Here is a 57,671-nt window from a genome sequence, read left to right as displayed (position 1 = left end):
CTCAACGCTCAACAGAGGGATTTCCTTGATTTCCCCAATACCGCCATCTATGCCCCGACGGCCTATTTGCCTCAATCAACGGCCATTGCGTTGTCGCGCATGGCGGGGGCATCGCCTTTGCAAATGCTCTATGCCGCTCGGCTGTGCAATCTCTTGCTGTGGGTATTGTTAGTGTGGATTGCCATCCGTGCCACGCCATTTTTGAAAAGCGCGATGCTGGTGCTGGCGCTGTTGCCAGCCTCCATTGTCGTCGCTGCCTCCGCCAGTGCGGACGTGACCACCAACGGCATGAGCTGGTGCTTGATGGCTTGGCTTGTGAGGGGTGTGCGTTTCCCCGCAGCCCTTGCGGCCACGGTTGTCATTTGCGCGAACAAGCTCATTGCTTGGCCTTTGGTGCTGCTCTATTGGTTTCGCTCATGGGGAAAGCGGGTTTTAGCGGGTCTCTCCATCGCGGCCATCGGCCTTGCGGCGGCCCTGCTTTGGGGCAATCTGGCGCAGCAATGGTTCATTCCTTACGATGCGTATCACCCGGGTTTTCGAGATGCCCAAACCCTGAACGAGGGCGTTTCCCCCGCGCGTCAGAAAGCATACATTGCGGAGCACCCATTGCATTTCATCTCGGTGGCAGCAAAATCCTTCGCCCTATCCGCTCCTTCCACCGCCGCGCATTTCGTGGGGAAGTTTGGCTGGGAAAAAAACTATTTGCACCCGGTTTGGATAGTGTTGCTGTGGCTGTCCATCATCCTTGTTTGTGTCTCGGAGCAAAATCCGTTGCGCCCCGTGCAACGGCTTGGGGCCGTTGGCATCGCAGGGCTTTATGTGGCGCTGTTTGCGCTCACCATGTATGTGCTTTGGTGCCCAGTTGGGGCGGCAGAGGTGACCAATTTTCAAGGGCGCTATTTTGTGCCCATAGCACCTGTGGTTGCGCTGGCAGTTGCGCATGCTCGATTAGGGGAAAGCAGGACAATCATATTTGGCTCTGTTTTAGGCATCTTGTTGGCAAGTCATGTCGCTATGGCCATTGAGATATGGTGGAGGTATTATCAAGCGGCAATATAGGTGGGCGATGACCATGCTATCAGAAGAGAGTTTCCTGCCTGATGTCCGTGATTGTATGTGACGGAAAGTTACCCCTTTTCGGCGGCTCGGTGATTTTTTGGGCTTCACGTTTTGCCGGGTTGTCTGTGACTTTGAGGTCAACGGACATTTGTCCCACCTTTTTACAAGCCAGAATTTTTTCCTTTTCGTCAAATCAAACAACTTGTCAAGATGAAACACTATCTCCCTTTGGCAGCGCTGTGGCTGCTTGGCTTGCAACCCGCCTCCACTCAAAACGCCGCCTATCCCGACACCACTTTCACAAATTATTTTCGCCGGGAAAGTGGCTGGACGGCTGGCGATGCCACCCTCAGCATCCCATTGCCAAACAACAAAGTGCTGTGGCTTTTTGGCGACAGCTACATTGACAATTACAACCCGGCTGACACGTCGTTGCCTTGTATGTTTCAAGTGCGCAATGCAGCCATGTTGCAAACGAAGAGCAACCCCAACCAAATGACCACGCTGCTGGACTACTCGCAGTCAGGCATCAACAGGACGCTGTTCAAATTATCGAACAATGAGCTGCCCTACTATTACTTCTGGCCGGGGCATGGCTATGTTCACGGCGATACGGTCTATATTTTTCTGCAACGATACCACACTCCGCAAGGCTCATCGCAAATCAATCATGTAGGCACATATTTGGCCAAGATGCTTCTTCCAAATTTGGAATTGGTGGGCATTTATGCGCTCCCAGCAACGGACGGTATCTTTTTTGGCCGGTGGGTGTTTGTTCCGGTGAATGGCAATTATATTTTTGTTTATGGAAACAAAATACACGATGTGCCTTTCGGCAACGGTACTTTGAAAGTTTGGAAACCTTATGTGGCACGAGTACCCATCAACAACCCAATGGGACCGTGGCAATTTCGCACGTCCAACAGCTGGAGCAACGACCCAGCCCAAGCGGCCCCCATCTCCACCCATGGCGTGTCTCCGGGCTTTAGCGTCTTAAGGCGCGACGGCGACCTCTACCTCATCACCCAACAAAATGGCTACTTGCAATGCGGGTCAGGCAGAGAAATATATTCTATCAAAGGTGGCGCGGCTCCGTGGGAGCCATTCACTTCAAAGCAGACCATCTACGTTGCGCCCGACCAGTACAATGGCCGGTATCTCTTGACCTACAACGCCTACGTTCACCCAAGTTGGAATAGAAAGGAAGGATTGCTCATTTCCTACAATGTCAATGACCACTCCGACACCTCAAAGTATAAAAACTGTCCGTCGCAGTGTTTCTATGGCAACACCAGAAACGCCGACACCTATCGCCCCAAATTTATCCGCCTGCCTTGGTCCGCACTGACTGGCAACGGCCTTGCGCCTTCCAGCAACGGTCATGCTGCGGAAAAAGCCGCCATCGCCCCTGCCCAAACTTTGCAATTGCGCTGTTTCCCCAACCCCGCCTCTGACCATCTGCAAGTGACCTTCGAGCTGCCATCAGCGACCCCCGTTTTTATTGAGGTGCGCAGCCTTACGGGGCAAGTTGTCTATACTGCTCAAACCGTTGAGCAAGTAGCTGGCGAGCACAACGAATCCATCGAACTGGACAGGTGGCCTCCCGGTGTTTACATCTTGCGCGTTCAAGCAGCCGGTCAGGAAGTGGCGCAAAAAATAGTGAAGCAGTAGGCCAGCTACGGAGATTCGCAGGTATGGCATGAACCCCGACGGAAAGGTTTTTTTGGCCACCGCTTTTGTCGGGGTTCATGCCATGTCCAAAAGAGGATGCGTTTGTAGTTTGTAGATTGTAATGACGGTAAGTATCGTTAAAGTCCGTGAGAATTTTACAACTTGCCCGCTGAAACATTGTCCGTCACTGCAATCATTTTTTCTATGAAAAATAAAAACCTGGGAATCCGCCACTACTTGCCATTGGTGCTAAGTTTGTCCGTGATATTAGCCTCCTGCGGCGACGAAAAACCCGTGCCGCCCAGCGCCCCTCCCCTCTCCGCTCCGATGGCCAGCACTTCAAACACTGACACGACGTTGCCACAAAAGAGCGATTCCGTCGTAGCCACCTCTCCTCCGGTTGACAGCTCGCCAATCGCGCTCCCCGAAATAAAGGACAACATCGCGAAGACGCCCGCTGGTGTGGCACCGAGGCACGCCCCGGCACCAGTGCCACATAGCGCCGCTCCCAATCAAGACGAAGCTTCCATCGCCCAAAATGGCTTTGCCGACGTAGCCGCTCTCGACCGAAGCATCGGCATGGATATTCGCTATGCGACAGCCGACAATTTTACCCAGTCAAAAATCTACGATTGCCCGCGCTGTTTGCTCCGCCCGGAAGCGGCAAAGGCACTTGTGAAAGCGCATAAAAACCTGCAAAAGAGAGGATTGGGACTTAAAATGTTCGACTGTTACCGCCCTCGCCCCTATCAGCAGCGCCTCTGGGACAAAGTGCCCAACCCTGACTATGTGACGCCTCCCGCCAAAGGCTCCATGCACTCGCGCGGCGCGGCGGTTGACCTCACCATCGTGGACAAAAATGGCCAGGAACTCGATATGGGCACTCCTTATGATTTTTTTGGAAAGGAGGCACACACCGACAACCTGAGCCTGCCTCCTCAGGTGCTGGCCAATCGGCGCCTGCTCCGCGAGACCCTCGAATCGGTCGGATTCAAAGGCATCCGCACCGAGTGGTGGCATTTCTCATTTAAAGGGCAAAACTATCCACTGGCCGACTATGTGTGGCCCTGTCCATGAGTCCGTTGTTCCTTCATCGCTAATTCATGTTGTAAGTCACGCCAAATCGGAAGAGCCTTCCTTGCTGCGGATTGTAGAGCAAATCGTCAACGGTGCCAGTGGCATCAAGGCCAGAATAGTGCCGATTGAACATATTCTGGAGATGGAAATAGAGCAAAAAGTGGTCGCTGAGGTAAAGACGCATCATCATGTCCCACGAGCGAAAGGTCGGGTGGCGCAATTGGGCGGCGCTCCGCTGGTATTCCTCCTGATAAAGGACGGCTTTGCTGAGCACTGAACGCTGGCGATTGGATGCGAGCATTATCTCCAACTTGTTGAAGGTGAAAAACATTCTGAACTGAACCTGCCATCGCGGCGCATTGAAGACATCGGTGGTGGGTGTGCGTTCCTGCCCCAGCCATTCCTGACCGAGCGCATATTGGAAATACAATTCGGTGCGTCCTCTGATGCGGGTCGTTTTGCGCCCTCTTTCGAGGTCGAAATTCTGGTCTTCGGAAACCAGCATGCCTTGCACGCCCCACATAGAAAGCGACAACCCGGGCGAGTTCTCCCAACCATATCGCCACGGCCCCACGAATCCGGGCTGTTGGCGCAAAACGCCCGGCCGTGCCATCTGATGGACTTTTTCGGAAAAGAACAGCGCTTCAAATCGGAACTCTTCCCTCGATTTTCGCAATCCCACTTCCCAATAGTTGACTTTTTCGGTCGCGCCCAAGCCCTCTGGAGAGATGTTGATGGAGCCATTCAAGTCAATGATAAAATAAGTGTTGCCGCGAGCAAAGAGCGAGGGGCGCCGGTAGCCTGTCGCAAAATTGCCGCGCACCGACCAAGTGCTGTCGAGGCGATAAAGCGCCGCCACACGCGGCACGGGGACAAAGCCAAAGGTGACATCGTAATTAACAGCCGCGCTCCCCAAGAGATAGAAGCGTCTGCTGTTCCATTTTAGTTGAGCAAATCCGCTACCATCAATGGCCGACACGAATGCAGGGGGGAACGGCTGCACCACTGGCGGATTGAAGGAGCCATCAATCTTGAGTTCCACGGGTATGCCGTAATGCGAAACTGCTGGCGACCCACCTGCTCCATTGACCTGAAAGCCCAAATCGAGGAATACCTGCTTGCTGATTTTTGCATTGATGCGCGATTCGAAGCGCAGGTCGAATCCGTTGGCAGTTGTATATCGCTCGTCCGAATTGAGATAGCCATGAATACTTCTCAACACATCGTTCGATACATCGGGCGTAGGCGGCGCTTGTGCTTTGTAGGAAGCCGCGCTCAAGCGGTCGAAAAGAAAAGTGGTGGTGGAGCTGTTGTCCACCCGATAGTAGAGAGCCGAGAGCGTGTTGCGGGTCACCCAGCGTGAACGCGACTGCACGAACCCAAGAGAGAAGGTTTCCAGACGTTCGGCAATGCGATTGGAAGGATTGATGTAGGAGACCGCCAAAGGATTGGTGCCCAGCGCCGTGTGGTCGAATCGCGCCATGCGGTTGTAGTTGAACGAAATACCGCGCCATGTAAGGTTGGCCCCGAACAAGCGGCTTTCGTGGGGCAGATTGGCCGTTTTTGGGAAGTTGCTGCCCGGTTCTGCTGCGCGAAAATTGGGATTGTCCGTGTATAGCGTCGTGTCCAGCCCAAACAGCAGGTAATTGTTCATGTTGTAAAGGTTCTGGTCGTAGAACACATCCGTTTTTTCCCGCACGGTGCTGCTTCCGTAAAGGGTAAACCTGAAAATCTTCTTGTCCTTGCCCAATTTCCCGCCAAACATGAGGTCGAGGCTATTGTAGCCGTTGTTGCCAAAGGAAAGGTCCGCTTGCGTGAACAGCGGGCGCTCCGATTCTTTTAAAATAATGTTGACCACACCCGCGCAAGCTTCGTTGCCGTAGATGACCCCCGCCGGCCCGTACAGCACTTCTATTCGTTCAGCCTGCCGAATAGGGAGTTGCGCCCCAATCGGCATGCCCAACGCAACGCTCGGCTTCACTGGCACGTCGTTGATGAGTATTTTGACATACTGATTGCCCGAAAGCCCGCGCATCAAAAAGGTTTCGCCTTCTTGAGCATTGCCCGGCTGCGACACCCGAACACCTGGCGCGGCACGCATCACATCGCCGAGTGTGACATAGCCATTGCGCAAAATATCGTCAGCGGTGACCACCCACACCGTGAAAGGCAAATCGTCCACCGCTTCCAGCGCTCGCGTGGCAGAAACGGCCCGTGTTTTTTCAAAATCCAAATCGCGGACGACAATATCCTTCACAGTCAGCCGCTCGGGCGCGAGCAGCAGGGTAGAATCGTTTTGAGACACAAGCGCGATGGGCGAAAAAATGGTTGTCGCCCACAAGACGACGGCGGGGAATGAAAGGTATATCTTCACAGCATCGGTGGTTTTGGTTTGCCGCGAAATGTAGTGAGTTTTTGCGTGTCAGGTTTTTTCCTCGCCTTCCAAGTGCTGCGTGAGCCGCTGCACCACCTTGAACTCGCTGAAAAACGTGCGAGCCAACACCCGCAAAACGGTATAGGTGGGGATGCCAATGACCATCCCAATGACCCCCCCCAGCTTGGCGGCCACGAGCGTAACGAGAAAAATCTCCAACGGATGCGCCTGCACGCTTTTGGAAAAAATCATGGGACCGGTGAAGTTGTTGTCCATCAGTTGGGTCAGCATGAAAGCAGCGGCCACTTTGACCAAAAGAGGTATCAACAAGGCGAATTCCAAATCAAGGTGAGAGGAAGTCGTGATGAACAGCCCAAACACCATCCCGATAATCGGCCCAACGTAAGGAATGATATTGAACAGCCCTCCGAACACTCCAATGAGCAGCGCGTTGCTCACACCCAATATCCACAGCAAAATGCTCAACACCACGGAAAAGACGGCCAACTGTATCGCCAAGCCGCCAAAATAGCGCGTCAGCATCGCGCTCGAATCCTCGACGACGTGCTGCACTTTTTGCTCCAGCTCGGTAGGCAAGAGGGTGTGCAACATATTGACAAACAGATTTTTTTCTTTCAAAAAGAAAAACAAAATAAATGTGACCGAGGCGAACGTCACCACCACGCTACCCGCCGTAGTCAGGAACGAGCCAAGAAAATCGCCTAGAAAAGTCGGCTTGAACCAATCGCTCAACAGCTCTTGCAGTTTGGTGGCCAACGACTCGCCGGGCCGCAGCAAACCGATATAATGCAGCTGGATGTCAAGATTCAAAAAGGGGCCTTTCCATTTTTCACCCAAAGCGTTGTAGTCCACGCTGGCCAAGTTGCGAGCCTGCGTCACGATAGTGGGCACGAACATCAGCAAGGCACCGAACAAAATGAGATAAAAGCTAAGGATGGTCAGCAAGGTGGCGCTAATCGGCCCCGCGCTGAAACGACCCACTCTGAGGTATTTTTGATAAAACGCCATGATGGGCTGACCCAACATCGAAAGCACCCAAGCAATCAGGATGTAACCAACGATGTCGGAGAAATACCAACCGATGGCGAGGAAAACCGCTGCGCCGGCCAGCCAAATAAGATTGCGATTGAGGGCACTCATTTTAAAAGAGATATGGGTTTTTGTTTGCGAAGTCGGCAGTTCAAGGGGTTTCACATTCTTCCATGCACGATGGCGATGATGGTCTGCTCCATTTCATCCGCCTCCCTCACCATCCGCTCGCCCTCGGCCACCACCTTGCTGCCATAGTCCTTGTCGTCCAGACCAGCCGAGTTGATTTTCACATTCAGAAAAGCACCGTGTACGGCGGCGCGAGCGCACAAGGCACCCACTCCTGCATCCGTCACGGAATTGGGGTTGCCCGTTTCCGTCATCTGTTTGATGAGGGCAAATGAATCAAAGGAAAGTTGCATCACCTTGAACGGCACTTCGATGGCGCGACGTGTGGCAGCCTGAATAGCCATTTTGCGAGCGGATTTCTCTTCCGGCGTTCCATTGGGCAAACCAAACGCGGCCATAATCGCATTAAAGGCTTCCGTGTCCTCGTCCACCGCGCGCAGCAGCGCATCTTTCAGTTGCTGCCCACGCTCGGCAGCCTCCGAGAACTCCTCCCAGCGGTCGTCCCATCCGCGTTTGTGGCTGCTCAGATTGGCGACCATCGTGGCGAGCGACACGCCCAACGCGCCCACATACGCGCTGACGGAGCCGCCACCCGGTGCGGGGCTTTCGCTGGCGGTCTCATCGGCAAAAGCAGCCAAGTCCTTCCTCACCAATTTTTTGGAGGCGCTCGGGTTGCCCGCTTCAAGGTTGTATTCTATGATTTTGCGCTGTGGGTCAAAGGCCGTCAGTTCGTCCAAGCCCATGGACTTGACCGCGATTTTGACTAGTTCGGCCTCGCTCACCCCCACGCTGCGTTTTTGTTTTTTCAAAAAATAACGGCCTGCGTCCAACATCACGTTGAGTGGCACAAGGCCGACGAGCTCCGACCCCGTGACGCGCATCCCGCGTCGGTCGGCGCTTTTGCAACACTCCTCAAACGCCAAATGCAACGGCGTGGCGCGGATGTCCGTGATATTCATGGAAATCTGGGCGATGCCATATTCCTCGATGTACCAACCGATGGCCTTCACCCCTTTCAAAGTGCCCGGCTCGCGTACTGGCTCGCCATTGGCATCTTTCAAGGGCTTTCCAGTGGAAGGGTCGTTCTTCACGCGGCCTTTTTCGCGCACATCGAAAGCCACCGAGTTGGCACGGCGCACGGAAGTAGTGTTGAGATTTACGTTGTAAGCAATTAAAAAATCGCGGGCACCGATGACCGTAGCGCCGCTCTTGGCATTGAACTGAGCCGGGCCATAGTCAGGCCTCCAATCTGGGTTTGCCAATTTTTCCGGCAATCCCTCATACTCGCCCGCCCGAACGACGGCCAAATTCTTTCTCTCCGGGCGACTCGCAGCAGATTCATAGAGGTAAATCGGCAGATTGAGCTCGCGCCCCACGCGCTCGCCAAGCCGCCGCGCCCAAGCCGCCGTTTCTTCCATACTGATATTGGCAATGGGAATCAGTGGGCAAACATCGGTGGCACCCATGCGCGGGTGCTCGCCAGTATGCTTGCTCATGTCTATCAATTCGCACGCTTTTTGAATGGCTCTAAAAGCCGCTTCAACTACCGGCTCCGGCTCACCCACAAACGTGACGACTGTGCGATGCGTGGCTTTGCCGGGGTCAACATCCAACAGTTTCACGCCTTCGACGCTCTCAATGGCATCGGTGATTTGTTTGACAACGGTCAGGTCGCGCCCTTCCGAAAAATTGGGCACACATTCGATGAGTTGCTTCATGCAGCAGTGACTGGATTTTATTTGTTTTAGGCGGTAAAGGTAAAAACACAGGCGGAGCCCGAAGGCTGAATTTCAATGAGCTGCTCTTGTGGAGAGGGGCAACCACCACCACGAAATAAAAATCTGAACCGAATAGAAGAATTTTCGTTTAATGTCAAAACATCTAAGTTTGCATCATGAAGTTGGAAGCCGAACTCAAAAGTACCAAGCCTATGCAACCACGCCAGCGGGCTATGCTCAATATCATGTTTACCGCCAGCTGGCTTGATTGCAACATATCCCGCCAGTTGCGCCCTTATGGACTCACAGGGCCCCAATACAACATACTGCGCATCCTCAACGGAAGCTATCCCAAAGGACTTTCCGTGCTCGACATCAAAAGCCGGATGATTGACCGGAGTAGCAATGTAAGTCGTTTGGTGGAGAAGCTCCGAATCAGCGGTTTGGTAGAACGAGTGCCACACGCCGAAGACCGCCGCATGGTCATCGTCAGCATCTCCGAGGCAGGCAAAAAAATGCTTGCAGAAATAGAGCAAGCGCGTTTCATGGATGGTCATGGCATGTTGGGCAACAAACTCACAGAGGCAGAAGCACTCGAGCTTTCCTACTTGCTCGACAAGTTTAGGGAATAACGACGTGCATTTAGTCGCTTCTTCAAAAAAGGAGACACGCGGGGCGGAAAGTCCCCGAATGTCTCCTTTTCTTTTTGCCAAAACAGCGCCCGGCGAATGACGTAGGCATGAGAAGGCGAATTTTAGCCACTTCAGCAGAAGCAGTAAAAACGCAAGCTACCCGACACACTCCTTCTTTTTCAAATACGCTTCGAGAGAGCGCATTATTTTTGCTAACGTTTTAATCCTCCCCCTGCCGGAGTTGTGTATCCTCCCTACCCGAATTTTCCGGCTCGTATTTTCCTTCATAATTCCATCCTGCGGCCTCCGCTTCGTGTGTTCTCCAAAGACCATGAGTGTTTTCTATCGTTAACCGAAAATTCGATTTTGCAAAGATGAAGCAACGAACACTTTCTTCCTTGGCTGCGATTTTGTTCAGCCTATCCGCGATGGTCGTGACCATTGCAATGACACCCTCCGCGCTGAATGCCGGCACCATTACCGGCTTCGTGTGGAAGGACCTAAACACCAACGGCATTCAAGACCCAGGCGAACCCGGCATGGAGGACATCTGGGTGCTCCTGCTCGACGCGGGCGGCAACCAATTGGACGGTCGCCTCACCGATGCCAATGGCATCTACACATTCAATAACGTGCCAGCAGGTACCTACATCCTGCGCTTTTCCAACCCCGGAGGAATCTGGCAGACACCGCAGAACCAAGGCAACGACGATTCGATAGATAGCGATGCCGACCCCTTGGGCTACACCGACGTTTTCACCATCGCGCAAGGTCAAGTCGTCAAACTCGACGCGGGATTCACATCGGAGCCACAAGGCTGCTTCACCCCCGTCACCATCACCGTGTCGGCTATCGAATGTAACGACAACGGCACCCCCGACCCCGACGACGATACTTTTACCTTTGCTATCACCGCCAGTGGAGGCACCGGGCCTTGGGGCTGGGATTTGTTGCCTGACTTGATGATGGTGCCCTACGACACGGCCATCACGTTTGGCCCATTCCAAATTGTCAACGGAGCCATCACACTGACCATTGTTGACCACGACAACCCCGATTGCATTGCCACCGTGACGGTGAGTCCGCCAGCACCCTGCTCTTCACCCACCCCACCCTCTGGCGACACCTTGGTCATCAATTGCCCGCCAGACCTTACCACCATAGCGACTGGCTCCACTGGCGCGAACGTCACTTTTAACGCGCCCGTAGCCACCACGACTTGCCCGAGCGGTGCCACCGTGACACAAATCTCTGGCCCGACAAGCGGCAGCCAGTTCCCGGTAGGCACCACCGAAGTGTGCTTCGCTGCCACCGACACTTGCGGCAACGCGGACACTTGCTGCTTCAAGGTGATTGTGAATACAGCCCCACCCACACCCACCAATTGCGACGAAAAAATCATCGGCTGCATCAAGTACGAGTTGCTCGACATCACACTCGACGCGAACAAAAACCGTACATATCGCATCCGAGTGACCAATAACTGCGCGAGCAAAATGGTTTACACGGCCTTCCAGCTGCCCAATGGCATCGTGGCCAAAGCCCCAGCCAACAATTCTATCTACACCGCTCCCAGCGGGCGCGAGTACGCGGTGCGCAACCCGAACTTCTCGCCGTTCTATTCCATCCGATTCATGTCGAGTGGCCCCGACAGCATCAGCAACGGCCAGTCGGACATTTTTTCCTACACCCTGCCGCCGCAAATCGCGCCTGACTACATTCACGTCATCGTGCGGGTCACGCCAAAAGTATTCTACGAAGCGCACCTCAACACCTTCGACTGTGTGCCCATCGTGAACGCCACCAGCCCCGGCCAAGTGGATAAGCAGCACTATGCCGATGCCACCCAATTGGACGACGGCGCAGAGGCGCAGAACGATGCGACACAGGCCTCGCCCGACGCTCCGCTCAAGGTGTACCCCAACCCTTCGGCAGGTTCACTCTCGGTTGACTTGACGCCATGGAAAGGCCAGTCCGTCAAAGTGTTGCTTATGAATGGTCAGGGCAACGCCATCAGCATACTCAACACTGAGGCCAACAATGCGCCATTCTCCTTCGATGTTGCCGGCGATTTGCCTAAGGGACTCTATTTCATCCAAGTTGTTCCCTCGCAAGGCAATCGGAAGGTGCAGCAATTTATTTTGCAGCGTTGAGCAAAGCAGCATCTTGTTTCTCAATAGAGAAAAGCCATCCCGGCGTTCGGGGTGGCTTTTTTTGTTGGGCAAAAAAATAAGCCATGCTGTAAGGCATGGCTCATCCGTGGAGTTTTCTCAGAGTACGAGTTAATCAAGAGCTGCGATATCGTTGGTAGGCAAAGGCCGTGCCGAATGTTTGTATTTGACCTTTAAAATCGTGATGGCGTTTTCGTCGTCCACATGCAAGTTGTCGCCCAACAAAAACTGATAGGTGCCGGACTTGGTGAACACGGGTTTGTTTTCGAGTATCCCGTAGGTATATGGGTCGGCTTTGAAGGTAGCGGTGTTTATTGTGAGCATCTTCATCGTTTCAAACCGTTCGCTGCTCACAAAGGGCTTGAGTTTTCCCGCGCCCTCTTCCTTGGGAAAAACGACGTAGAAGAAGCGCCCATTGGGGTCAATGATGCCAAGGTATCGCGGGTTGGGTGCCTTGAAATAGAGCTTCAAAAGCTCGCCTTTGTATATCACGGCGGAGCTTGCCCACATTTTTGGGGCTGAATCGACAACGGGGGTTTCTGGCAAAATTAGCGGGCTGGGAGCCATCTTGTCGAGACTCATGGCTGCCGAAAAAAGCAAGCCAGCAGCGGGGAGCACATGGATTAACTTCATAAAACCAGTTTGAAAGATGAATAATCGGTTTGAAAGCAAGTTGGCGACTGCTCAAAAATTTGTTGAATTCGCCCAAGCGCGATATTTTCAATTTTAGTTAAAAATATCATGCCAAATTTGCAAACGGGCGAAAGGTTTTTCTCATTGCCCAAAATGGGTAGAAAAATCATGCTGGCGCTGGCATTTGGCACAAAAAAAGGCCGCTCCTCGGTTGAGAGTGGAGCAGCCTTTTCTCCTCACGCAAATTATTATTGGATAACCACATTCTCTGCTTTAATCAGCAAAAGCCCACCTGTAACAATTTGGCCTTTGCTCGATGATTTTGTTTTCATTTCACATTTGCTGCATCCCGCATCCGTCACACAAGTAGCATTCAGGTTATTGCCTTGTAGCGTGAACGACACGCTGCATGATGTTCCGCCCATTTTGCAATCGCACCAGATGGTGATTGTATTGCCGTTTCGAGCAGTGCTTGGATTGTCGAAAGAAACCAACCAATACTTTAAGGTGTCTCCTTCGATACTTACTTCTCCGCTGCCATCTCCACCAGAGAAAGTCGAGGTGGAAATTTCCGCGAGTGGCGCCATCACCTGAAAGAGCTCTTTGTCCGTTTCGATGCTGGCGGTTTCGCTTCGGGCAATCGTAGCGACGCCATTCGAATTAAATCGAACGGCTAAGACAGATGTAGCATCCGAACTGCCCGCCTTCTTTGAGCGGTACACATAATCTACCTCTGGCTGGTAATAGGACTGGGCAAAAGTCTGTTGGCACACAAACAGGTAGATTGACAGAACTGTGAAGAACAATTCCTTTTTCATTGGCGAGAAGTTTTGATTTAGTGCCTACGTTGACGCTTTCGGCATTTGCGCTCTACTTATTTAAAGGCATTTCGAGTACCTCCTTTTTTAAGAACGCTTTTTTTTTTTTTGCCTTATTCTTCATTCAGCGAATTTTATAGGCAAAACCCTGTCGTGTTAATTGTGTCTCCCGTTTTTATCGAATTTCATCTGCCTTTTTAGGCCATTTATCCAACTATTTTCCCGGCAGGCGTATCACTTGGTAATCTTGCCCCGTTCATCGTCAGGATTCTTTCAGAAAAACAGTATTTTGAAAATGGCAACTACAACGCCTAAACGAAAAAGAACTCTTTTGTACGCCCTGTTGGGTTTATTTGCATTGCTCGTCGTGGCGGCAGCCATCAAGGCTCGTTCCAAACCCAAAGGCGAGGAAGTGACCGTCGAGAAAGTGCAACGCCGCACCATTCGAGAGACCGTGAGCGCCAGCGGGAAAATTTTTCCCGAAACCGAGGTGAAAATCAGCTCGGACGTGTCGGGAGAAATCACGGAGCTTTATGTGCGCGAGGGCGATTCGGTGGTGGCCGGGCAGATATTGGCCAAAATTCGCCCCGACGAATACCAGAGCGCCGTGGAGCAGGGGCAAGCTTCGCTCAACACAGCGCGCGCGCAGCGCGAAATATCTTCTGCCAATGTGAAAACCAGCACCGCTCAAATAGAACAATTCAGGGCAGACGTGCAGCGTGCCAAAACGCAGATGGAGGCCGCACGCAATGCCCATCAGCGCAATGAAAAATTGCATCGAGAAGGTGTGATATCAACCGCCGAATTTGAAACCTCGCTCAGCAATCTTCGCGCCGCCGAAAGCGCCGTGGCCGCTGCCGATGCAAGTCTCAAGTCTGCCGAAAACAACCTCGCCAATGCACGCGAAAACGTCCGTGTCTCTGATTTTGGCATAACGAGTGCGGGTGCTCGGTTGCGCGAGCTGCGCACAAGCCTGCAAAAAACCATCATCACCGCTCCGGTGAACGGCATTGTCAGCAAACTCAATGTGGAAAAAGGGGAGCGAGTGGTGGGCACCCTGCAAATGGCTGGCACCGAGATGATGCGCATCGCCAACCTTACTTCGATGGAAGTACAGGTGGATGTGAGCGAAAATGACATCTTGAAGGTGAATCTGAACGACGAAACCGACATAGAGGTGGATGCCTATCTGGGTCGTGTTTTCAAAGGGCGGGTATCCGAAATCGCCAATAGCGCGAGCAATGTGAGCACCTCCGCCATCAGCCTAAACACCGACCAAGTGACCAATTTTGTGGTAAAAATTAGGGTTGACCCCGCCTCGTACTCCGATTTGATGGGGCAAGGGCGCTTGCACCCTTTCCGGCCCGGTATGTCGGCCTCGGTCGAGATATACACCAAAACCGCCGACAGCACGCTCAGCGTGCCCCTCATTGCAGTCACCACGCGCGAGGATGAGGACAAGGACAAAAAAAACAAGGTTCAAAAAGCGGAGGAGGTCAAAGAGACAAGCAAAAAAGATTTGAGCAAAATCCGTGAAATCGTCTTTGTTATGTCCGCCGACACGGTAGCGGCCCGCGAGGTGAAAACGGGCATTCAGGACAACGATTACATCGAAATACTGACGGGTCTTCAAGAAGGCGAATTAGTGGTGAGTGGCCCCTATTCGGCTATTGCCCGCAAGCTCAAAGCGGGAAGCCATGTCACCATTGCCGACAAGGAAAAGGAAAAAGGCAAGGAGAAAGAGAAAAAAGGGGCAAAAGTTGAAATGGATTGAGTTGTCGTTCGCAAGCACTTTATAGCCTACCTTTGCCGCGCATCGAATCGTGTTTCGGTGCGCGGCAATTTTTTATGGAAAATCAAGAAACGCTCCCTCCCGATACCGCGAATCTGCACAAAAACGGTCGTCCCAAAACGACCATGCTTTCCACCAGCACCACCCTTTTCTGGCGGGTGTTCGTGCCCATATTTGGCACGGTGTTTCTGCTGGGCTTTGTGCTCGCCTTTTGGCTGATGGACGAGGATGATTTATACCTTTCTTTTCCCCTTCTTTGGATTCGACTCTTTTTCCTCCTGCTGCTGCTTGGCTGGCTGTGGATGCTGAGCCGTACTCTTTGGCGATTGAAGCGGGTGGATGCCGACGATACGCATCTCTATGTGAGCAACTATTGGGTCACTGTCCGCTACCCTTGGCAGGATGTGGAGCGCATTGAGGAAAAAAAGCGAATGGGTCGTCGTGTGGTCAATTTTTGCCTGAGAGCGCCCGGTCGTTTTGGTCAAATAATATCTTTTTTGCCCAGCTCATTCTTCGATGAGTGGATGAAAAACAAAAAGTGATTGTTTTCAAAGCCAAAAGAACACAGCCATGCAAACTCAAGCCCTCTTGGACTTTTTTCTACGCGACTTGGATAAGTTGGTGGCGGAGGTAGAGGCGATGCCAACAGAGGAAAGCCTTTGGCGCGTGGGTGGCGACGTGAAAAACCCGGTAGGCACCCTTGCCCTGCACATAGCAGGCAATCTCCAGCATTTTATCGGCGCCATCATGGGCGACACGGGTTATGTGCGCGCTCGTGCTCAGGAGTTTTCGGCAAGAGACGTAGCCCGGAGGGATATTGTGGCGGCGCTTGCCACGGCGCGAGATGTCTTGAAATCCGTGTTGGGAAAAATGCAGGATGCACAACTTGACGAACCGTATCCCGCCGAGCATTTTGGGGAAAATCGCACCACTTTTTTCGCGCTGCTGACACTTTTGACCCACCTGAACTACCATTTAGGTCAGGTCAACTATTTGCGGCGACTCTTTGCCTGAGGAACGTTGAGAACACGCATTGATTTTCCAAGATTTAATTTGATGCTCATGATTGCTCTCCCTGATTTTGAATGAATCACCTTATGCACTGAAAGCTTGACGACACGAAGTATAAAACACCCTCCTCCTGACATGAACGAACAACTGATCCGCCATTTCTACGAAAGTTTTCAGCGCAAGGACTACCGCGACATGGCGGCTTGCTACCACCCCGACGCGACGTTCCGCGACGAAGCGTTCGGCCTGAAAAACGGCAAAGAAATCGCCGCGATGTGGCACATGCTCTGCGAAGCGGGCAAAGATTTGCGCGTGGAATTTTCCAGCGTTCAGGCCAATGAAAATTCGGGCCGGGCACATTGGGAAGCTTGGTACACTTTTTCGCGCACGGGCCGACGAGTACACAATGTCATAGAAGCGCGGTTCGAGTTTCTGGAGGGCAAAATCATTCGCCACGAGGATAGTTTCTCTTTCTGGCGCTGGTCGCGGCAATCGCTCGGCGCGACGGGTTTGCTGCTCGGCTGGTCGGGATTTTTAAAAAACAAAGTCCGCTCGACGGCGATGAGCGGACTTTGGAAATTTATCGAAAAACATCCTGAATACCAGTAGTCACATCCCTCCCAAACACACATACTTCACTTCCAAAAACTCCTCCAACCCATACTTCGAGCCTTCACGCCCGATACCGCTTTCTTTCATGCCGCCAAATGGCGCGACGGTGGTAGCGACGAGGCCAGTGTTCACGCCCACCATGCCGTAGTCCAGCGCCTCCGCTACGCGAAATACCCGCCCAATGTCGCGCCCATAGAAATAGGCAGCGAGGCCGTAGGGTGTATCGTTCGCCATTTCGATTACTTCATTCTCGGTCTCAAAACGAGTGACGGGGGCAACGGGGCCGAAAATTTCCTCGTGCATGATGTCCATGCGGTCATCCACGTCGGCAAGGATGGTGGGTTCGTAAAAAGTGCCTTGCATCGCATGGCCACCCGTGAGCAGTCGCGCGCCTTTCCGGGAGGCATCGCCTACCAATCGGGCGACTTTTTCCAGTGCTTCGTCATTGATAAGCGGGCCGATTTGCACGCCTTGTTCGGTGCCGGGTCCGACTTTTTGTTTTTGCACGGCGATGGTGAATTTTTCCAAAAATGCCTCGTAAACGGCGGTTTGCACAAAAAGACGATTGGCACACACGCAGGTCTGACCGGCATTCCGGTATTTGGAAGCGATGGCTCCTTCGACCGCCGCGTCCAAGTCGGCATCGTCGAACACGATGAAGGGCGCGTTGCCGCCGAGCTCGAGTGAGATTTTTTTCACAGTATCTGCGCATTGGCGCATCAGGAGCTTGCCTACTTCGGTGCTGCCGGTGAAGGAAAGTTTTCGCACGACGGGGCTGTCGGTCAGCTCTTTGCCGATGGCTGGGGCATCGAGGCCAGTCACGATATTCAGCACGCCTGCGGGGAGGCCTGCGCGTTGGGCGAGTTCGGCCAAGGCCAAAGCAGAGAGCGGCGTTTCTTCCGAAGGTTTCAGGACGACGGTGCAGCCTGCTGCCAGCGCGGGTGCTACTTTCCTCGTAATCATGGCGTTCGGAAAATTCCAAGGAGTAATGGCGGCCACCACGCCGACGGGTTGTTTCGTCACCAGCAACCTCATTCCCGCCTGATGTGGCGGGATGACATCGCCGTAGGCGCGTTTGCCTTCTTCGGCAAACCACTCGATGAACGTGGCGCCATAGCGGATTTCGCCGCGTGCCTCGGCGAGGGGCTTGCCCTGTTCGAGAGTGAGCAGGAAGCCGAGGTCGTCGGCGTGTTCGAGAATGAGCTCGTACCAGCGGCGCAGGATGTGGGCGCGGGATGTGGCGGTTTTGGCGCGCCATGCGGGCAGGGCTGCTTCGGCGGCGGCGATGGCGCGGCGGGTTTCGTCGGCACCCAAGTCGGCGACCTGCGCCAGCGCTTCGCCTGTGGCGGGGTTCGTGACTGGGAAGGTTTTGCCAGAGTCGGCGGCGCTCCATTGGCCGTTGATGAAAGCTTCGCGGCGGAGCAGGGAGGAGTCTTTTAAAAAGGACATGGAAAAAATAGGTTGCGGTTTGAGGGTTTGTGGAGGGGTCAAATCTTTCTTTTCATCGCTTCCAGTGGCAGCTCAAAACCGGGCAGCAGGTCTTCGCCGGAAAGTTTTTTGCCATCAAAGCCTTCCACGATTTCCACTTGATGACCTTGCTGGTGGATGTATGCTTTTTCTTCATAGGGGTCAATAAGCCAAGCAAGGCGAACGCCATTGTCCATCCAAGTTTCGGTCATTTTTTGTTGAGTTTTTTTCAAGCGGTCGGTGGCTGAGCGAACTTTGGCGACGAAATCGGGAGCAGTTTGAATAAAATCTTCTTCTGAGGCCGGGTCGGAGGCAGGTTTTTCATCGGAAAGCCAAGCGGCATCGGCTGCTTTGGAAGAGCCGTCCGGCAAATCGAAGCCAGCCGAGGGGCCGAACCATTCTCCCAAATGCGTTTTTTCATGCCAAGGGGCAAGCAGCCCAGATAGACGGGACTCCCTTCTGCCGGAACCTTTTTTTACTGGAGGCATAATTAAGACTTTTCCATCGGCCTCACGCTCCATCCGAAGGTCGGGGAAGCGTTCGGCCAACAAAGCAAATTGCTCTTTGCGCATCGGCTCGTCGAATGAAATAGCGCCTAATCTGATGACGGCCTCTTCCGGCGAGAGTGTTTCTTTATCCAAAAATTCTGCTACCATGTCCTTGCAGTTTGCTCCTGCAAAATAAGGTGTTTTTCAGTTCATCTCAAACCGCCGCACTTGCGGCGGCTCGGTGTCGAAGCCGGGGCGGACGAATTTTTGCCAATCGGGGAAAAGTTGTTCCACACGTTTGCGCAAGCGGCTAAGTTGCACGAGCATATCGAGGATTTCGTCGGCTTTTTCTGGCCACTGCTTGCGCAGGATTTCCCACGCGCCGAGGCTGCGCTCTATGGTGATGATGGTGATTTTGGCGCTGCCGTTGGCATCGCTTTGGTGAGGCGGGTCGCCCCAGATGTCGGTGTCGTGCATGTTGTCCATGCCTGATATGGCGCGGCGGGCTTTGACGCTGATAAGGGAGGCGTATTGTAAAATGATTTCGATGGCCTCTTGGAGGCTGTTCAACTCGTCGAAGTCAATGGGTAGGTCCATGTCGTTGCGACGCTGTATGTCCACGCCTTTTTCTTCAAAAAACGCTTTGTTGTTTTTGAAGAAGGCATCTACGGCATTGAGATAGCGCGTTCCTTGCTCCCACATTTCTTCTTCCAACTTTTCGATGTTTGGGTCTGTTTCGGGTTCGGGCTGATTGGTGATTTCTTCTGGGTCGAGGCCTGCCTCCCGAATCATTTCGTCCAACATTCGCAGCGCCTCGTTGAAGCTGTCGCTGATTTCTTGCCACACTTCTTCGTCGGTCATGGGCGCGTCGCGTTGCCAGCGCCTCAGTTCGGCGGCACCGACGGCACAGCGCTCGATGAAAACGCAACGCTCGCACCAACGGTCGCACCAGTTGTGGATGGCGGGTATCATTTTTTCAGATTTCATGTGCGAGTCGAATTTGTTCCAGTGCTTTTAAGATGTTGCGCTCGATTCTCGCTGGGGCATCGTCCGACGTGTCTTTTTCGAAGGGCCTTCCTGTTACTTTTTCAAACAGCTCAATGTAGCGGTCGGTGATTTCTTGCACAAAAGCATCGGGCATGACGGGCATTTGCTGGCCTTCTTTTCCTTGAAACCCCGCGGCGATGAGCCATTCGCGCACGAATTCTTTGCTTAGCTGCCGCTGCTTTTCGCCTTTGGCCTGGCGCTCGGCGTAGCCATCGGCGTAAAAATAGCGCGAGCTGTCTGGCGTGTGTATTTCGTCCATCAGTACGATTTGGCCGTCGTTTTTGCCGAATTCATACTTGGTATCCACGAGAACCAGCCCTTGCGCGGCGGCCATTTCGGTGCCGCGCCGAAAAAGCGCCCGTGTGTAGGCTTCCATTTGCTCATAGTCTTCTTTTTTGACCAAGCCGCGTTTCAGGATTTCTTCCCTTGAAATGTCCTCGTCGTGGCCTTCGTCGGCCTTGGTGGTAGGTGTGATGATGGGTTCGGGGAAAGGGTCGTTTTCGCGCAAGCCGTCGGGCAGGCGAACGCCGCAGAGCTCGCGCAGGCCAGCGGCGTAAGTGCGTGCCGCATGGCCGGCCAGATAGCCCCGAATGACCATCTCCACGCGCACGGGTTCGCATCGGTGGCCGATGGCGACATTTGGGTCGGGCGTGGCGACGAGCCAATTGGGGCAGATGTCGCGGGTGGCATTGAGAAAGTGGGCGGCGATTTGGTTGAGCACGGCGCCTTTGTAGGGGATGGGGCGTGGCAGGATGTGGTCGAAAGCCGAGATGCGGTCGCTGGCGACCATCACGAGCAGGTTGCCGAGGGTATAGACGTCGCGGACTTTGCCTCTGTAGAAGGCTGTTTGGCCGGGGAGTCGAAAGTTTGTTTCGTGGATGGCAGTCATGGGTGCGAAGGTACTCATGCTAATTTCTCCAGTAGCCACTCTCTGGCGACAATTTCTGGGGTGTTTCTGATTTCTGCTATCAATTTGGCGCGTTTGGGGCTTTTGGCTTGCCAAGCGTATTTGATGACTTTATCGAGTTTTTTCAAAAAATTGTAGTAGCGGTTCTTGGTTTCCCGGCTGAGCTTGGAACGTCGGATTTTTTGGCCGAGCGCCTTTATGCGGGAGTCGAGGATGGGTTTGCAGCAATCATTTACAAGCGCGAAGTATTCCAACACACAAGAAACAAATCAAAAGCGCCCCGGCCTTTGGTAGGCCGGGGCGCTCCATATATGCACCAGAAAAAAGGTCAGCGGTTACTGTTTCTTCTGTTGCTCCTGCCCCTGCTGAGTCGCATTTCTGTCAAGGCTCTGTGGCTGGGTTGACATACTGGGTTGTGTTGAGAAACCAGAAGGGGGCTGAGAGCCTGTGGTGCCGGGCGATGAAGTGCCGCTGGGGTTGGCGTTGGGCGATAGTGAGTTTTCACCCTGTATTTGTGGCTGCACCGACGTAGGCATTTGTTGCAGTTGGGAAGCATCCATCTTTTGTTGGAGATTCATTGGGGAGGTCATCGTAGGCGCGTTGAGCGTGCCTTGTGGCATGAGCGGCGAATGTTGATGGCCGGCAGTGTGTTGCCCCAAAATGGGCGCGATAGCCAAACCAACAAGGCACGACAGTTTGATAAGGATATTCATCGAAGGCCCGGAAGTATCTTTGAATGGGTCGCCCACGGTGTCGCCGGTCACAGCCGCCTTGTGGGGGTCCGAACCTTTGTAGTAGGTCTTGCCATCAATCTCCACTCCTTTCTCAAAGGATTTTTTCGCGTTGTCCCATGCGCCGCCTGCGTTCGATTGGAAAATGGCCCACATCACGCCGCTCACAGTCACACCCGCCATATAGCCACCGAGCGCTTCTGCGCCCATCAAAAAGCCGATGATAAGGGGGGTAATGAGGGCAATGGCACCGGGAGGAATCATTTCGCGCAGGGCTGCCTTCGTGGATATTTCCACGCAGCGTTGGTAGTCCGCTTTGCCCGTGCCTTCCAGCAGGCCCGGAATTTCGCGGAACTGACGGCGCACCTCATTCACCATATCCATCGCGGCCTTGCCCACGCTTTGCATGGCAAAAGCGGAGAAAACCACTGGAATCATGCCGCCCACGAACAGCGCCGCCAGCACGTTTGCTTTAAAGATGTTGATGCCCTGAATTCCCGTGAAATCAACATAAGCCGCGAACAGCCCCAACGCCGTCAGCGCAGCGGAAGCGATAGCGAAGCCTTTGCCGATGGCAGCCGTCGTGTTGCCTACGGAATCGAGCACGTCGGTACGCGAGCGCACGTCTTTTGGCAGGTCGCTCATTTCGGCAATGCCACCCGCATTGTCCGCAATTGGCCCGAAAGCATCAATGGCCAATTGCATGGCTGTCGTGGCCATCATGGCAGATGCCGCAATGGCCACCCCATAAAAGCCAGCCAGCGTGTATGCGCCCCATATTGCCGCGGCGAACATCACTATCGGCATCCATGTGGACATCATGCCTGTTGCAAGACCCGAAATGACGTTGGTGGCATGGCCTGTGGCCGATTGCCGCACGATGTTCAAGACTGGTTTTTTGCCCAGACCTGTGTAGTATTCGGTAATGGCAGAAATCAAGGCTCCGACGACCAGACCAATCACAACAGCGAAGAAGACGTTGACGCTGGGCACGGCAGTTACGGTGGGGTCGCCAAAGAAGTGCATTCCGATATGCTTGGGCAACATCCAATTGATGATAGGATAGCAGGCAATGCCTGTGATGATGATGCTCACCCAGTTGCCGCGATTCAAAGCGCCTTGCACCTTGCCTGCACTGGCTTCCCCGTCGTCTTTCACGCGCACGAGCAACATACCGATAATGGAAAACACGATGCCCAAGCCTGCAATCAGTATCGGCAAGAGGATGGGGCCAATGCCGCCAAACCCGTCGTTGGATGCATCGGTGTAGCGCAACACGGAGTTGCCGAGCACCATGGCAGCCAATACCGTAGCCACATAGGAGCCAAACAAGTCGGCACCCATGCCAGCCACGTCGCCCACGTTGTCGCCCACGTTGTCGGCGATAGTGGCCGGGTTGCGCGGGTCGTCCTCTGGGATGCCAGCTTCCACTTTGCCCACGAGGTCAGCACCCACATCGGCAGCTTTGGTGTAGATGCCGCCGCCCACACGAGCGAACAGCGCGATGGATTCGGCACCCAAAGAGAAGCCTGCAAGCACTTCCAACACCCGCGACATACCAGCATATCCTGCGCCCGCAGCACCGTATTCACCGCCCATGAAAACACTGTAAAATATCGAGAATAAAAGGCTCAATCCCAAAACGGCCAGGCCTGCCACACCAAGACCCATCACGGAGCCGCCTTTGAAAGAAACATCCAAAGCCTTGGCCAAGCTGCTGCGAGCCGCTTGTGTGGTGCGCACATTGGCCTGCGTGGCAATGCGCATACCTGTGTAACCAGCCAGCACAGAGAATAGCGAGCCAATGATAAACGAAACGCCAATCAGCCAATGGCTGGTCGTCACAAGTGTGCTGAGCCACACCAAAAGAGCGGTGGCGACCGCTACATAAATGGCAAGGATACGATACTCGGCTTTTAGGAACGCCATGGCGCCATCGGCAATGTTTTTGGCAATGCCTTTCATTTTTTCGTCGCCTGCGTCTTGCTTAGTCACCCAATTTTGAAGGATGAACATATAAACAAGCCCTATGAAACCGAAAAAGGGTAGAATGTAAACCAGAGACTCCATCCGGCAAATCTTATTTTAGTGAGAAAAAAGTTGGTGTAACGAATTGAAAATCACAGAGAACGAGCCGTGTTTGCCCGAAAACGGCGGCAAAACTACGGAATTTTATTTTCCGGCATAGAAACGGGCGAGTGCGTTGCGGGAAAATTACGCGACTAAACGACGTTTGTGCGGTAATGCCCCCAACCTTTGGCCTGTCGTTTTGTTTTCTGGGGCAATCTCATAGCCGTACCTTTGCCAAACGCTTACACTCCTGAATGGCATCCGACGAACAAAACAAACTGCACCCCGCCGTGCTCATCGGTCTGACCGACGATGACCCTACGGCTGTTTCCAGAAAAAAAGACCACATCGAACTGGCTTTTAAAAGCAGGGTGGAAGCTGGCGAGTTGGATAGCCGATTCTATTATGAGCCGTTGCTCGCGGCGCATCCAACGCCCGGGTCGCTCGCGCCATTTTCCTTTTTGGGGAAAACACTCCGTGCGCATATATGGGTGTCGAGCATGACGGGCGGGACGGCGCTTGCCAAGGTCATCAACCACAACCTCGCTCGCGCCTGTGCCGAATTCGGCCTCGGCATGGGCCTCGGCTCCTGTCGCCAATTGCTTTACAGCGACGAGTTTCTCCCGGATTTCGACGTGCGCGACACCATAGGCAGCGACCAGCCGCTTTATGCCAATTTAGGGGTGGCGCAGATAGAGCACCTAATGGAAAAGCAAGAGATGGAGCGCATCCCTGCCCTGCTCCAAAAACTACGCGCTGACGGCCTCATCGTTCATGTGAACCCCCTCCAAGAAGCCATGCAACCCGAAGGCGATGTGTTCAAACACCCCCCTTTGGAGACCATTGAGGCGCTCACGCAACTGTTTGATATAAAAATCATTGTGAAGGAAGTAGGGCAAGGCTTCGGGCCAGAGAGCCTGCGGGCGTTGCTTCAGATGCCCATCGAAGCCATTGAGTTCGCAGCGGCTGGAGGCACCAATTTCGCCAAGCTCGAGCTTCTTCGCAGTGCTCCCGTGAAACAAATGATTTTTGAGAAGATAGCAGCGGTCGGGCACTCCGCCGTCGAGATGCTCGAAATGTCGAATGTGCTGAAAAAAGAGCTGGGCGAGCGGTGCAAAGTGCGCCACCTTATCATCTCAGGCGGGGTGCGTGATTTTCTCGACGGTTTTTATTTGCTAAAAAAATCCTTGTTCCCGGCGGTGTATGGGCAGGCCTCCGGCTTTCTCAAACACGCTCGCGGCGACTATGCCGAACTGCGTGCTTTTGTGGAGGCACAATTGCGCGGTCTGGAATTGGCGGAGGCATTTTTAAAGGTAAAATAAAGGTTGGCCGGATGCGCGATAACGGCTTGGAGGAGAAATCTTGCCGCTGTCAGGATGTTCCTCAACTCCTTACACCGCATCACGACAACTCGTAAATTTCTGTATGTCGAAAACGATTAACGGCTTTTCAAAACTCACCAAGCAGGAGAAAATCAGATGGTTGACAGACCATTTCAGCAGCGACCCAACTGCCGCGACGCAAGTTTTTTCCGAATGGCAGCACCCCAACGCAGCAACGCAGAAAGTCGTTGACGGCTTCACGGAAAATGCCATTGCCAACTATGTGCTGCCTTACAGCATCGCGCCCAATTTTCTGATAAACGGAAAAAACTACGCCGTCCCGATGGTCATCGAGGAAAGCAGCGTGGTGGCTGCGGCATCGAGCGCCGCCAAATTTTGGCTCGAACGAGGCGGGTTTCACGCTACCGTTCTGGGAACGGTGAAGCTCGGTCAAGTTCATTTCCGTTGGGCCGGGCAACCTCAGAAATTGCAGCAGCTCTTCCCCGAAATTCGCACCCGCCTTTGCGCCGCCTGCGACGACCTCACGCTCAATATGCGCGGTCGAGGGGGTGGCATCATAGATGTCGAGTTGCTTGATTTTTCGGCACTCGAGCCGCAGTACTTCCAGCTCCGGGCCTCTTTTGAGACCTGTGATAGCATGGGGGCCAATTTTATCAACTCGGTGCTGGAGCGGTTTGCCGACGAGCTCGAGTTTTTTTTCACCGACTATCCCGGCTTGCCTGATGCCGAGCGCGACGTGGAGGTGGTGATGTCCATCTTGTCCAATTACACGCCCGAATGTCGGGTGCTGGCTTGGGTGGAGGCCCCCATCGCTTCCTTTGAGGAACTGGCGCTCAGCCAAGGCATGAACGCGGCCCAATTGGCCAACCGGTTCGCTGCCGCGGTCCGCATCGCCGAGATAGACCCATATCGCGCCACGACCCACAACAAGGGCATTTTCAATGGCATAGATGCCGTCGTGTTGGCGACAGGCAATGATTTTCGCGCCGTAGAAGCTTGCGGCCACACCTTTGCGTGTCGAAGCGGGCAGTATAGAAGCCTAAGTCGTTGCACGGTCGAAAACGGCGTTTTTCGCTTCGAGCTAGAGGTGCCACTGGCTTTGGGCACAGTGGGGGGGCTTACGGCGTTGCATCCACTGGCCAAACGCTCTTTGGAGATATTGGGGCATCCTTCCGCCAATGAGCTCATGTGCATCGTGGCGGCCGTTGGCTTGGCGCAGAATTTCGCCGCCGTTCGCTCGCTCATTACGACAGGCATCCAACAGGGACACATGAAGATGCATCTGACCAACATACTCAATCACCTTGATGCCGCAGCGGAAGAAGCCGCGGCAGCGCAGCACTTTTTCCAGCATCAAACGGTGAGTTTTAGTGGCGTGCGTTCGTTTTTGGAGCGCCTGAGAGACAAAAACGACCCCGCGGGAGTGTCGTAAAACATGAAACAAAAGAACAGATACTGACAATGAAAATCTTGCTCATCGAAGACGAACTGCCCGCTGCCCGACAACTGACCAAGCTCCTCATGGCGCAGCTGCCAACCTGCCAGATACTCGACACGCTCGATTCAGTGGAGGGTGCCGTGCAGTGGCTGCGAACCTTCCCCGCTCCCGACTTGGTGTTCATGGACATCCAAATCGCCGATGGACTGAGCTTCGATATTTTCAGGCAAGTCGAGGTGAACGCTCCGGTGGTGTTCACCACAGCCTTCGACCAGTATGCCGTGCAGGCTTTTAAGGTGAGCGCCGTGGATTATCTGCTCAAGCCCATTGACCCTGAGGAACTGGGGCGTTCGTTGGAAAAAATCGAAAAACAGAAAAACAAGCCGGTAGCCTTCGACTATGAGGTGCTTCATCGCTTTTTCAAAAAGGAAACCTACAAAGACCGTTTTTTGGTGAAAACAGGCCAACAGCTCGCTTTCCTGACTGCCGCCGACATAGCCTTTTTTCGCTCTTCCGACGGGCTGACGCAGGCTTTTACTTTTTCGGGAAAAAAACACTTCGTGGACAACACGCTTGAGGAACTCGAAAGCTTGCTCGACCCACGCGACTTTTTCCGAGTGAGTCGTGGCATGACGGTGCGCCTCAATGCCATTCAAAAGATTCACCCACATCTTAATGGGCGTCTTAAATTGGAAACGCAACCCGCCGCGCCCGATGACGTATTCGTAAGCCGCGAGCGCGTGAACGAGTTCAAGGCTTGGCTGGGAGGGTGAGTTGCTGCATCATCTGTTTCCGCTCTTGATGTTGGTCGTGTTGCGCACCCCCGTGCTGTCGCTCATGCTGATGGTTTCGCCCTTGCAATTGGTAAAGTACACGAATTGCCCTCTGTCTATGAAGCGATAGACCCTGCATCCGTCGTGTTCAAAAAGATATTGCACCGAGTAGGTGGCGTTGTTGTCGGGTCTTGTCGTTTCGATGGGGCGCCGCACACATCCAGTTCCAATGATTAGCGCGGCGAGTGTCGTGAAAATGTACTTCATGTCGAATGGGCGTTTTAAAAAGATTCGGTTGATGCTCAGGCTTGGGCCGCACAACACATTCCCCGGGGCGCTGCCCCTGCCTAAGTCGTCACAAAAATTCGCCTTAAAATTAGACCGGGCGACACTGCAATACACTGGTTTTGACAGAATTAAGATAATTTTAAAGCCGCTGGCGTGAGGGCGTAGTACATATCCATTTCCAACTTGTTCTTGGTGGCGATTTTGCCGCGATATTCCCACTGAAAATCATCCTGAGCCGCCGCTTGTGCCGCCCCGCTCACATTGACTCGCCCCGGTTCGCAGGCTTCTTCCATGCGAGCGGCGATATTCACCGCGTCGCCCCAAATATCGTAGGCGAATTTTTTGGTGCCGACCACGCCAGCCACTACCGGGCCAAAATGAATGCCGATGCGAGCCTCAAATGAGGGACGACCTTCCAGTTCCCGTTTTTCTTTTAGTTTTTGCAAAAAATCCTGAATCTGCAAGGCTACCCGTATCATATCCACGGGCCGTTCGTTGCGGTCAGAAAGGCCACTTGCACAGATGTAGGCATCGCCCACGGTCTTGATTTTCTCGATGCGGTTGCGGCCAATCATATCATCGAACTTGGAGAAACAGTAGTCCAACTCCGCCACCAACACCTCCGGCTCCAGTCGCTCGGCTGCTTTCGTGAAGCCGACAAAATCAATGAACATGACGGTGGCGCGTTCGTAGCGGCGAGCGGCCACTTTGTTGCGCACCGTCAATTCGGCAGCGACGGCAGGAGGCAAAATGTTGAGCAGGAGTTGCTCGCTTCGGCGGCGCTTTTCCTCTATCATGGCGTTTTTTTCGGCCATTTCGCCGCGAATGCGGCGATTGGAGCGTTGGCGGGCGTAGTAAAGCACGGTCAATATCAATACGAACCCAGCGAGTAGGCCCATGAGAATACGGTTTTCGCGCTTTTTTTCTTCCAAAAGTGCTGCATTGGAGGCAGCTTGTTCACGCGCTTGTTGTTCGGCCAGCCGCCTGTTTTTTTCCTGCATCAGGCGTGTGCGTTCTTGCCCCCTTTCAAAAGCAGTCTTGAAATCTTGCTGTGAGAGGGCGATTTCCTGTAGCTTTTCGACCGTCTCTAAGGCCACGTCTGGCATGGCGGCGGATACTGCCGCGTCTTTGGCCTGCGCGTAGTACTTGGCTGCTTCTTTGGCACGGTGCTCGCGCCAAGCAATGTCGGCAGCCACCAGCGCCGCCTCTGCTTCGCGGCGCTTGTCCTGCATTTCCAGCGAGAGCGAGAGCGCATCTTGCGCATAGCCGGCGGCGCGGTCAGGCGCGGCGCTGAGCAGGTTTCGAGCAAGGGAGTAGGTGATTTTCCAGCGTTCTTCCTTGTTGGAGGCGTTGCGCAGGCGATTTTCCAATTCGGCCACGGACTGCGCGAGCACTGTGTTTGCGCATAGAGCAAAGTAGATTGTCAGACCGATAAGGGGGCGTTTGGACATGATAAAAGTTGGATGCGACGAATGCCGCCCAAAGACAAGTTTGGTTCTGATTTGATTGCCCAACCGAGAGGCGTTTTCTTTTTATTTGAATATCGCCCAAAGAAACGTTTATCCGGCCAATTGTTCAAAACCGAGCAACGATGTTCAAATTCGTACTTTACTGCGGGATGTGCCAATTCACAAAAGGCTGGTTTTCAGCAAAAAGAAAATATGGCACGCCGATAGCGGCTTCAATGTGAAAGAATCGTTCGACTTATGGCTTACATTGCTGTTCCCATTCCCAATCTGCCCGGCAAGCAGGACATCGAAATCGAAGTCACCATCAATGGCCTGAAACAGCAACTCCACTACCGCGTGGAGCTTTTTTATTGGGAGGATTGCGCCATCCCGCAGATTGACCGGGCCGAGTGCATTCGCCAGATGCTGTCGCGCTACGATGACGACTGGTCGCTCTACTACATCGGCGCGCCGACGGACGAGTTCGTGCCCATTACTTTCGTGAAAAAAGGCGACATGGCTCTCCAGCGCAAACTCATGTTGGGCGAAATTGCATAGAAACTGTCGCATTCAATACGGTTCTCTAACGCGCTACCGTCATCTTGAAGGGCTGTGTTTGCCCTTCGGCAGTGCGCAACAGGTAAGTGTAAAGGCCGGGAGGCCAAGTGCGGGTGTCGAGCCGTGCTTGGTTTTCGTGTTTGAGATTGACTGTTCGCTCATATACTTTTTCTCCCAACACATTGAATACCAACAACAAGCCCTCGTCCGAAACATTTTGCTCGCGTGCCTCCCACCGGATAAGCGTGGCGCCCGAAGAGGGATTGGGCTGATTTTGCATCAGCTGAAAATCGAGAAGCGTTTGCACGATAGGTGCAGAAGAAGACGCACTGAGATATTCGATGCGAACATCGTCGAAGTAAAGTCCATCGCCTTCGATGAATCCGTTGGACTGTAGGATGAATCCAATCCGAATGGGCTTCCCGACAAAATCGGACAGGTTGATGCGTTCTTCCACCCAATCAAGCTGCAAGCCGTCGTAAATAGGTTCGTTATCGGGCTGGGGGGTGCCTGCTCCTGCCTTCGTGTAGATGCCGCAGAGCGGGGTTGTCTCAAAAGCCTCGTCCAGCGCAAGCACTTGTGCGTAATCGAAGCGAGGCTCAATGTCCCATCGAGCAAAAAAACGCAGTTGGGCAAATATCACGCTATCGGGTATCAAGACCGCGTCCTCAAAATAATGAAAGGCGGTAAAGTTGGGGGGATAGGGTGCGTTGGGAGAATCGGTGAAGCTGGCTGGCGGGGAGACGAAGGTCTCGGTCGTGATATCAAAAGTGCCGAGCCAGCCCAGAAAATCGTCGCAGGAATTCTCGTACAGAAGGGCGAGGTTGTCGCTGTTGGCGATGAATATCTTGCGCAGGGTGTCTTTTTTCACAAAATTCCCACTGCTTGTTTCCAGCAAAAAAAGCAATTCGGTGCCTGTGGGCACATTGCTGGCAAACGCGACTTGGAAGTTAAAATTGGCCGATTCAAATACTTGCAGGTCAAACACTTGGGTGGCGCTCGGCGATGTGATGCCTGCGGAGAGGGGCTCCAGTTTCACCGTGAAAGGGCCATCTTCCATCCCATAGCGCCTGATGCCGAAAGACATTTGGCTGGTGGTTGGGTACACGAACGTTTCGTTCAAATCGGATATGTCCGCGAAGCGCAATGCGCACAAGGCCATGGAGAGGTTGGGCCACACATTTTCTCTGTTCAGGTTGTCAATTTCTCCAAACGAAGGCCAAAAACCCGTTTTACCCACCTCTGGTGTGTATGACAGCGCCCCGGCTTGTGCGTACATCCAATCATCGGAGCTGCCGTTCACGGGGTAGCCTACGGTTTGGCTGGTTGTGCCGTACACATAATTGTTTTCTCGCGTGAAAAGTTGGGCGTACTTAATCAGTGAAGAGTCAGCCGGGGTGTCATTGTAGGCCCATGGGTATATCAGCAAGTTGCTGAAAGTGTGGTAATTGAAGGCAAATAGGAAATCGTGTTCGAGGCAAAAGTCGCGCATCGCGCGGGTTTCCGGCTCGGAAAAAGGCGACGGGCCTCGATAGGTCTGCGAGTTGGTGACGGGGGAGGAGCCGCTGTTGTCGTTGCCCCAGAAATAGCCATAGTTTCGGTTCAAATCCACGCCGAAGGTGCCGTCGCCGTTGTTGCGACGGTTTTTTCGCCAGAAGCCATAGCCATCGGGATTGGTCGTCTCGTTATAGACATAGCCGTCGGGGTTCACGCATGGGATGAAGTGCAACTCGAGGTTGTTCACGATGTATTGAATCAGAGGGTCGGAGGCATAGTTTTCCAACAAATACCACATATAAAAAATCATCTGCGAGGCGCTGTTGGGTTCGCGCGCGTGATGCAGCGATGTATAAAGCACTTGCTTTTCGCCCTCGTTGGCGTTCGGGTTGTCCGAGATTTTGACATACCAGATGGGCCGCCCTTCCCACGTCACAATCGTGTCGCTAATCGGTTTTTTGACGGTGATAAGGTGGGGGAATTTGGCCGCCATGTCGTCGAGCACATCGAGCATTTGGGCGTAGGTATGGTATCCCGCCATGGTGCCGTAGGTGTAGTTGAGCGGGGTCGGGTAGGCGGCCCCGCCACTTGGGCAAAATTCGTTGCGCGAGACGACGGGGGCGTTTTTGTCGCGCTCACGAAGCCATGTTTGCAAGTCAGGAATGAGCGTGGTGAGTTGGAAGCCGGCATTTTGCACGAGTGCGATTTCGCTCTCGGAGAGTTCGGTGACGAGCGAGCGCCCCGACAACCATTGGCCATGGTCGGCCTCGATGCCAAGCGCCGCAAGGTCGTTCACGTCTTTGCCAACGAGCGATATTTCGACCCGTGCGTGGCGTTCGGGGGTTTGTGCTCGAAGCGATGCTGTGGTGATAAGCCCTACTGTTATTGTGAGGAAGAGTATTCGATTCATAATGCGGCGTTTTTACTGACAAAAATAGTTCGAGCAATATGAGGGAGGTCGATTTTTTCTGAATTTGAAAACCTCTGGCGAAAATTGAGGTACATTTTGATAGCTGCGTCGGCTCCGAGTTCAACTTTTCAGACGCATTTCACCAAGTCCACCCTTTTCCCCACCTTTGCGCCGTTTTTTGACCAAAGTGGCGAAGTTTTTGAAAAAGGCAAGCCGCCGCCCAATTGTCACATTCTCTCATTAACCCATTATCACATTACCAAAATGCAGGAAGATTTATTCAAGCGCATCGTATCGCACAGCAAGGAATACGGCTTTATTTATCCCTCTTCGGAAGTGTACGACGGTCTGAACGGCGTGTACGACTACGGCCCCATGGGCGTGGAGTTGAAAAACAACATCAAGGAATATTGGTGGCGGGCGATGGTGCAGATGCACGAGAACATCACGGGCATTGACTCGGCTATTTTTATGCACCCGCTCATCTGGAAGGCAAGCGGCCATGTGGATGCTTTCAACGACCCGCTGGTGGACAACAAGGACTCGAAAAAACGATTCCGCGCTGATGTCTTGATTGAAACCGAGATTGACAAGATGCTCGCCAAAGCCGACAAGGAGGTGGAGAAAGCGGCCAAACGCTTCGGAGAAAGCTTCAACGAAAAACTGTTCCGCGAAACCAATCCTCGCGTGCTGGAATATACCCAAAAGGCCGCCGACGTGGAAAAACGCCTTGCCGACGCCCTGAAAACCAACGACATGGCCGACTTGAAAGCCTTGATTGACGAACTTGAAATAGCGGAACCCGACACGGGTTCGCGCAACTGGACGGAGGTGCGGCAATTCAACCTGATGTTCTCGACCCAAATGTCGAACATCGGCGGCGACGATGGCAAACTATACCTCCGACCGGAAACGGCACAGGGCATTTTTGTCAACTTTCTGAATGTGCAAAAAACCACGCGGCAAAAAATTCCTTTCGGCATCGCCCAAATCGGCAAGGCGTTCCGCAACGAAATAGTGGCGCGGCAGTTCATCTTCCGCATGAGGGAATTTGAGCAGATGGAAATGCAGTACTTCGTGCGACCCGGCACCGAAATGGAGTGGTATCACAAGTGGAAGGAACGCCGCATGGCTTGGCACCGCGCCATCACGCCTGCCGAAAAATTGCGTTTCAAGGACCACGACAATTTGGCGCACTATGCCAACGCTGCGGTGGATATCCAATTTGAATTCCCCTTCGGCTTCAAAGAGCTCGAAGGCATTCACTCGCGCACCGATTTCGACCTCGCCAGTCATTCGCAACTATCGGGCAAAAAAATGCAATTCTTTGACCCTGAGCTGAACGAACACTACATTCCTTATGTGGTGGAGACTTCAGTGGGCTGCGACCGTATGTTCCTCGCCGTGCTTTCCAATGCCCTGATGGAGGAAACTGTGCCAGATGCCCAAGGCGAAGACAGCGCCCGCACCGTGTTGAAAATCCATCCGGCGCTCGCGCCCGTGAAGTGCGCCGTGTTGCCTTTGTTGAAAAACAAGGAAGAATTGGTAGAAAAAGCACGCGCTATTCACGACCGCTTGAAATTTCATTTCCTCTGCCAGTACGACGAGAAAGATGCCGTCGGCCGTCGCTACCGCCGTCAGGATGCTATCGGCACTCCTTATTGCATCACCATTGATTTTGAAACGCTGGAGAACGACACGGTGACCATCCGCGAACGCGACTCCATGCAACAGGAGCGTGTGCATATCGGCGAAGTGGCTCGCATCGTGTCGGAGCGAACCGATATGCGAAAATTGCTGGAGCAGATAGCGTGAGGACGTGCTTTCCCTAAAATTGATGAGGGGTCGATAAAGGTTGATGAGGGTTGATTATCAGCCTTTATCAACTCTTATCAACCCGTTAGTGACTGACAGGCGACACTGGCTGCCCGGTGGCGACTTCTTTGAGGAAGTTTTCCAAGATGGTGTTGAACTCCTCCGGTTTTTCCATCATGGGCGCATGGCCGCACTCTTCAAGGAAGTAGAGGCGGGAATCCTCAATCAGTTCGTGGAATTTTTCGCCCACGAAGGGTGGGGTCACGTTGTCTTGCTTGCCCCAAATCAGGAGTGTGGGAGCCTTTATTTTGTGCAATTTGTCGCCGAGATTGTGCCGCACGGCGGATTTGGCAGTAGCCACCACCCGGATGGCTTTGTTGCGGTCGTTCACGATGCCGAACACTTCGTCCACCAATTCCTTGCTGGCCACTGCGGGGTCGTAGAACGTGTCGGCTGTTTTTTTCCGAATATATTCGTAGTCGCCTCGCTTTGGGAAGGCGGTGCCAAAGGCGCTCTCAAACAAACCCGAGCTCCCGGTCAAAGTGATGGAGGCAATGTGTTCTGGATGTGCCAGCGCGTAGAGCAGCGCGATGTGTCCTCCCAATGAATTGCCAAGCAAATGCACTTTGCCGTAGCCTTTATAGTTGACGAATTTGGTCACGAAGTCAACCAATCCCATCACCGACACCTCGAAAATCGGCATTTCATATATGGGCAAAATCGGCACGACGACGTTATACTGATTGGAGAACCGTTTGATGATACCTTCAAAATTGCTCAACGCGCCGAAAAGCCCATGCAACAGCATGAGGGTTTCGCCGGATGTGCCCGATTCGATGTATCGGAAGCCATTTTCTTCTTTTATCGGTACGTTCATTGGCAGTGTGATTGCGGAAAAGGTAAAGCGGCAGATTGGGCAAATGTAGGGAAATCCAACAAACAAATGCGAGCGACCCAGATTGTGCGAGGGTTTGCCTTTTTTGTCAATGAGTTGTTCATTGCAAAAATTTGCGAAACGCCCATACAAGCAGATTCAGCAACAGGCTCAACAATATCAACGTCGTGACGGGGAAGTAGAACCTGAAGTGTTCGCGTTCCACACGAATGTCGCCCGGCAAGCGCCCCAACCAGTTGAGCCTGCCTTGCAGTGCCCATGCCAGTAGGCCAACCGCTACGAGCGCCAAGCCAACGCCGATGAGTATCTTCGGCCAAGCAATTGGGTTTTGTTCCATGTTTGAGACGAATGACAGGCAAAGATACCATGTGCGGGGGTGTCATTGCGAGGCTTTCTCAACGTTCCTTTTCATTGTTCGCCACCGCACACCCAACCGTTCGGAATCGGACATTTTTTTGCGATTGCGCTGGTCGTAACGCCGTGTAAATCAATGGCAAATCATTGCGGCACAAGCTGTGCGGCACTACCTTGCCGCTTGAACAAGCAGCGGCCACGCCATGATTCAAAACTATCTTACCACCGCGCTCCGCAATCTCCGCAAAAACAAGTTTTTTTCATTGCTCAATATCACTGGGCTGGCCGTTGGGTTGGCTTGCTGTATGTTGATTGCACTTTACGTTTATCACGAAACGCACTACGACCGCCATCACGAACGAGCTCATGACTTGTTTCGGGTTGGCACCACATTCACCAGCCTCTCCAAAGGTGAAGATAAAAATCATCCAACGTTCAATACGCCCGCTCCGTTGGCTGCCGCGTTGCAACGGGCATTTCCCGAAATAGAGCAAACGGCAAGGACGGTTATGGTGTTCGACCGTGACAAGACATTGTTGCGTGCCATGGAAAATGGCTTGGTGATAAAAGCTTTCAATGAGCCTAAGGGCTATTTTGTCGACTCCACCTATTTTGATTTGTTCAAGTACGAATTTGTGGAGGGCCATCCCGCAAAGGCGCTCGTGGAACCACAGTCGGTGGTGCTGAGTGAGGACATCGCGCGAAAATTATTTGGTCAAGAACCAGCATCTGGCCGCATCGTGCGCATCAGCAACAGTTTTTTTGAAGAGGGGGATTTGGATTTCCGGGTGACGGGCGTGTTTCGACAACCCACCTTGCCCACGCATCTTGATGGCCGCTTTTTTATGTCACTTTATTCGGGTGGGATGGGGCAGTTTTTGAAAAACACGACCGACTTGGCTACCAATAATATGTTCTACACCTATTTAAAACTGCGGCCCGGCTCCGATGGTAAGGCTTTGGAAGCCAAACTACCGGCATTTGTGGAGCGGCACATGAAAGATGACTTGAAGGCGCGCGGGTTTGGGAAAGAGCAATTTCTGGTGGCAGTGCCCGATGTCCATCTTTCGGGTGTCGGCAAAGGAGGAAGCAAGACCTATCTGTACATATTGGGGTCTATTGCGTTGTTCACGCTGCTGATTGCTTGCGTCAATTTCATGAATCTCTCCACTGCTCGCTCTGCGCGACGTGCGAGTGAGGTCGGGGTGCGAAAATCCATCGGGGCGAGCCAATCGTCGCTCATCCGCCAATTTTTGAGCGAATCGGTGCTGCTCGCGGTGGCTTCGCTCATGTTGGCTTTTGCGCTGGCGTGGATGGTTTTGCCGTTTTTTAATCACTTGGCAGAACGGCAATTGTCGCTTTCATTTTCCCAAAACGCGGGGTTATATGGCGGGTTTCTTGCGCTGGCTTTGGCGACGGGTTTGGTGGCTGGCATTTATCCGGCTTTTTACTTGTCTTCGTTCAAGCCTGTGGAAGTGTTGAAAGGCAAGTTTGCCAATAGCCTCTCGGCTGCATTTTTGCGCAAAGGGCTAGTAGTGTTTCAGTTTGTCATTGCTTCAGGGTTGATACTGGCCTCTTTGGTCATTGGTTCGCAGATGCGATACCTTCAGTCCAAAGACCTTGGTTTTCAGAAAGAACAACAAATCGTGATACCGCTTTTGAGCAGCGCATCCGTGTCGGCCTATCAGCCATTGAAAGTCGAGCTGCAACGCGACAGCCGAATCGCTTCGGTAGGCGCCTCGCTGTTTTATCCCGGCATAATGAACCCCTCTGATATGGGTTTGTATAGGGAGGGCGAAACAGTGGAACAAATGGTGACGACCCGCCTCAATTGGGTAGATTATGATTTTTTGCAAACACTCGGCATTCAATCTACAGCCGGGCGGCTTTTTTCGGCGCAATTCCCCAATGACACTTCCGACAGGATTATTCTGAATGAACAGGCAGTGAAACAACTTGGCTTTTCGTCGCCACAAGATGCCGTCGGGGAAAAGGTGATGTTCAATTGGCAGGGCCGCGAGTACCGTATGGACATTATCGGGGTGACAAAAGATTTTCATTTTGAAAGTCTCCACGAGCCTATCGAACCTTATGGGTTTTACTTGAGCGACAACTCTCGGCACAATTATCTCATTGCTCGCGCAGATACCGAGGATATATCTGCTTTGCTGGCATCAATTGAGCCCATTTGGAATCGCTTGGTGCCGGGCGAACCCTTTGAATACTCGTTTCTCGACGAGGATTTTCAGAAAAACTACAAAGCGGACCGCCAGATGGCATCGCTTGTCGGCAGTTTGACGGGTATTGCTATCCTGATTTCTTGCTTAGGGTTGTTTGGTCTTGCGGCCTTCGCAGCCGAGCGTCGCACGAAAGAAATAGGTATCCGAAAAGTGTTGGGGGCCAGTGTGACGGGCATCACAGGTCTTTTGGCCACCGATTTTCTCAAATTAGTGTTTGTCGCGCTTGTCATCGCGTCCCCATTGGCCTATTGGGCGATGAACAGATGGTTGCAAGATTTTGCCTACCGTATTGATATTCAGTGGTGGATGTTTGCCCTTGCAGGCTTGGTCGCCATTCTTATCGCATTTTTCACGGTGAGCTTTCAAAGTGTTCGCGCGGCGCTCGCCAATCCTGTGAAGAGCCTTCGGTCGGAATAGGGGGGCTGGGTGTGAAGAACTTTGTGGAGGGGAAGGTGAGAAATCCGAGCACTTACCCCATGAGATGCCAGACACAAAAAATTGAGCCATCCCGAAAATTCAGGATGGCTCAGCTATTGTGATCTCGATGGGACTCGAACCCATGACTCCTTGATTAAAAGTCAAGTGCTCTACCGACTGAGCTACGAGATCTAAAAAATGTTTGTTGGCTTTTGGCCCGACCCCATCATTCTCCCGGTGAAAAATCGGGATGCTCTACTAATTAAGCCAAGAGTCTTCCAAAAAGCGGGTGCAAAGATAAAATCGCGTTGAGCGAAATTCCAACCCGCGCTTAAAATTTTTCCAACAAAAATTTGGAATTGCCCGCTATAAACCCTGTTTGGGAAAATTAGTTTCGGAATGGTTTAATTTTGTGGCACTTTTCGAGAGAAAATCCCGTTTACGACCCACCTTGCACCCATTTAAATTAGGAAGAGATGGAATCCATTAGACAGAAACAAATAGGAGAATTGCTCCGGCGCTACTTTGGGATGATGCTTGCCGAGGAGGGCAGCAACTTCTACGGTCGCGACAAACTCGTGACCGTCACCGCCGTAAAAATGACCCCCGACCTGCTCATCGCAAAAGTTTATGTCAGCGTGTATGGTACGGAGAACAAGCAGGAGGTCATTCTTCAATTGGAGGACAACTACCCCCGTATTCGGCAGGCGCTCGCCTCGAAAGCGGGCAAACAGATGCGCCGCGTGCCGGAGCTCGAATTTTTCCTCGACGACACGGTGGACGAAATGTACCGCGTGGAATCATTGCTCAATCGCGTGGGAGAGGAAGACAAGGGCCTCGGCAAGTAGACGCATCTATACTTCGCGCCGCCAAGTTTTGGGCATGGGAAAAAGCGCAATCTATTCAAAATCAAGGAGAGCGAGCATGGCGAACTGACAAATCCTATCGAATCAAGGTCTAACACGGTACCAACGATACTGTTCTGAGCATGAAAATCGGCTTGTTCTTTGGCTCGTTCAATCCCATCCACATCGGGCATCTCATCATCGCCAACTTCATGGCGACACAGACTGACTTGGACAAGGTTTGGTTGGTCGTAAGCCCCCAGAACCCGTTCAAGCCCAAAAAAACGCTCGCCCGCGACCACGACCGCTTGCATCTTGTCCGCTTGGGCATCGGCGACAATCCTCGCTTGCAGGCTTCCAACATCGAGTTCGGCCTGCCCAAGCCATCATACACGATTGATACCCTGACGTTTTTAAAAGAAAAATATCCAGCGCACACTTTCGCGCTCATCATGGGCGGCGACAATCTGGCGACCCTGCATCTTTGGAAAAACCATGAGCAAATCCTTGCTCATTACGACATCTACGTTTACAAGCGCCCTGCCGTCGAAATGGGCGAGCTGGCAGCCCGTCCGCGTGTCCGCGTCTGCGAGGCTCCTATGCTCGACATATCTGCCACTTACATTCGGGATTGCCTGAAGTCGGGCAAATCGGTGCGTTATCTGGTCCCCGACCAGGTGCTAGAGTATCTTGAGTCGAGCAGTATGTATAGGTAATGCTCCTCCTTATTTGATTTCGGGAAAATCTATGCGCTCGCGAAGGTCTTGGGCAAATTGCTTCATTTTGGCTCGAGCAGATTCGGCCATGTTTGGAAATAGTTCTGGATGTTTCTCCAAACGGGCGACGGGAAGCGCGTAGAAGGTGGATTTGCCGTTGGCGGGCTTGTGGACGTAACGCCAGATGGGGATGATGCCGGCGTTGCTCACCGTCACCTTGGTCGAGCCTTTTTGTTTCAACAAATCCACTTGGAAAAGAATGCCGCCGTCCGTGTGCGGCCGCTGTTGGTTCGAGATAAAATTGCCCAGCGAATAAACGACCAAGGCTTCTTTGACAGCACCATCGGGCATGGTGACGCGCTCTGTGCGGATGGGTTGCACGACGTGTGGATGGGCGCCGATGACCATGTCCGCGCCGTTGCGGATGAGAAACTTGGCCAAACGTCGTTGCTCATCGTTTTCCTTTAGCTGATACTCCAATCCCCAATGCATCACGACGATGATGAAGTGAGGCTTGCGGGCGCGGGCTTCGGCCAAGTCCTTGCCCATTTGCACCGTGTCAATCAAATTGACAATGGTAGGTGCTTCGGTTGGCACCCCATTGGTGTCGTAAGTATAGTTGAGAAAAGCCAGTTTCAAGTTGTTTTTATACATCATAAGCGGGTAAGTCGAGGCCCGGTCCGTCGCATTTTTGAAAGTGCCTGTTTGGTGAAATCCCAATTCGCGCAAGGTGTTGATGGTGCTGACCAAGCCCGCCCCCCGGCTGTCGTTGGAATGGTTGTTGGCCGTCACGAGCAGGTCGAAGCCCGCTTCTTTGAGTGCCGCGGCGAGGTCGTCGGGGCTGCGAAACATGGGATAGCCATTGTAGGGAGGTTTGCCGGGCAGCGTCAGTTCAAGGTTGCCGATGGCCAAATCAGCCGCCTCGAGAATCGGCTTCACATACTTGAAACAAGGCGTGTAGTCATACTTTTTGTCCGCTACCACTTCGGCACTCTTTATTTGGGGCGCATGGCCCATGATGTCGCCTGCGAAAACAAGTCGGAGCGTGTCGGTTTGGGCACCAAGCAAGACGGGAAGCCAAAGCAGCAGCCCCACGGGCAGTGGATTTTTTTTGTTCCGCAGCCACATCCGTTGGCTCTGACATATTGAAAACACAAGGTGTTTGTTTGGAAAGGTCATAAAATTCAAAGTTTCAGGCAAAGAAAGCGCAAACTTCCCCAACTTTGATGCCTCATTTTTTTTACTCAAACCATGACAAGAGGTATTTTTCTCATCGTGACGCTAGTGGCGGGGCTTCTAATCGGCGGTTGGCTCACCTATCGCTATTTCGTTCCTGCTGCGAAGAAGCCCGTGGAAGATGCCACCGTATTGTTGGAGAAGATTCAGAAAGTGGCAAAGCTCATAACGGTGGAGGGGCAGTTCTCGGAAATTTACAACTACAGCGAATATCAAGGCTATTTCACCATGCTTTGGGACAAAAAGGTGCTGGTGCGAGTGCGGGCGACCGTTTCGGTGGGCTATGACTTGGAGCAATTGAATCTGGAAGCCGATGCGGCCACCAAGACGATTCGCATGAGCGCGTTGCCCGCCCCTCAAATACTCAGCATAGACCACACCTTGGATTATTACGACATTTCACAGGGCCTGTTTGCTTCGTTCAAGCCCGAAGACTACAACTATATCAACGCACAAGCAAAAAAACTGATTCGGGACCAAGCCATGAAAAGCCCATTGATGGATGCTGCCGAAGAACAGGCCAACGAGATGCTCGAGCTCATTCAATTCATGGTGCAAACAGCGGGATGGACACTCGTGATAACGGGGCCTCCAGTTGAATTTGAGGAATAAGCCTCCGGGGGCATTCGTCATAAAAAAACAGCGTCAATCATCAACCGGAAACCCAACTTATCTTCAGCCTATGCACCCTGTTGATACGCTCCAACTCCATTTCAACCCCAATCAAATGTTCGTGCTAAACATCGCGATGGCTTTTCTGATGTTCAGCGTGGCGCTCGACGTGAAGCCGGGCGATTTCAAAAAAGTGGCAGAGTTTCCCAAGTCGGTCGGCGTGGGTTTGCTGGCACAGTATCTTGTTTTCCCGGTACTTACGCTCGGCATCATCTACCTTTTTCAGCCGCCGGTAAGCATGGCGCTGGGGATGATTTTGGTGAGTATGTGCCCATCGGGCAACATGACGAATTTTCTCGTGCATTTCGCCAAAGCCAATGTGGCGCTCTCGGTCACGCTCAACGCGATTATCATTTTGTCGGCCACCGTCGTCACGCCAGCTGGTTTTTTGTTTTGGTCAAAATTCGTCCCCGAATCGGCGGCGCTGCGCAAATCGTTTGAACTCAGTTTTTCGGAAATGGCGTGGATAATCGTGCGGCTCATTGTGCTTCCCCTCTTGCTGGGGATGTGGCTTCACGCCCGTTTCCCTGCTTTTATCGCAAAGATCCGCCCTTGGGCCCAGCGCATTTCGCTCTTGATTTTCTTCGCCATCCTCGCGCTGGCTTTGCTCGGCAACCTCGACAACCTCGTGAATTATCTCGGTTTTGCCTTTGTCATCGTGGCTGTCCACAATGTGGTGGCGCTCGGCACGGGCTACTTTCTCGGCAGCTTGTTCAAGCTCCCGGAACTCGACCGTCGTACGCTCGCTTTCGAGTCGGGCGTACACAACACGGCGCTCGGCCTCTTGCTTATCTTCCAGTTTTTCAATGGATTGGGCGGCATGGCGCTCATCGCGGCGTGGTGGGGGATTTGGGATTTGGTGACGGGAATTGGGCTGGCAGGCTGGTGGCGGGGGAGGGCTTCTCAAATAGGTATTGCCTGAGTTGTACTACGTTTGCTTTTCGTACTGCTTGCTTGTTTTCACCAAGCAGAAGCGACGGAGCGAGGGGAGAGAACACCAAGGCGGCAGGATGATGCCCAGATTAAGGAAGATTTGAACCTACCAGTTGGCAAGGCAGGGATGCCCTTTATTGATTTGTATGATTTTCAAAGGATTGGAAGCGTCGTTGGTTCAAAACCACCTTTGTCAGAACCTATTTTAAGGGCTTGCCCAGCCAAGCGAAGCGGACGGGGCTGGTTTGCATTGACTATAAAACATCCCACCATCCATTATCACTGCGTTTTCTTGCTGAATTCTTGTAAGAGCATTTGGTTCTGCTGCCTAAGATAGGCAACTTCTTCCTTCAAGGCATTCAGGGCGGACTCCAGCATTTCTATAACTTTTACAGGAGCATGATGAATCTCAAAATCGGCGTTTTCAGCCTGCTGGTTGTAATGATTGAACAGCCTTCCTCTCTAAATTTTTTGTAAAAACTTAGGCATCCAACCCAAGTCAATGTAAAATTGTTTTAGCGAATACATCTGGTTCATGGAGTTATCGAATGACATATCGGTATTGAAGGATTTGGTCATGGTCTTGCTTGCCAAGGTTGAGGCACTGGAATCCGAGAATGCTGCCCTTCGGGCGGAAGTTGCCGAATTGCGTTCGCGCCTAAAGATGAACAGCAAGAACAGTCACAAGCCGCCGTCGTCAGATGGTTTGTCCAAGAAACCGGGCCTTCCCAAAGAGCCGCCCAAAAAGAGCGGCGGCCAGTTGGGCCACAAAGGCAAGACGCTCAAGATGGTGGACACGGTGGACACGTTGTGGTGCACCATGCCACATCCTGCTCCTGCTGTTCGAAGGATTTTTCCACTGCCGACGTGGTTGAAGTGGCCCCAAAAGCGCCGGTGTTCGATATTCCCGCACCCCGCATGGAGGTCACGGAGCACCAGTTGGGCGTGGCGGTCTGTTGTGGCAGGCAGCATTGGGGCTGTTTTCCGCCCGAGGTAGGCCAGCCTGTGCAGTACGGTTCCCGGATCAAGGCGCTGAGCGTCCTGTTGAACAACGACTACAAACTGCCGCTGGAGAAAATCGAGCAACTCATGGGCGACCTGTGGGGCTGTTCGTTCAACGAAAGCACCGCCCTGACGGCCAACGCTGGCATGTACCAAGCCCTTGAGCCGATTGAGGAACAAATCAAAACGGCGGTTTTGGCCTCCGATGTGGTTCATTTTGATGAAACGGGCATGCGGGTGGAGAAAAACTCCACTGGTTCCACGTCGCCTCGACCGCGCTGTTCACCCACCTGTTCGTCCACAAAAAACGGGGCAAGGAGGCGCTCGAATCCGAAGCCTCGCTGCTCAAGGACTTCACCAAGCGGGCGTGCACGACTGCTGGGCAGTTATTTTGACTTTCAACAGTGCAAGCACGCCCTCTGTGGCACGCACCTGCTCCGGAACTGACCAATCTGGCGGAAAACGGCTCAAAATGGGCCTCCCAAATGCACCAGTTTGTCCTGCAACTCTACCAAGCCAGCCAAAGGGCACCGGGTCGGTGGCCGACCCTCAAACTTGGCGGCACCACTTCGAGCAAATCTGCCAATCGGCCGACAGGGAAGAGCCGCCCCCCAAACAGGGCAAAAGAGGAAAGCCCAAAAACTCGAAGGGACGCAACCTGCTCAATCGCCTGGTCAAGCACCGGGACGAGTGGCTTGCCTTTGCCTTTGAGCAAAACGTGCCGTTCACCAACAACCAAGCCGAGCGCGACATCCGTTGCCTGAAGACCAAACAAAAGGTCGCCACCAATTTCCAAACCTTTAAAGGGGCGCAGCACTATGCACGCATACAATCATTTACCTCAACTCTACGCAAACATTCAATGAACGTGTTCCAGAACCTGACAAACGCTTTTGATAGGAAAACTATCGTTTTTAAGGCTGGCTAAGTTTTTACAATTTTTTGTAAAAACTTAGGCACCTAACCCAAGTCCATGTAAAACTGTTTTAGCGAGCAAATCTGGTTGATGAAGTTATCGAATGACATATCGGTATTGAAGGATTTGGTCATGGCCTTGCTTGCCAAGGTGGAGGCATTGGGAATCCGAGAACGCCGCCCTGACGGCCAACGCTGGCATATACAAAGCCCTTGAGCCGATTGAGGAGCAAATCAAAACGGCGGTTTTGGCCTCCGATGTGGTTCATTTTGATGAAACGGGCATGCGGGTCAGGGCAAACGCATCAAAATACAACCGACCTCGGAGAGGTCAAATGTTGGTAGAGATGGTGTGTTTTTGTGATAATTATCACGACCTCGGAGAGGTCGAATGTCTATCGCAGCAAAGAGGTCTCCAACATTCGACCCCGCTGGGGTCGTACACACCGCGAAAATGGGGCGTTTCTACCAACGTTTGACCTCTCCGAGGTTTGTGCCATTTGATGCGTTTGCCACGGGCATGCGGGTGGAGAAAAACTCCACTGGTTTCATGTCGCCTCCACCGCGTGGTTCACCTACCTGTTCGTCCATAAAAAACGGGGCAGGGAGGCGCTGGAGAGCGAGGATTCGCTGCGCAAGGATTTTCAGAACCGAGCCGTGCACGACTGCTGGGAGCCTTACTTCGGCTTCAAGCAGTGCCAACATGCCCTGTGCGGCGCCCACCTGCTGCGCGAACTGACCAACCTGATGGAAAACGGCTCCAAATGGGCAACCCAGATGCACGGTTCCTGCTCGACCTTTATCGTGACAGCCAAAAGCGGCTCGCCATAGTGGCCGACAGGCAAAAGCTGGGAGCGGGAGTTCCGGCATATCTGCCAGTTGGCCGAACGGGAAGAACCGCCGCCCAAGCAGGGCAAGAGGGGCAAGCCCAAGAACTCGAAAGGCCGAAACCTGCCCAACCGCCTGCTCGAACACCAGGACAGGTGGCTTGCCTTTGCCTTTGTCGAAGGCGTCCCGTTTTCCAACAATCAGGCCGAGCGCGACATCCGCTGCCTGAAAACCAAGCAGAAGGTCGCTACCAATTTCCAGACCTTCAAAGGTGCGCAGCACTATGCGCGCATCCAATCCTTCACCTCAACCCTTCGCAAACATTCAATGAACGTTTTCCAGAACCTGATTCATGCTTTTGATAGAAATCCTATCGTCTTTCAGGCTGGCTAAGTTTTTACATCTCTTTTAAGTTTCAGCGACTCGGCAAGCCTGTCGTCGCATGAACCGCTTTGTTCACAACCACTCTGGAGCGACTATAATACACAAAACAACCTACCATGCAATACTTTGGATACCTTTTAGTGTTAATACACATTTTTCTTTTCCTGTGGTCAGCAGGTGGTATGATAGAATTGATTTCTACAAAAGTGCCTTGGCCCCCATATACCAACCTTGACTTTCCAAGATGGTTGCTTCCGATTCATTGGGGCTCTGTAATTATTACCTCGACAGGGTTCTTGCTTGGTTATTTTACAGGCTGGAGCAAAACCCGCGAGTTTCTACTAGCGGCATATACGATGCTTTTCACAATCTGCGTCATTGAGACCTTTGGATTTATGACAAGCCAGACAAAGTATATTGCTATGGTTGCAGAGTTAGTGACATACACAGTCATCTTGACGATATTGTTTAAGCACAAATATTTTATTGACTACTTCAGTTGTCGGTAAAAATGACATTAAGGAAAAAAGCCCGAACCGCTAACAACCGTTTGCCGCAATGAGGGCAGACGTGGTTATACCTCGTGCCGCCAAGTTTTCAGCATGGTTGGAAGGATGAGATCACGTTTACTAAACTTTTGAAGTTTAGTAAACGTTACCCTAGACGATGCTGAAAACTTGGCGGCGCGAGGTATAAATCAAGTGCAGTGTTTCTATTCCGCCTTTGGCGGATGCATGGTTGACAGTTTTGTGCTTCGAAACCCGCGCGAACACAAAGCTCAAAAAACCTTGGTAGCGACAACAAAACGACAACTAAAAAAAGACGAAAAAACCACAAATCACCTAACACGACAGACTTTTCGCAGGCAAAATAAAACAAACGATATGAAAACCACTCCCGAGCACGATGAGCGAATTGCAAAAATGATTTTTGCGACTGTGTATCCGCACTACGTTACAAAAGTGGAAAGCAAAGGCAGGTCCATTGAAGAATTGCATCAAGTCATAGAATGGCTGACAGGTTTTGACACTCCAAAATTGCAAAAACTCATTGACGAGAAAGTGACTTTTGAAACATTTTTTAAGAGCGCAAAACTCAACCCCAAAGCAGAACTAATTACAGGAGTAATTTGTGGTTATCGGATAGAAGAAATTGAAAACTCACTAACAAGACAAACGAGGTATTTAGACAAGTTAGTGGACGAGTTGGCAAAAGGCAAAAAGATGGAAAAAATTTTAAGGCAGTAGACTTGTTGCGGAGGAAGGCTTTCCCTTCGCCAAGGCCCTTCACCACGATAAGTATAGTAATAAAAATCCGAATTATGACAAAAGCAAAGACAATTTACACGGGTCAAGACGTAATGGATTTTGTAAATTCTTACGTTGACACCGAACAGAAAAAAGCAGACAGTTTTCGACTGTTGGAGTTAATGCAAGAGTGGTCTGACTCTGAGCCTAAAATGTGGGGGCCGACCATTATCGGATTCGGCAACTACCATTACAAGTATGCAAGCGGACATGAAGGCGATGCACCTGTTCTTGGATTTTCCCCAAGAAAAGCAGCGTTTTCACTCTACGTTTATTCTGATACTGAGAGAAGTAAATTATTGCTAGCCGACCTTGGCAAGTTCAAAATGAGCAAAGCCTGCATCTATGTGAAAAAACTTTCCGACATCAATTTGTCAGTTTTAAAAGAACTCTGCATAGAATCAATAAAATACATTAGCGAGCACCACGAATGTTCTTGCAGAGAAAAATAACAGACACTTTGACGAAAGACAGAAACTCTGCCGCCAACGGCGGTTTTGCGACAGGCCGAACCTGGCGACGCACTCAGGCAAAGGGATAAATAAGAAATACAAGCAAGCCCCCTGTCACGCTGCAAGCATCTGCCCGTGTTTGCTAATCGTGGTGTGGATGGATACAAATGGTTGGCCTCAATAAATCAACCCCACCTTTTCTCTGATAGCATCCAGCGTCTCCACCAGATTCAGTGTAAAGTCCAACGGCACTTTATCGCTTTCAAGCATTTCGTTTTCAAGGCATTGCATCACATGAGCCGCCTCGAAAGCGTAGCCCCAGCCTTCGTAGGGGATATGCAAATCGCGCTTGACTTCCGTGCGGCCTTCGTATTTTGAAACAGTGAGCCGGTCGGTGTGGTGCCAGCGCGGATGGAGGTGAATCGTGCCTTCCCGCCCGTGGATCCAAGCCTCCACGGGTGTGTTGGCAGCGATGGTGGAATGGCCAAGTGCGAGGCGTTTGCCGGGATATTGAAAAGTGAAGGCGCAACTTTCGTCCACGTTGGTTTGGGTGAAGGTGGCGGCGGCGAGGATGTCCTCTACGGCGGGTTTTCCAAACATAAAAAGCGCGAGCAAGGCAGGGTAAATCCCGATGTCGAGCAAAGAGCCGCCGCCGAGGGCTTTGTTGAACACGCGAGAATTTGGGTCGAAAGGCATACAATAGCCGAAATCTGCCTTGACCGTGTGCGCTTCTCCGATTTCGCCTTTTTCCACGAGTTCAAAGGCGTGATTGACCGCCGGAATGAAGCGTGTCCACAGGGCTTCCATGAGAAAGACGCGATTTTGCCGAGCGGCTGCGACCATGCGGCGGGCTTCACCGATATTCATGGCGAAGGGTTTTTCGCACAAAACGGGGATGTTGTTTTCCAAGCAAAGCAGTGTGTTTTCGCAGTGCAAAACGTGCGGCGTGGCGACATAGACGATGTCCAAATCGGGGCAATGCACGAGGTCGTGGTAGCGCCCAAAAGCGTGCGGCGCGTCGTATTCGGCGGCGAAGGCTTGAGCGCGTTCGAGCGAAGTGGAGGCTACTGCGTGAAGGCGGGCATTCGGCAGCAACCTTAGGTCGTCAGCAAATTTGCGAGCGATTTTTCCAAGACCGATGATGCCCCAATTATGGATTTTCATGGCTGATTTGTCTGTGCGGCGTATGGGTTGTTTGCCCGTTGGAGCGTTTTGTTTGCAAGGGTCGAGCCCCCACTCAATAGATGGTTTCCTCTTTCAGATAACGCTGGACGTAGTCTTCGATTCCTTCTTCCAAGCCATAGAATGGCTCGTGGTAGCCAGCAGAGCGGAGTTTGTCCATTTCGGCTTGGGTGAAGTACTGATAGGTGTCGCGGATGTCGGCAGGCGTGTCAACGAAGGAGATGTTAGGCTCCTGATTCAAGGCGCGGAAGGTGCCGGTGGCCAAGTCGAGGAAGGTGCGGGCCTTGCCTGTGCCGAGGTTGTAAATCGCATTGGGCGGTCTTTTTTCCAAAAAGAAAAGCAACACGTCCACCACGTCTTTCACATAGATGAAGTCGCGGCTTTGCTCGCCGTCCTTGAAGTCGGGACGGTGCGAGCGAAAGAGTTTCATGCCTCCGGTGGCTTTTATTTGCCGGGCGGTGTGGAATATGACCGATGCCATGCGGCCTTTGTGATACTCGTTGGGGCCGTACACGTTGAAGAATTTGAAGCCTGCCCAAGCAGGGGGGCAAAGGGTGGAGGCGGGGCCTTCCTTTTCTTCTCTATCCGATATGCCCAGCACCCACACATCGAAGTCTTGTTTTGATTGGCCGTAGGGGTTGAGGGGTTTTAACTGGGGAATAACGGCGTGGGCATCGGAATAGCCGATTTCGCCCAAGCCGTAAGTGGCGGCGCTGCTGGCATAGAGAAACGGGGTTTGGAAGCCCGCGCAAAGCATCCACAAGGCGCGGGAGTATTCGAGGTTGAGTTCGTCGAAGATGGCGGTGTCCGTCTCGGTCGTGTCGGTGCGAGCGCCGAGGTGCAGCACCGCGTCCACATCGGCATGGTTGCGCTCGAGCCAACGCACGAAATTGTTGCGATGCACCTGCCCCCAAAGTTTTTTGCCTTCGAGGTTCCGGTTTTTTTCGGGGCGCGAAAAATCGTCCACTGCCAATATGTCGGAATGCCCCGCGTCGTTGAGCCTTTTCACCATGCAGGAGCCGATGAACCCTGCCGCGCCCGTTACTACTATCATGTGCTTGGTGTGTTTTTGAGTTTGCGTGTGTTATTTTCGGGGACAAATGTAGCGCCTCAGATAGATACCTTTGCCGCGATGAAAAAGACCTTCTTCGCTTCCGATTTTCACTTGGGCGCGGATGCGCGGCTGACAAGCGCCGAACGCGAGCGACAAATGGTGCGCTGGCTTGATATGGTGGCTCCCGATGCGGAGGCTGTTTACTTGGTGGGTGATTTGTTCGAATTCTGGTTCGAATACAAGACGGTGGTTCCTAAGGGTTTCAGTCGTTTGTTTGGCAAATTGGCCGAGTTGCGCGATGGAGGCGTGCCCATTTTTGCTTTCACGGGCAATCACGATTTGTGGATGTTCGGCTACTTTGAGCAGGAGTTCGGGATACCTGTTTTCAAAAAGCCGATTCGGCGCGAGATACACGGAAAAACTTTTTTTATTGGTCACGGCGACGGCCTCGGGCCTAACGACAAAGGCTACAAGCGAATGAAAAAGGTGTTCGTGCATCCGTTGAGCCAGTGGCTGTTTGGTTGGTTTCACCCTGATTTGGGCACTCGGTTGGCCAATTTTTCTTCTCAAAAAAGCCGTGCCGCCACCCCGCCGGCCGAGCGTGACTGGCTCGGAGCGGAGCGCGAATGGCTTTTGCAGTATTGTCACCGCAAAATCAGTCAGGGCATCGAGCCGGACTACTTCATTTTCGGCCACCGCCATTTGCCGGTGGACTGGCGATTGGAGAATGGCCGGAGCCGCTACCTCAATCTTGGCGACTGGATGTATCACAACTCCTACGCGGTGTTTGATGGCGCGGACACGGAGATTCGTTTTTTTGAAAAGGATGGGAGCGTGGTGTCGAATTGGCGGCTGTAAGGTAGGTGCGCTTTGCGTCGCTTTACCTTGATTCACTAAGATTTGTCAAATGACCATGATTGCTCTCCCTGATTTTGAACAGATTGCGCTTTTAGCCACGCCCAAAACTTGGCGGCGCGAAGTGTAAGTTTTTAGGATGGTTGAATCTCCGGTGAGAGAACGGCATCTGAAACTTGAATCCGTCTCACAGCACCCCATCACCTCTCAACAAGTCAATGTATTTCGCGCTGCCCCTTTTATTCGGGTGAGCATAGTCGCCAAAATCGCTTGGATTGGTCAATGCCCGGCGATAATCGCGCACAGTCAGTTGGGTGGTTTGCTCGATTTCATTTTTCAGCGCGTCCAAATTCCGCACGGTCAAATTGGGAAAGTAAGGGCTTATGACGAGTTCTATCGCCACTCCTTTCGCATGGGCAGCGGCCACGGTTTCTTTTAGGTGCTGTATGAGTGCCGGGTGTACGTCAAATTGAAGGGAGGCGCTGTCGGCCTCTGCCACCAAAGCGGGTGCTATGGTGCGGTCGAGCAGCCAATCCGCGTCCGTGCGGTTGCGGTAGTAGAGCGCCCGTTGAAATATCTCGTTGTTGAGCCTGAACAATGCCGACAACTTGCCCCCCCGCCAGACTTTGGGTGTTTGATGCCGAAGCAGGGTGTCGAGGCGATGTGAGAGATGGGCGTATGTGAGAAAGCCCGCTGTCAGGGCTGGATTGGCGCGGTCGCAGAGAGTGATGTCGAGCACCATTTTTCGCGGGGGTGGGTGACGGTCGAGATAGTCGAGCACCAACACTTTGGCCACATCCATGGGGAGGCCGTTGTAGCTCAGGTTGAAGGTGCGCAGCCCCGTCACCTCCTCGATGTAGGGTTGGTAAAAAGTCAATCCGCGCGAGTTGCCCACAAGCAACACATCGGCGGCGGCCTCGCCTCGGTAGAGACGCGCATAGCGAAACTGGCTCGCATCCGACATTCGTTGCAGGAAATGCCCCCCCGCGCGGTCGCCCGCGAAGAGCAGAAAAAAGAATGACAGAAACCACAGTGTGTGTTTCATGCCTGGCTCTCGATTGGAAACGTTCAACAAACAGGCGCTTTAAATCAATCTGCCAATGCGGCCACCCGTTTTTTGCTTTTCACTTTCGGGCGGCCAATGCTTAGATACTGGAAGCCGAGCGATTTCATCTGCTCCAAATCGTACACATTGCGGCCATCGAAGATGATAGGCTCGTGGAGCATCGCCTTCATGCGCTCGAAATCGGGGCTGCGAAACTCTTGCCATTCCGTCATGATGCATAGGCAGTCGGCCCCCATGAGCGCGTCGTACATATTGTCGCAGAATTGGATGCGGTCGCCGTAAATCGCTCTCACATTGTCCATAGCCTCTGGGTCGAATGTGCGCACTTTCGCGCCTGCGTTCAGCAACTCATCCATGATGACAAGGGCAGGTGCCTCGCGGATGTCGTCGGTGTTGGGCTTGAAAGCGAGCCCCCATACCGCGAAGGTTTTCCCGGCGAGGTCATTTTTGAAAAACTTGCGAATTTTCTTCGTCAAAACCCCTTTTTGAATGGTGTTGACCTTCATCACCGATTTCAAAATTTTAAAATCGTATGCGTGTACGCTTGCTGTTTTGGCCAGCGCCTGCACATCTTTTGGGAAACAAGAGCCTCCATAGCCAATGCCCGGGAAGAGGAATCGCTTGCCGATGCGGCTGTCGCTACCCATCCCGATGCGCACTTGGTCCACGTTGGCCCCCACCTTTTCGCAGAGGTTGGCGATTTCGTTCATGAAGGAAATGCGCGTGGCGAGGTAAGCGTTGGCGGCGTATTTGGTCATTTCCGCAGAGCGTTCATCCATGAAGAAGATGGGGTTGCCTTGACGGACAAATGGCTCGTAGAGCTGTTTCATCAGCTTGCGTGCCTTTTCGCTGCGCGTGCCCACCACCACGCGGTCGGGTTTGAGAAAATCTTCCACGGCCACGCCTTCGCGCAAGAATTCGGGGTTGGAAACTACGTCGAACATTTTTTTCGGCAGTTTTTCCGCCAAAATAGCCGCCACTTTTTCCGCCGTCCCGACGGGCACGGTACTTTTGTCCACAATTACCTTGTATTCGGAGATGATGCCGCCCAAATCGCGCGCGACACCCATGATGTACGACAGGTCGGCGCTTCCATCTTCACCCGGAGGGGTGGGGAGAGCGAGAAAAATAATTTGCGCCTGTTCCACCGCATCGCGCAGTTGGGTAGTGAAGTGAAGGCGGCCTTCTTTGGTGTTGCGCTCGAAGAGCACGTCAAGCCCCGGCTCGAAGATGGGAATTTCACCTTTCAGGAGGCGCTTGACTTTTTGCTCGTTGTTGTCAACGCAGATGACGTTGTTGCCTGTTTCTGCGAAGCAAGTGCCGGTGACGAGACCGACGTAACCGGTGCCGATGACTGCGATATTCATGGATTTGATGTTGCGAGTTTTTAAATCTTTGTGGTGCATTTGATGTTGTTGAATGGATTAAAAAAATTGTTCGCAAAGGTACTCTGCTCGTGCGAAATCAGGCGTTGGCAAATATAATTTTCAAAAACACTTAATTTTGAACGATGTCCAAAACATCATTTTGTCAAATTCGCCTCTTTTGATGCTTTGCTTAAAAACGCGACAAAGAGGCACGAGCAAGTCAAAACGGTGCCCACTTTTGAATGAAAATTTGGTCAAACATACTACTTGCAACGCTTTTGCCTTGCAACGGCTTTTCACAGCAGCCCTCATCGCAAAATATCGTGCCAAACCCAAGCTTCGAGCGATACAGCAACGCTCCCATCGGGTGGTCATACAACGGTGCTTTTTTTGGGCACGTCATGAAGTATTGGTTCAGCGCCACCACCACCAGCCCCGACGTGTATGGCCCCGATGTGGTGGTGCCCCGTGATTGGGCCGACAAGGGCTTCGGCGACCAAAAGCCGCGCACGGGGAAAAGCATGGCGGGGCTTACGCTCTACGGCTGCAAAAACGGCAAGCCGCACTGCCGCGAATATATCGAGATACAGCTGGCCGAACCGCTTGTGATGGGGCAAACCTATCTGGTGGAATTCTGGGTGGCGCAACTGGAGCGTTCGCTTCAAATCAACAATATCGGAGCCTATTTTTCGGAAAAACGCATCGAAAAGCGGGCGGAGGAGTTTGTCTTTGCCGAGCCACACGTCAGCGCAAAAGACATCGTGGAGGCTCCAGGTGGCAAATGGGTGAAAGTGAGCGGCACTTTTGTGGCCGACAAAGAGTACGACTATTTGCTGCTCGGCAATTTTAAGGACGACGACAAGACGCAGGCTAAGGCGCACCGCGACGATTGTTTCAACTACGCCTACTACTACTTAGACGATGTGTTGGTGAAAAAAATACCTCCCTTCATCACGGTGCCTGTGAAACCCGATGACTTGACCAAGCAAAAATTGGAACCCGGCAAGCCCATCACGCTGAAAAACATCTACTTCGAATTTGACAAAGACGAACTGATGCCGCGCTCTTATGTGGAGCTCAACAAGTTGTTGCAAATCATGCAGGAACACCCCAATATGGTCATCGAAATAATCGGTCACACCGATAGCATCGGCGACGACGACTACAACAAGTTTCTCTCTCGCTGTCGTGCCAAATCGGTCGTCATCTTTTTGCTCGAAAACAAAATCAAGCCGGGGCGACTGCGTTATCGGGGCGCTGGCAAACATCAGCCTATCGCCACCAACGACACCGAAGAAGGCCGGGCGCAAAACCGACGCGTGGAATTCGTGGTGGTGCGCAAGTGAAGCGGTCTCGGCATACTTTCATTCATTCAAAAAAACGATTCCATCCATGACGGCAAAAACCGGCTTCAGTCTTTTAGCCATTATCCTTTTATTGCCCTTTTGCAAATCCTCCAAAATCACCAATGCCCCCAAGCCGCCAGAAGACTACAGCCCTGCCAATGAGCAGCCGCTCGTCTCCAACATCGTCGTCCCGGTCAGTGTCGCGGTGCGCGACATCGCGCTCAGCCTCAACCGCAGCCTCACGGGCAAGGCACTCTACGAAGACCTGTCTTATACCGACAATGGCAACGACGGCCTGATGCTCACCATCTGGAAAGCGCAGGACATCTCCCTGTTTTTGAGCGGCAACACCATCAAATACCGCGTGCCGCTCAAACTTTGGATGAAAAAAAGCCTGCTCGTGGCAGATGCAGAAGCAGAAGCCGAGCTGGCGCTCAACATGAAAACCACGTTTAGCATCAAGGAGGACTGGTCGCTTTCTACTTCCACCGACGTGGAATACCACGAGTGGCTCTCAAAGCCAAAACTGAAAACCGGGATGGGCAACATCAGCATCGAGACCCTAGCCAACCTCGCGCTCAACCAAAGCAAAAAGACCATCAGCCAGTCGCTCGACCGAATGGTGAGCCAGCAAATCTCGCTCAAACCATACATACAAGAGGTCTGGTCGGCCATCCAAGAGCCTATCTTGCTCGATTCCACTTACCGTATGTGGGTAAAAACCACCCCCACAGGCATCGCCATGACCCCCATCACCACCTTCAACGATGTCATCCGCACTAAAATCGCCATCAACTGCATCAACGAGGTCACATTTGGCGAAAAACCGCGCTTCCGCGAAAACTCCAATTTGCCCAACCTACTATACATCACCGATGCCAACGACGAGTTTCATGTGCGCGTGGCCACCGATGTGCCTTTCCCGGAAGCCGAGCGTTTGGCCAAAGGCATGATGGTGGGCCAAGTGTTCGAGTCGGGCAAAAACAAGGTGAAAGTGGAAGACATCAAGCTCTGGGGCAACAACGACCGCTTGGTGGTCAACTCAAAACTCAGCGGCTCCTTCAACGGCAATATCTACTTCATCGGCAGGCCGGAATACAACCCACAAAAGAACCAGATTGAGGTGAAAGACCTTGACTACCACATTGATACCCGCAATTTCCTGCATCGAACGGCCTCGTGGCTCTTTCAAGGCACCATCAAAAATCAAATGAAAAAGGCCATGACCTTCCCCTTGGACGAAGACATCAATTATCTGAAAACCTCCGTGCAAGAGACGCTCAACCACTACGAACTCTCGCCGGGGGTTTTGCTCACAGGTGTCTTGGACTCTGTGATGGTGGAAAACACCCGCGTCACGCCGACGAGCATTCGGGTCAGCCTTTTCTCAAAGGGCAGGGTCAACGTGGATGTCAAGGGCCTGTGAGCGTCCCCACCATTTCTGCCCAGTTCAGCACGACATCGAAGCCTTTTTGCTGAAAATAGGCCCGCGTCTCCGCGTCGGGGCGCTGGCTGGTTGCCAACACGAAATCGCCGCCCCAAGCCCCCAAACTTTTCGTCGCGCCCCAAAAATCGCTGAAATACAAATCATGGGCGCGGGGCAGGTCGAGTGCGCGGCTGATGAGCATTTCATGCTCCCGGACGACGGCATCCAGCTCAGGAAGGTTTTTTGCGGCCAAAAACCGCTCCGTGAGTCGAGAAATGTCGGCGAGTTGACCCGTATCGCCTTTGGCGCGTTCGCGGTAGTTTTGAATACCCAAGCGGCTATCTTGTTTTTTTCCCAAATAAACAAAGTAGAGCGAATGGGAGAATGGCGGCTCAATAACCACTGGCTGCACTACTGGCGATTGCCCTTCTTCCAATCGGTACAAAATGGCTCCTTTGGCGTAGGCGCAGGCAATGTCGTAACCGGAGCCGCCCAAGGTGTCGAACAAAACGTGATAAGGATTCACGCCCGCCCATTGGGCAAGGGAAGCAATGAGCGTGCTGCTGGTGCCAAGCCCCCATTCGCGCGGGAAGTCGTTTTGCGTCAGCACCTTGAAGCCTTCTTTCCCAGCCAGAAAAGAGGGGTTCTGCCGCTGGCACGAAGCCAGTATGTCTGCCAGCGTGTGGGCTGTTTTTTGGTCGGTAAAGGTAAGCGGTGCAAAGGCGGGCAATTCGTATTCCGCCAAAAACCAAGCAATGCCTTTCTCCGTCTTGCTCGTCCATGAGAGGCGCGATGGCTCCTTTCCAGCCTCCACGCGGAGCGTTTGGCCGAATCGAACCGGCACAGCGAGCGCCAAAGCGCCGTCCAGCACAAAGTACTCGCCCGTGAGCAGCAGCTTGCCGCTGGCGCGGGTCTCAAACATGGGAAGGGGCATATTAGGAAGCATCATTTTTTTGTGCGTATTTGCGTCATGGGTAATTTTTGACCATAAGTTGCCGGATACTTTTCGGTTTTTGGGCGACAAGTCCTTTCAGCAAACTTACACGATTATCCGCATTCGCACGGAAACACAACGATTGCCGAAAATCTCATCGCCAAACTGATGGGTTTCGCAAAGATTCCGCCATCAGACTGACGGAGTTTTTATTTTTGCCTTGCAAAAACTTAGGTAAAGGGCGGAGGGCTAATTTTACCTCCACAAAACAGTATGCGACCCAAAATCAAGCCTCACAGCCCTTCACCTTCCGTCTTCCATCCTCTACCTAACGCGATGAGGGGTTGAAGCAAAGTGTTGAAAACGTGTGCCATTCAGGCGGTGATTTCAAATTACCGCCTGAATGAGAGGTTGAGTGTCAAATGCCGAGAAATTTCGACCCCTCATTCGCGCACAACTCCTACCAAGGCAGCTTGCCGGAAAGCTATTTCTGGCGCACCTTCGACTAGCAGGAAATTGACCGGAAGTGCGCGAGCGTCAAATAGCGGCCTTTGAGTGCAAGTTGCCAGAAACAGCCGTAAAAGTGCCTCATGCATTCGAGGAAGCATACCTCTGCGCGGTATTTCATGCCGCCCCCCCCCGGGCCATTGTCAGGCATGGGTGAGTAATCGTTGGGGGCGGATGGCTGATTTCCGCTCACAACCCTCTACCTTCCGCCTTTCACCCTCTACCCAAGTTTTTAGAAAAAAAAGAACAAATCATGCACACGCTCGATTGGATTGTTTTGGTCGGCACTTTGATGTTTATCGTGGTTTACGGTATTTGGAGAAGCCGCAACGTTGGAACCAGTGAAAATTTTTTGGCCGGAAAACGCGACCTGCCATGGTGGACCATCGGTCTAAGCGTCATGGCGACGCAGGCCAGCGCGATTACCTTCCTCAGCACGCCGGGGCAGGGCTTCGCGGACGGGATGCAATTCGTGCAGTATTATTTCGGCATGCCGATAGCGATGATTTTCCTGTGCGTGTTCGTGTTGCCAGTCTATTATCGCTTGCGGGTGACGACCGCCTATGAGTATTTGGAGCAGCGATTCGACCTGCGCATGCGCACGCTCACGGCGGTGCTGTTCCTCATTCAGCGCGGCATGGCGGCTGCCATCAGTATCTACGCACCGAGCATTATCCTAAGCGTGGTGTTTGGGTGGAACCTAATGTTCACCAACTTCCTGATGGCGGTTTTTGTGGTGATTTACACCACTTCGGGCGGTAGCACCGCCGTGAGCCGCACGCAGGAGCTGCAAATGACCATCATGCTCAGTGGCCTCGTGCTGGCTTTTGTGTTGGTGTTGCAGAAATTGCCCGAGGGAATCGGGATGGCGGAGGCGTGGCAAATAGCTGGCGCGACAGGCAAGACACAGGTGGTGGATTGGTCGTTCGATTGGAGCAACCGCTACAATGTCTGGTCGGGCATACTCGGTGCCACGTTTCTTTTCCTGTCCTATTTCGGCACCGACCAAAGCCAAGTGGGGCGCTATCTGTCGGGCAAGTCGCTGCGGGAGACGCGGTTTGGGTTGCTGTTCAATGGTTTTGTGAAAATCCCGATGCAGTTCCTCGTGTTGTCGGTGGGGGTGATGGTGTTTGTGTTCTACCAATTCAACAGCCAGCCGCTGCATTTCAAACAAGAGCATCGCGCGTGGGTGAGCGACAGCGATTATGAAA

General features: G+C 52.7%; 52 protein-coding genes, 1 tRNA gene and 1 pseudogene (2 of these 54 cut by a window edge). 31 read left to right on the top strand and 23 right to left on the bottom strand.

The window, feature by feature from the left end:
• The 3 genes from KIS77_14310 to ddpX form a co-directional block, all read left to right on the top strand.
• On the top strand, window positions 1-1,059 hold the 3' portion of the coding sequence (locus tag KIS77_14310; protein MCW5923513.1) for a DUF2142 domain-containing protein. It extends 297 nt beyond the left edge of the window; 1,059 of the gene's 1,356 nt are visible here — the last part of the coding sequence; its start codon lies off the left edge, out of view; it ends in the stop codon at window positions 1,057-1,059.
• A 210-nt stretch (window positions 1,060-1,269) separates the two neighbouring features.
• A complete protein-coding gene (locus tag KIS77_14305; GenBank protein MCW5923512.1) occupies window positions 1,270-2,730 on the top strand; it encodes a T9SS type A sorting domain-containing protein in 1,461 nt (486 codons plus the stop codon).
• 327 nt (window positions 2,731-3,057) lie between these two features.
• Window positions 3,058-3,807: a D-alanyl-D-alanine dipeptidase gene (gene ddpX / locus KIS77_14300; protein ID MCW5923511.1), complete on the top strand. Its 750-nt coding sequence runs from the start codon at window positions 3,058-3,060 to the stop codon at window positions 3,805-3,807.
• 19 nt (window positions 3,808-3,826) lie between these two features.
• On the opposite strand, the gene KIS77_14295 is transcribed toward ddpX, so the two are convergent.
• From KIS77_14295 to ftcD, 3 genes are read right to left on the bottom strand one after another with little or no spacing between them, the layout of a single operon-like run.
• A complete protein-coding gene (locus KIS77_14295; GenBank protein MCW5923510.1) occupies window positions 3,827-6,181 on the bottom strand; it encodes a TonB-dependent receptor in 2,355 nt (784 codons plus the stop codon).
• A 48-nt stretch (window positions 6,182-6,229) separates the two neighbouring features.
• Window positions 6,230-7,342 (bottom strand): AI-2E family transporter, encoded by a 1,113-nt coding sequence (locus tag KIS77_14290; GenBank protein ID MCW5923509.1) that lies wholly within the window; start codon window positions 7,340-7,342, stop codon window positions 6,230-6,232.
• Between the two features lie 50 nt (window positions 7,343-7,392).
• The gene (gene ftcD, locus KIS77_14285; protein MCW5923508.1) at window positions 7,393-9,078 is read right to left on the bottom strand and encodes a glutamate formimidoyltransferase; all 1,686 of its coding nucleotides are present in this window, start codon (window positions 9,076-9,078) and stop codon (window positions 7,393-7,395) included.
• Between the two features lie 176 nt (window positions 9,079-9,254).
• On the opposite strand from ftcD, the gene KIS77_14280 reads away from it, so the two are divergent.
• Window positions 9,255-9,710, top strand: a complete 456-nt coding sequence (locus tag KIS77_14280) for a MarR family transcriptional regulator (GenBank protein ID MCW5923507.1) — start codon at window positions 9,255-9,257, stop codon at window positions 9,708-9,710.
• A 374-nt stretch (window positions 9,711-10,084) separates the two neighbouring features.
• Window positions 10,085-11,863: an HYR domain-containing protein gene (locus tag KIS77_14275; protein MCW5923506.1), complete on the top strand. Its 1,779-nt coding sequence runs from the start codon at window positions 10,085-10,087 to the stop codon at window positions 11,861-11,863.
• Window positions 11,864-11,992: 129 nt separating this feature from the next.
• On the opposite strand, the gene KIS77_14270 is transcribed toward KIS77_14275, so the two are convergent.
• Together KIS77_14270 and KIS77_14265 are read right to left on the bottom strand one after the other, a co-directional pair.
• On the bottom strand, window positions 11,993-12,514 hold the full coding sequence (locus KIS77_14270; GenBank protein ID MCW5923505.1) for a hypothetical protein: 522 nt from the start codon (window positions 12,512-12,514) through the stop codon (window positions 11,993-11,995).
• 248 nt (window positions 12,515-12,762) lie between these two features.
• Complete coding sequence (locus KIS77_14265; GenBank protein ID MCW5923504.1) at window positions 12,763-13,332, bottom strand: hypothetical protein; 570 nt, start codon at window positions 13,330-13,332, stop codon at window positions 12,763-12,765.
• Between the two features lie 295 nt (window positions 13,333-13,627).
• Between KIS77_14265 and KIS77_14260 the strand changes: the two genes are divergently transcribed.
• From KIS77_14260 to KIS77_14245, 4 genes are all read left to right on the top strand, one after another.
• Window positions 13,628-15,106 carry an efflux RND transporter periplasmic adaptor subunit gene (locus KIS77_14260; protein MCW5923503.1) on the top strand — a complete coding sequence of 493 codons (1,479 nt, stop codon included), beginning with the start codon at window positions 13,628-13,630 and terminating at the stop codon, window positions 15,104-15,106.
• Window positions 15,107-15,180: 74 nt separating this feature from the next.
• On the top strand, window positions 15,181-15,666 hold the full coding sequence (locus KIS77_14255; protein ID MCW5923502.1) for a hypothetical protein: 486 nt from the start codon (window positions 15,181-15,183) through the stop codon (window positions 15,664-15,666).
• 28 nt (window positions 15,667-15,694) lie between these two features.
• Window positions 15,695-16,138: a DinB family protein gene (locus KIS77_14250; protein ID MCW5923501.1), complete on the top strand. Its 444-nt coding sequence runs from the start codon at window positions 15,695-15,697 to the stop codon at window positions 16,136-16,138.
• A 132-nt stretch (window positions 16,139-16,270) separates the two neighbouring features.
• Window positions 16,271-16,744, top strand: a complete 474-nt coding sequence (locus KIS77_14245; GenBank protein MCW5923500.1) for a nuclear transport factor 2 family protein — start codon at window positions 16,271-16,273, stop codon at window positions 16,742-16,744.
• Here the strand turns inward: KIS77_14245 and KIS77_14240 are convergent, their stop codons facing one another.
• From KIS77_14240 to KIS77_14215, 6 genes are all read right to left on the bottom strand, one after another.
• The gene (locus tag KIS77_14240; GenBank protein MCW5923499.1) at window positions 16,745-18,196 is read right to left on the bottom strand and encodes an NAD-dependent succinate-semialdehyde dehydrogenase; all 1,452 of its coding nucleotides are present in this window, start codon (window positions 18,194-18,196) and stop codon (window positions 16,745-16,747) included.
• 38 nt (window positions 18,197-18,234) lie between these two features.
• Window positions 18,235-18,870 (bottom strand): Uma2 family endonuclease, encoded by a 636-nt coding sequence (locus KIS77_14235; protein ID MCW5923498.1) that lies wholly within the window; start codon window positions 18,868-18,870, stop codon window positions 18,235-18,237.
• A 36-nt stretch (window positions 18,871-18,906) separates the two neighbouring features.
• Entirely contained in the window at window positions 18,907-19,689 is a 783-nt protein-coding gene (locus tag KIS77_14230; GenBank protein ID MCW5923497.1) for a hypothetical protein, read from the bottom strand.
• Window positions 19,679-20,638, bottom strand: coding sequence for a phosphoribosylaminoimidazolesuccinocarboxamide synthase (locus tag KIS77_14225; protein ID MCW5923496.1), 960 nt, complete (start codon window positions 20,636-20,638; stop codon window positions 19,679-19,681). Before KIS77_14225 ends, KIS77_14230 begins: the two co-directional genes overlap by 11 nt.
• Before the next feature lie 14 nt (window positions 20,639-20,652).
• The gene (locus KIS77_14220; GenBank protein MCW5923495.1) at window positions 20,653-20,913 is read right to left on the bottom strand and encodes a hypothetical protein; all 261 of its coding nucleotides are present in this window, start codon (window positions 20,911-20,913) and stop codon (window positions 20,653-20,655) included.
• A 78-nt stretch (window positions 20,914-20,991) separates the two neighbouring features.
• On the bottom strand, window positions 20,992-23,457 hold the full coding sequence (locus tag KIS77_14215) for a sodium-translocating pyrophosphatase (protein MCW5923494.1): 2,466 nt from the start codon (window positions 23,455-23,457) through the stop codon (window positions 20,992-20,994).
• 254 nt (window positions 23,458-23,711) lie between these two features.
• On the opposite strand from KIS77_14215, the gene KIS77_14210 reads away from it, so the two are divergent.
• The 3 genes from KIS77_14210 to KIS77_14200 all read left to right on the top strand — a co-directional run bounded on the left by KIS77_14210 (window position 23,712) and on the right by KIS77_14200 (window position 27,011).
• A complete protein-coding gene (locus KIS77_14210; GenBank protein ID MCW5923493.1) occupies window positions 23,712-24,779 on the top strand; it encodes an isopentenyl-diphosphate delta-isomerase in 1,068 nt (355 codons plus the stop codon).
• Between the two features lie 103 nt (window positions 24,780-24,882).
• The gene (locus tag KIS77_14205; GenBank protein ID MCW5923492.1) at window positions 24,883-26,232 is read left to right on the top strand and encodes a hydroxymethylglutaryl-CoA reductase, degradative; all 1,350 of its coding nucleotides are present in this window, start codon (window positions 24,883-24,885) and stop codon (window positions 26,230-26,232) included.
• 29 nt (window positions 26,233-26,261) lie between these two features.
• Window positions 26,262-27,011 (top strand): response regulator transcription factor, encoded by a 750-nt coding sequence (locus KIS77_14200; protein ID MCW5923491.1) that lies wholly within the window; start codon window positions 26,262-26,264, stop codon window positions 27,009-27,011.
• A gap of 9 nt (window positions 27,012-27,020) precedes the next feature.
• On the opposite strand, the gene KIS77_14195 is transcribed toward KIS77_14200, so the two are convergent.
• Window positions 27,021-27,278 carry a DUF4884 domain-containing protein gene (locus KIS77_14195; GenBank protein MCW5923490.1) on the bottom strand — a complete coding sequence of 86 codons (258 nt, stop codon included), beginning with the start codon at window positions 27,276-27,278 and terminating at the stop codon, window positions 27,021-27,023.
• A gap of 149 nt (window positions 27,279-27,427) precedes the next feature.
• Window positions 27,428-28,750 (bottom strand): hypothetical protein, encoded by a 1,323-nt coding sequence (locus KIS77_14190; protein MCW5923489.1) that lies wholly within the window; start codon window positions 28,748-28,750, stop codon window positions 27,428-27,430.
• Between the two features lie 21 nt (window positions 28,751-28,771).
• On the opposite strand from KIS77_14190, the gene KIS77_14185 reads away from it, so the two are divergent.
• Window positions 28,772-28,975, top strand: coding sequence for a hypothetical protein (locus KIS77_14185; protein ID MCW5923488.1), 204 nt, complete (start codon window positions 28,772-28,774; stop codon window positions 28,973-28,975).
• A gap of 30 nt (window positions 28,976-29,005) precedes the next feature.
• Window positions 29,006-29,305, top strand: coding sequence for a hypothetical protein (locus tag KIS77_14180; protein ID MCW5923487.1), 300 nt, complete (start codon window positions 29,006-29,008; stop codon window positions 29,303-29,305).
• A 25-nt stretch (window positions 29,306-29,330) separates the two neighbouring features.
• On the opposite strand, the gene KIS77_14175 is transcribed toward KIS77_14180, so the two are convergent.
• Entirely contained in the window at window positions 29,331-31,712 is a 2,382-nt protein-coding gene (locus KIS77_14175) for an immune inhibitor A (protein ID MCW5923486.1), read from the bottom strand.
• A gap of 264 nt (window positions 31,713-31,976) precedes the next feature.
• On the opposite strand from KIS77_14175, the gene KIS77_14170 reads away from it, so the two are divergent.
• On the top strand, window positions 31,977-33,527 hold the full coding sequence (locus tag KIS77_14170) for a glycine--tRNA ligase (protein MCW5923485.1): 1,551 nt from the start codon (window positions 31,977-31,979) through the stop codon (window positions 33,525-33,527).
• An 85-nt stretch (window positions 33,528-33,612) separates the two neighbouring features.
• Here the strand turns inward: KIS77_14170 and KIS77_14165 are convergent, their stop codons facing one another.
• Both KIS77_14165 and KIS77_14160 read right to left on the bottom strand, forming a co-directional pair.
• A complete protein-coding gene (locus KIS77_14165; GenBank protein ID MCW5923484.1) occupies window positions 33,613-34,404 on the bottom strand; it encodes an alpha/beta hydrolase in 792 nt (263 codons plus the stop codon).
• A 118-nt stretch (window positions 34,405-34,522) separates the two neighbouring features.
• A complete protein-coding gene (locus tag KIS77_14160) occupies window positions 34,523-34,759 on the bottom strand; it encodes a DUF2905 domain-containing protein (protein ID MCW5923483.1) in 237 nt (78 codons plus the stop codon).
• 220 nt (window positions 34,760-34,979) lie between these two features.
• Here KIS77_14160 and KIS77_14155 point away from each other — a divergent pair, with 220 nt between their 5' ends.
• Window positions 34,980-37,433: an ABC transporter permease gene (locus KIS77_14155; protein ID MCW5923482.1), complete on the top strand. Its 2,454-nt coding sequence runs from the start codon at window positions 34,980-34,982 to the stop codon at window positions 37,431-37,433.
• Between the two features lie 119 nt (window positions 37,434-37,552).
• Here the strand turns inward: KIS77_14155 and KIS77_14150 are convergent.
• Window positions 37,553-37,625: transfer RNA gene (locus tag KIS77_14150), tRNA-Lys, on the bottom strand.
• Between the two features lie 284 nt (window positions 37,626-37,909).
• Here KIS77_14150 and rbfA point away from each other — a divergent pair.
• Window positions 37,910-38,281 (top strand): 30S ribosome-binding factor RbfA, encoded by a 372-nt coding sequence (rbfA, locus tag KIS77_14145; protein MCW5923481.1) that lies wholly within the window; start codon window positions 37,910-37,912, stop codon window positions 38,279-38,281.
• Window positions 38,282-38,421: 140 nt separating this feature from the next.
• Window positions 38,422-38,994: a nicotinate-nucleotide adenylyltransferase gene (locus tag KIS77_14140; protein ID MCW5923480.1), complete on the top strand. Its 573-nt coding sequence runs from the start codon at window positions 38,422-38,424 to the stop codon at window positions 38,992-38,994.
• A gap of 9 nt (window positions 38,995-39,003) precedes the next feature.
• Here KIS77_14140 and KIS77_14135 read toward each other — a convergent pair whose 3' ends face one another.
• Window positions 39,004-40,173 (bottom strand): CapA family protein, encoded by a 1,170-nt coding sequence (locus tag KIS77_14135; protein ID MCW5923479.1) that lies wholly within the window; start codon window positions 40,171-40,173, stop codon window positions 39,004-39,006.
• Window positions 40,174-40,245: 72 nt separating this feature from the next.
• Here KIS77_14135 and KIS77_14130 point away from each other — a divergent pair, with 72 nt between their 5' ends.
• From KIS77_14130 to KIS77_14090, 9 genes and pseudogenes are all read left to right on the top strand, one after another.
• Window positions 40,246-40,842: a DUF4230 domain-containing protein gene (locus KIS77_14130; GenBank protein ID MCW5923478.1), complete on the top strand. Its 597-nt coding sequence runs from the start codon at window positions 40,246-40,248 to the stop codon at window positions 40,840-40,842.
• Between the two features lie 70 nt (window positions 40,843-40,912).
• Window positions 40,913-41,824: a bile acid:sodium symporter family protein gene (locus tag KIS77_14125; GenBank protein ID MCW5923477.1), complete on the top strand. Its 912-nt coding sequence runs from the start codon at window positions 40,913-40,915 to the stop codon at window positions 41,822-41,824.
• 821 nt (window positions 41,825-42,645) lie between these two features.
• Entirely contained in the window at window positions 42,646-43,284 is a 639-nt protein-coding gene (locus KIS77_14120; GenBank protein MCW5923476.1) for a transposase, read from the top strand.
• Between the two features lie 25 nt (window positions 43,285-43,309).
• The gene (locus tag KIS77_14115; protein MCW5923475.1) at window positions 43,310-43,765 is read left to right on the top strand and encodes a transposase; all 456 of its coding nucleotides are present in this window, start codon (window positions 43,310-43,312) and stop codon (window positions 43,763-43,765) included.
• 130 nt (window positions 43,766-43,895) lie between these two features.
• On the top strand, window positions 43,896-44,231 hold the full coding sequence (locus tag KIS77_14110) for a transposase (protein MCW5923474.1): 336 nt from the start codon (window positions 43,896-43,898) through the stop codon (window positions 44,229-44,231).
• A 46-nt stretch (window positions 44,232-44,277) separates the two neighbouring features.
• Window positions 44,278-44,583 (top strand): annotated as a pseudogene (locus KIS77_14105) (transposase).
• Window positions 44,584-44,631: 48 nt separating this feature from the next.
• Window positions 44,632-44,973: a transposase gene (locus tag KIS77_14100; protein MCW5923473.1), complete on the top strand. Its 342-nt coding sequence runs from the start codon at window positions 44,632-44,634 to the stop codon at window positions 44,971-44,973.
• An 875-nt stretch (window positions 44,974-45,848) separates the two neighbouring features.
• Window positions 45,849-46,211 (top strand): DUF2200 domain-containing protein, encoded by a 363-nt coding sequence (locus KIS77_14095; protein ID MCW5923472.1) that lies wholly within the window; start codon window positions 45,849-45,851, stop codon window positions 46,209-46,211.
• 74 nt (window positions 46,212-46,285) lie between these two features.
• Entirely contained in the window at window positions 46,286-46,723 is a 438-nt protein-coding gene (locus KIS77_14090) for a DUF1801 domain-containing protein (GenBank protein MCW5923471.1), read from the top strand.
• 177 nt (window positions 46,724-46,900) lie between these two features.
• Here the strand turns inward: KIS77_14090 and KIS77_14085 are convergent, their stop codons facing one another.
• Window positions 46,901-47,887, bottom strand: a complete 987-nt coding sequence (locus KIS77_14085) for a Gfo/Idh/MocA family oxidoreductase (GenBank protein ID MCW5923470.1) — start codon at window positions 47,885-47,887, stop codon at window positions 46,901-46,903.
• 73 nt (window positions 47,888-47,960) lie between these two features.
• Entirely contained in the window at window positions 47,961-48,959 is a 999-nt protein-coding gene (rfaD, locus tag KIS77_14080) for an ADP-glyceromanno-heptose 6-epimerase (GenBank protein MCW5923469.1), read from the bottom strand.
• A gap of 78 nt (window positions 48,960-49,037) precedes the next feature.
• Here rfaD and KIS77_14075 point away from each other — a divergent pair, with 78 nt between their 5' ends.
• Window positions 49,038-49,817, top strand: a complete 780-nt coding sequence (locus KIS77_14075) for a UDP-2,3-diacylglucosamine diphosphatase (GenBank protein MCW5923468.1) — start codon at window positions 49,038-49,040, stop codon at window positions 49,815-49,817.
• A gap of 184 nt (window positions 49,818-50,001) precedes the next feature.
• Here the strand turns inward: KIS77_14075 and KIS77_14070 are convergent, their stop codons facing one another.
• Window positions 50,002-50,859 (bottom strand): hypothetical protein, encoded by an 858-nt coding sequence (locus KIS77_14070; protein ID MCW5923467.1) that lies wholly within the window; start codon window positions 50,857-50,859, stop codon window positions 50,002-50,004.
• A gap of 44 nt (window positions 50,860-50,903) precedes the next feature.
• Window positions 50,904-52,247, bottom strand: a complete 1,344-nt coding sequence (locus KIS77_14065) for a UDP-glucose/GDP-mannose dehydrogenase family protein (GenBank protein MCW5923466.1) — start codon at window positions 52,245-52,247, stop codon at window positions 50,904-50,906.
• Window positions 52,248-52,489: 242 nt separating this feature from the next.
• Here KIS77_14065 and KIS77_14060 point away from each other — a divergent pair, with 242 nt between their 5' ends.
• Both KIS77_14060 and KIS77_14055 read left to right on the top strand, forming a co-directional pair.
• Complete coding sequence (locus tag KIS77_14060) at window positions 52,490-53,593, top strand: OmpA family protein (protein ID MCW5923465.1); 1,104 nt, start codon at window positions 52,490-52,492, stop codon at window positions 53,591-53,593.
• Window positions 53,594-53,639: 46 nt separating this feature from the next.
• Complete coding sequence (locus tag KIS77_14055) at window positions 53,640-55,019, top strand: DUF4403 family protein (GenBank protein MCW5923464.1); 1,380 nt, start codon at window positions 53,640-53,642, stop codon at window positions 55,017-55,019.
• Here KIS77_14055 and KIS77_14050 read toward each other — a convergent pair.
• Window positions 55,006-55,968 carry a hypothetical protein gene (locus tag KIS77_14050; GenBank protein ID MCW5923463.1) on the bottom strand — a complete coding sequence of 321 codons (963 nt, stop codon included), beginning with the start codon at window positions 55,966-55,968 and terminating at the stop codon, window positions 55,006-55,008. The genes KIS77_14055 and KIS77_14050 overlap by 14 nt on opposite strands.
• A 745-nt stretch (window positions 55,969-56,713) precedes the next feature.
• Between KIS77_14050 and KIS77_14045 the strand changes: the two genes are divergently transcribed.
• On the top strand, window positions 56,714-57,671 hold the 5' portion of the coding sequence (locus tag KIS77_14045; protein MCW5923462.1) for a sodium:solute symporter. Its footprint extends 794 nt past the window's final position; 958 of the gene's 1,752 nt are visible here — the first part of the coding sequence; the start codon lies at window positions 56,714-56,716; its stop codon lies beyond the right edge, outside the window.

Source organism: Saprospiraceae bacterium, assembly GCA_026129545.1.
Lineage (GTDB): Bacteria > Bacteroidota > Bacteroidia > Chitinophagales > Saprospiraceae > M3007.
Note: the sequence above shows the minus strand (reverse complement) of the source record. Positions and strands in the feature narration are given on the sequence as shown.

Coding starts and splice junctions, on each gene's coding strand:
- KIS77_14085 (MCW5923470.1), bottom strand. CDS start 47,887: ATGAAAATCCATAATTGGGGCATCATCGGTCTTGGAAAAATCGCTCGC.
- KIS77_14200 (MCW5923491.1), top strand. CDS start 26,262: ATGAAAATCTTGCTCATCGAAGACGAACTGCCCGCTGCCCGACAACTG.
- KIS77_14090 (MCW5923471.1), top strand. CDS start 46,286: ATGACAAAAGCAAAGACAATTTACACGGGTCAAGACGTAATGGATTTT.
- KIS77_14075 (MCW5923468.1), top strand. CDS start 49,038: ATGAAAAAGACCTTCTTCGCTTCCGATTTTCACTTGGGCGCGGATGCG.
- KIS77_14260 (MCW5923503.1), top strand. CDS start 13,628: ATGGCAACTACAACGCCTAAACGAAAAAGAACTCTTTTGTACGCCCTG.
- KIS77_14205 (MCW5923492.1), top strand. CDS start 24,883: ATGTCGAAAACGATTAACGGCTTTTCAAAACTCACCAAGCAGGAGAAA.
- KIS77_14125 (MCW5923477.1), top strand. CDS start 40,913: ATGCACCCTGTTGATACGCTCCAACTCCATTTCAACCCCAATCAAATG.
- KIS77_14255 (MCW5923502.1), top strand. CDS start 15,181: ATGGAAAATCAAGAAACGCTCCCTCCCGATACCGCGAATCTGCACAAA.
- KIS77_14155 (MCW5923482.1), top strand. CDS start 34,980: ATGATTCAAAACTATCTTACCACCGCGCTCCGCAATCTCCGCAAAAAC.
- KIS77_14180 (MCW5923487.1), top strand. CDS start 29,006: ATGGCTTACATTGCTGTTCCCATTCCCAATCTGCCCGGCAAGCAGGAC.
- KIS77_14290 (MCW5923509.1), bottom strand. CDS start 7,342: ATGAGTGCCCTCAATCGCAATCTTATTTGGCTGGCCGGCGCAGCGGTT.
- KIS77_14225 (MCW5923496.1), bottom strand. CDS start 20,638: ATGACTGCCATCCACGAAACAAACTTTCGACTCCCCGGCCAAACAGCC.
- KIS77_14070 (MCW5923467.1), bottom strand. CDS start 50,859: ATGAAACACACACTGTGGTTTCTGTCATTCTTTTTTCTGCTCTTCGCG.
- KIS77_14185 (MCW5923488.1), top strand. CDS start 28,772: ATGCCGCCCAAAGACAAGTTTGGTTCTGATTTGATTGCCCAACCGAGA.
- KIS77_14160 (MCW5923483.1), bottom strand. CDS start 34,759: ATGGAACAAAACCCAATTGCTTGGCCGAAGATACTCATCGGCGTTGGC.
- KIS77_14245 (MCW5923500.1), top strand. CDS start 16,271: ATGAACGAACAACTGATCCGCCATTTCTACGAAAGTTTTCAGCGCAAG.
- KIS77_14130 (MCW5923478.1), top strand. CDS start 40,246: ATGACAAGAGGTATTTTTCTCATCGTGACGCTAGTGGCGGGGCTTCTA.
- ddpX (MCW5923511.1), top strand. CDS start 3,058: ATGGCCAGCACTTCAAACACTGACACGACGTTGCCACAAAAGAGCGAT.
- KIS77_14060 (MCW5923465.1), top strand. CDS start 52,490: ATGAAAATTTGGTCAAACATACTACTTGCAACGCTTTTGCCTTGCAAC.
- KIS77_14195 (MCW5923490.1), bottom strand. CDS start 27,278: ATGAAGTACATTTTCACGACACTCGCCGCGCTAATCATTGGAACTGGA.
- KIS77_14280 (MCW5923507.1), top strand. CDS start 9,255: ATGAAGTTGGAAGCCGAACTCAAAAGTACCAAGCCTATGCAACCACGC.
- KIS77_14175 (MCW5923486.1), bottom strand. CDS start 31,712: ATGAATCGAATACTCTTCCTCACAATAACAGTAGGGCTTATCACCACA.
- KIS77_14055 (MCW5923464.1), top strand. CDS start 53,640: ATGACGGCAAAAACCGGCTTCAGTCTTTTAGCCATTATCCTTTTATTG.
- KIS77_14215 (MCW5923494.1), bottom strand. CDS start 23,457: ATGGAGTCTCTGGTTTACATTCTACCCTTTTTCGGTTTCATAGGGCTT.
- KIS77_14065 (MCW5923466.1), bottom strand. CDS start 52,247: ATGAATATCGCAGTCATCGGCACCGGTTACGTCGGTCTCGTCACCGGC.
- rbfA (MCW5923481.1), top strand. CDS start 37,910: ATGGAATCCATTAGACAGAAACAAATAGGAGAATTGCTCCGGCGCTAC.
- ftcD (MCW5923508.1), bottom strand. CDS start 9,078: ATGAAGCAACTCATCGAATGTGTGCCCAATTTTTCGGAAGGGCGCGAC.
- KIS77_14095 (MCW5923472.1), top strand. CDS start 45,849: ATGAAAACCACTCCCGAGCACGATGAGCGAATTGCAAAAATGATTTTT.
- KIS77_14115 (MCW5923475.1), top strand. CDS start 43,310: ATGGGCCTCCCAAATGCACCAGTTTGTCCTGCAACTCTACCAAGCCAG.
- KIS77_14305 (MCW5923512.1), top strand. CDS start 1,270: ATGAAACACTATCTCCCTTTGGCAGCGCTGTGGCTGCTTGGCTTGCAA.
- KIS77_14265 (MCW5923504.1), bottom strand. CDS start 13,332: ATGAAAAAGGAATTGTTCTTCACAGTTCTGTCAATCTACCTGTTTGTG.
- KIS77_14275 (MCW5923506.1), top strand. CDS start 10,085: ATGAAGCAACGAACACTTTCTTCCTTGGCTGCGATTTTGTTCAGCCTA.
- KIS77_14135 (MCW5923479.1), bottom strand. CDS start 40,173: ATGACCTTTCCAAACAAACACCTTGTGTTTTCAATATGTCAGAGCCAA.
- KIS77_14230 (MCW5923497.1), bottom strand. CDS start 19,689: ATGAAATCTGAAAAAATGATACCCGCCATCCACAACTGGTGCGACCGT.
- KIS77_14240 (MCW5923499.1), bottom strand. CDS start 18,196: ATGTCCTTTTTAAAAGACTCCTCCCTGCTCCGCCGCGAAGCTTTCATC.
- KIS77_14050 (MCW5923463.1), bottom strand. CDS start 55,968: ATGATGCTTCCTAATATGCCCCTTCCCATGTTTGAGACCCGCGCCAGC.
- KIS77_14190 (MCW5923489.1), bottom strand. CDS start 28,750: ATGTCCAAACGCCCCCTTATCGGTCTGACAATCTACTTTGCTCTATGC.
- KIS77_14270 (MCW5923505.1), bottom strand. CDS start 12,514: ATGAAGTTAATCCATGTGCTCCCCGCTGCTGGCTTGCTTTTTTCGGCA.
- KIS77_14170 (MCW5923485.1), top strand. CDS start 31,977: ATGCAGGAAGATTTATTCAAGCGCATCGTATCGCACAGCAAGGAATAC.
- KIS77_14140 (MCW5923480.1), top strand. CDS start 38,422: ATGAAAATCGGCTTGTTCTTTGGCTCGTTCAATCCCATCCACATCGGG.
- KIS77_14250 (MCW5923501.1), top strand. CDS start 15,695: ATGCAAACTCAAGCCCTCTTGGACTTTTTTCTACGCGACTTGGATAAG.
- rfaD (MCW5923469.1), bottom strand. CDS start 48,959: ATGATAGTAGTAACGGGCGCGGCAGGGTTCATCGGCTCCTGCATGGTG.
- KIS77_14210 (MCW5923493.1), top strand. CDS start 23,712: ATGGCATCCGACGAACAAAACAAACTGCACCCCGCCGTGCTCATCGGT.
- KIS77_14235 (MCW5923498.1), bottom strand. CDS start 18,870: ATGGTAGCAGAATTTTTGGATAAAGAAACACTCTCGCCGGAAGAGGCC.
- KIS77_14165 (MCW5923484.1), bottom strand. CDS start 34,404: ATGAACGTACCGATAAAAGAAGAAAATGGCTTCCGATACATCGAATCG.